Annotated in this window: 46 protein-coding genes; 26 read left to right on the top strand and 20 right to left on the bottom strand. The window is 71.5% G+C overall.

Features of this window, described 5'->3' with window-relative positions:
- The first annotated feature begins 377 nt into the window (after window positions 1-377).
- From ACFFRH_RS41475 to gnd, 5 genes are all read left to right on the top strand, one after another.
- Window positions 378-1,109, top strand: coding sequence for an ABC transporter ATP-binding protein (locus ACFFRH_RS41475; protein WP_386163471.1), 732 nt, complete (start codon window positions 378-380; stop codon window positions 1,107-1,109).
- Complete coding sequence (locus tag ACFFRH_RS41470) at window positions 1,106-1,924, top strand: ABC transporter permease (protein WP_344746854.1); 819 nt, start codon at window positions 1,106-1,108, stop codon at window positions 1,922-1,924. Before ACFFRH_RS41475 ends, ACFFRH_RS41470 begins: the two co-directional genes overlap by 4 nt.
- A gap of 175 nt (window positions 1,925-2,099) precedes the next feature.
- A complete protein-coding gene (locus ACFFRH_RS41465; protein ID WP_344746853.1) occupies window positions 2,100-3,404 on the top strand; it encodes a glycosyltransferase family 4 protein in 1,305 nt (434 codons plus the stop codon).
- Window positions 3,405-3,470: 66 nt separating this feature from the next.
- On the top strand, window positions 3,471-5,168 hold the full coding sequence (locus tag ACFFRH_RS41460) for a serine/threonine-protein kinase (protein WP_386163468.1): 1,698 nt from the start codon (window positions 3,471-3,473) through the stop codon (window positions 5,166-5,168).
- Between the two features lie 338 nt (window positions 5,169-5,506).
- A complete protein-coding gene (gene gnd, locus ACFFRH_RS41455) occupies window positions 5,507-6,937 on the top strand; it encodes an NADP-dependent phosphogluconate dehydrogenase (protein WP_386163466.1) in 1,431 nt (476 codons plus the stop codon).
- Window positions 6,938-7,016: 79 nt separating this feature from the next.
- Here the strand turns inward: gnd and ACFFRH_RS41450 are convergent, their stop codons facing one another.
- Window positions 7,017-7,622, bottom strand: coding sequence for a TetR/AcrR family transcriptional regulator (locus tag ACFFRH_RS41450; protein WP_386163464.1), 606 nt, complete (start codon window positions 7,620-7,622; stop codon window positions 7,017-7,019).
- Window positions 7,623-7,871: 249 nt separating this feature from the next.
- On the opposite strand from ACFFRH_RS41450, the gene ACFFRH_RS41445 reads away from it, so the two are divergent.
- From ACFFRH_RS41445 to ACFFRH_RS41430, 4 genes are all read left to right on the top strand, one after another.
- A complete protein-coding gene (locus tag ACFFRH_RS41445; RefSeq protein WP_386163462.1) occupies window positions 7,872-8,648 on the top strand; it encodes a hypothetical protein in 777 nt (258 codons plus the stop codon).
- A 28-nt stretch (window positions 8,649-8,676) separates the two neighbouring features.
- Complete coding sequence (locus ACFFRH_RS41440) at window positions 8,677-9,804, top strand: hypothetical protein (RefSeq protein ID WP_344746849.1); 1,128 nt, start codon at window positions 8,677-8,679, stop codon at window positions 9,802-9,804.
- A gap of 130 nt (window positions 9,805-9,934) precedes the next feature.
- Entirely contained in the window at window positions 9,935-11,404 is a 1,470-nt protein-coding gene (locus ACFFRH_RS41435; RefSeq protein WP_386163460.1) for a hypothetical protein, read from the top strand.
- Window positions 11,405-11,486: 82 nt separating this feature from the next.
- Window positions 11,487-12,782, top strand: coding sequence for an AAA family ATPase (locus tag ACFFRH_RS41430; protein WP_386163458.1), 1,296 nt, complete (start codon window positions 11,487-11,489; stop codon window positions 12,780-12,782).
- A gap of 84 nt (window positions 12,783-12,866) precedes the next feature.
- Here ACFFRH_RS41430 and ACFFRH_RS41425 read toward each other — a convergent pair whose 3' ends face one another.
- Together ACFFRH_RS41425 and ACFFRH_RS41420 are read right to left on the bottom strand one after the other, a co-directional pair.
- Window positions 12,867-13,823: a GNAT family N-acetyltransferase gene (locus ACFFRH_RS41425; RefSeq protein ID WP_386163456.1), complete on the bottom strand. Its 957-nt coding sequence runs from the start codon at window positions 13,821-13,823 to the stop codon at window positions 12,867-12,869.
- 188 nt (window positions 13,824-14,011) lie between these two features.
- Window positions 14,012-15,586: an MDR family MFS transporter gene (locus tag ACFFRH_RS41420; RefSeq protein WP_344746841.1), complete on the bottom strand. Its 1,575-nt coding sequence runs from the start codon at window positions 15,584-15,586 to the stop codon at window positions 14,012-14,014.
- A 115-nt stretch (window positions 15,587-15,701) separates the two neighbouring features.
- On the opposite strand from ACFFRH_RS41420, the gene ACFFRH_RS41415 reads away from it, so the two are divergent.
- The 4 genes from ACFFRH_RS41415 (at window position 15,702) to ACFFRH_RS41400 (ending at window position 18,062) form a co-directional block, all read left to right on the top strand.
- Complete coding sequence (locus tag ACFFRH_RS41415; RefSeq protein WP_344746840.1) at window positions 15,702-16,253, top strand: TetR/AcrR family transcriptional regulator; 552 nt, start codon at window positions 15,702-15,704, stop codon at window positions 16,251-16,253.
- On the top strand, window positions 16,250-16,567 hold the full coding sequence (locus ACFFRH_RS41410; RefSeq protein ID WP_344746839.1) for a DUF4031 domain-containing protein: 318 nt from the start codon (window positions 16,250-16,252) through the stop codon (window positions 16,565-16,567). Before ACFFRH_RS41415 ends, ACFFRH_RS41410 begins: the two co-directional genes overlap by 4 nt.
- Window positions 16,568-16,599: 32 nt before the next feature.
- Window positions 16,600-17,145 carry a type 1 glutamine amidotransferase domain-containing protein gene (locus ACFFRH_RS41405; protein ID WP_344746838.1) on the top strand — a complete coding sequence of 182 codons (546 nt, stop codon included), beginning with the start codon at window positions 16,600-16,602 and terminating at the stop codon, window positions 17,143-17,145.
- 389 nt (window positions 17,146-17,534) lie between these two features.
- Complete coding sequence (locus ACFFRH_RS41400) at window positions 17,535-18,062, top strand: ATP-binding protein (protein ID WP_344746837.1); 528 nt, start codon at window positions 17,535-17,537, stop codon at window positions 18,060-18,062.
- Here ACFFRH_RS41400 and ACFFRH_RS41395 read toward each other — a convergent pair.
- Genes ACFFRH_RS41395 through ACFFRH_RS41385 form a run of 3 tightly spaced genes read right to left on the bottom strand, consistent with a single transcriptional unit; the run spans window position 17,949 to window position 20,650 of the window.
- Entirely contained in the window at window positions 17,949-19,391 is a 1,443-nt protein-coding gene (locus ACFFRH_RS41395) for a WS/DGAT/MGAT family O-acyltransferase (protein ID WP_386163452.1), read from the bottom strand. The two genes, ACFFRH_RS41400 and ACFFRH_RS41395, sit on opposite strands and share 114 nt — an antisense overlap.
- A 3-nt stretch (window positions 19,392-19,394) precedes the next feature.
- Window positions 19,395-19,553 (bottom strand): hypothetical protein, encoded by a 159-nt coding sequence (locus tag ACFFRH_RS41390; RefSeq protein ID WP_386163450.1) that lies wholly within the window; start codon window positions 19,551-19,553, stop codon window positions 19,395-19,397.
- Window positions 19,554-19,582: 29 nt separating this feature from the next.
- Window positions 19,583-20,650 carry a PucR family transcriptional regulator gene (locus ACFFRH_RS41385; protein WP_386163448.1) on the bottom strand — a complete coding sequence of 356 codons (1,068 nt, stop codon included), beginning with the start codon at window positions 20,648-20,650 and terminating at the stop codon, window positions 19,583-19,585.
- A gap of 162 nt (window positions 20,651-20,812) precedes the next feature.
- Here ACFFRH_RS41385 and glyA point away from each other — a divergent pair, with 162 nt between their 5' ends.
- The gene (gene glyA, locus ACFFRH_RS41380; protein ID WP_344746120.1) at window positions 20,813-22,120 is read left to right on the top strand and encodes a serine hydroxymethyltransferase; all 1,308 of its coding nucleotides are present in this window, start codon (window positions 20,813-20,815) and stop codon (window positions 22,118-22,120) included.
- 267 nt (window positions 22,121-22,387) lie between these two features.
- On the opposite strand, the gene ACFFRH_RS41375 is transcribed toward glyA, so the two are convergent.
- Window positions 22,388-23,488 carry an NADH:flavin oxidoreductase/NADH oxidase gene (locus ACFFRH_RS41375; RefSeq protein WP_344746119.1) on the bottom strand — a complete coding sequence of 367 codons (1,101 nt, stop codon included), beginning with the start codon at window positions 23,486-23,488 and terminating at the stop codon, window positions 22,388-22,390.
- A 136-nt stretch (window positions 23,489-23,624) separates the two neighbouring features.
- Here ACFFRH_RS41375 and ACFFRH_RS41370 point away from each other — a divergent pair, with 136 nt between their 5' ends.
- Both ACFFRH_RS41370 and ACFFRH_RS41365 read left to right on the top strand, forming a co-directional pair.
- Window positions 23,625-23,972 (top strand): ArsR/SmtB family transcription factor, encoded by a 348-nt coding sequence (locus ACFFRH_RS41370; RefSeq protein WP_344746117.1) that lies wholly within the window; start codon window positions 23,625-23,627, stop codon window positions 23,970-23,972.
- 134 nt (window positions 23,973-24,106) lie between these two features.
- Window positions 24,107-24,325 carry a DUF2277 domain-containing protein gene (locus ACFFRH_RS41365; RefSeq protein WP_344746116.1) on the top strand — a complete coding sequence of 73 codons (219 nt, stop codon included), beginning with the start codon at window positions 24,107-24,109 and terminating at the stop codon, window positions 24,323-24,325.
- A gap of 204 nt (window positions 24,326-24,529) precedes the next feature.
- Here ACFFRH_RS41365 and ACFFRH_RS41360 read toward each other — a convergent pair whose 3' ends face one another.
- The 3 genes from ACFFRH_RS41360 to ACFFRH_RS41350 all read right to left on the bottom strand — a co-directional run bounded on the left by ACFFRH_RS41360 (window position 24,530) and on the right by ACFFRH_RS41350 (window position 26,811).
- Window positions 24,530-24,700 (bottom strand): hypothetical protein, encoded by a 171-nt coding sequence (locus tag ACFFRH_RS41360; RefSeq protein WP_344746115.1) that lies wholly within the window; start codon window positions 24,698-24,700, stop codon window positions 24,530-24,532.
- 177 nt (window positions 24,701-24,877) lie between these two features.
- Entirely contained in the window at window positions 24,878-25,579 is a 702-nt protein-coding gene (locus ACFFRH_RS41355) for a response regulator (RefSeq protein ID WP_344746114.1), read from the bottom strand.
- Window positions 25,576-26,811 carry a sensor histidine kinase gene (locus ACFFRH_RS41350; protein ID WP_344746113.1) on the bottom strand — a complete coding sequence of 412 codons (1,236 nt, stop codon included), beginning with the start codon at window positions 26,809-26,811 and terminating at the stop codon, window positions 25,576-25,578. The genes ACFFRH_RS41355 and ACFFRH_RS41350 overlap by 4 nt, the downstream gene beginning before the upstream one ends.
- Before the next feature lie 208 nt (window positions 26,812-27,019).
- Between ACFFRH_RS41350 and ACFFRH_RS41345 the strand changes: the two genes are divergently transcribed.
- Both ACFFRH_RS41345 and ACFFRH_RS41340 read left to right on the top strand, forming a co-directional pair.
- On the top strand, window positions 27,020-27,823 hold the full coding sequence (locus tag ACFFRH_RS41345) for a hypothetical protein (protein ID WP_344746112.1): 804 nt from the start codon (window positions 27,020-27,022) through the stop codon (window positions 27,821-27,823).
- A complete protein-coding gene (locus tag ACFFRH_RS41340; RefSeq protein ID WP_386163442.1) occupies window positions 27,820-28,470 on the top strand; it encodes a DUF6461 domain-containing protein in 651 nt (216 codons plus the stop codon). Before ACFFRH_RS41345 ends, ACFFRH_RS41340 begins: the two co-directional genes overlap by 4 nt.
- Window positions 28,471-28,672: 202 nt before the next feature.
- On the opposite strand, the gene ACFFRH_RS41335 is transcribed toward ACFFRH_RS41340, so the two are convergent.
- The 4 genes from ACFFRH_RS41335 to ACFFRH_RS41320 all read right to left on the bottom strand — a co-directional run bounded on the left by ACFFRH_RS41335 (window position 28,673) and on the right by ACFFRH_RS41320 (window position 35,642).
- Complete coding sequence (locus ACFFRH_RS41335; protein WP_344746110.1) at window positions 28,673-30,673, bottom strand: Xaa-Pro dipeptidyl-peptidase; 2,001 nt, start codon at window positions 30,671-30,673, stop codon at window positions 28,673-28,675.
- A gap of 101 nt (window positions 30,674-30,774) precedes the next feature.
- The gene (locus tag ACFFRH_RS41330; protein ID WP_344746109.1) at window positions 30,775-31,779 is read right to left on the bottom strand and encodes a glycoside hydrolase family 6 protein; all 1,005 of its coding nucleotides are present in this window, start codon (window positions 31,777-31,779) and stop codon (window positions 30,775-30,777) included.
- A 105-nt stretch (window positions 31,780-31,884) separates the two neighbouring features.
- The gene (glxA, locus tag ACFFRH_RS41325) at window positions 31,885-33,903 is read right to left on the bottom strand and encodes a radical copper oxidase GlxA (protein ID WP_386163439.1); all 2,019 of its coding nucleotides are present in this window, start codon (window positions 33,901-33,903) and stop codon (window positions 31,885-31,887) included.
- On the bottom strand, window positions 33,900-35,642 hold the full coding sequence (locus ACFFRH_RS41320) for a glycosyltransferase family 2 protein (RefSeq protein WP_344746106.1): 1,743 nt from the start codon (window positions 35,640-35,642) through the stop codon (window positions 33,900-33,902). The genes glxA and ACFFRH_RS41320 overlap by 4 nt, the downstream gene beginning before the upstream one ends.
- A 233-nt stretch (window positions 35,643-35,875) precedes the next feature.
- On the opposite strand from ACFFRH_RS41320, the gene ACFFRH_RS41315 reads away from it, so the two are divergent.
- The 3 genes from ACFFRH_RS41315 to ACFFRH_RS41305 all read left to right on the top strand — a co-directional run bounded on the left by ACFFRH_RS41315 (window position 35,876) and on the right by ACFFRH_RS41305 (window position 38,190).
- Window positions 35,876-36,622 (top strand): pirin family protein, encoded by a 747-nt coding sequence (locus ACFFRH_RS41315; RefSeq protein WP_386163436.1) that lies wholly within the window; start codon window positions 35,876-35,878, stop codon window positions 36,620-36,622.
- Window positions 36,623-36,778: 156 nt separating this feature from the next.
- Window positions 36,779-37,429, top strand: coding sequence for a nucleotidyltransferase domain-containing protein (locus ACFFRH_RS41310; RefSeq protein ID WP_386163434.1), 651 nt, complete (start codon window positions 36,779-36,781; stop codon window positions 37,427-37,429).
- Window positions 37,426-38,190, top strand: coding sequence for a nucleotidyltransferase domain-containing protein (locus ACFFRH_RS41305; RefSeq protein WP_386163432.1), 765 nt, complete (start codon window positions 37,426-37,428; stop codon window positions 38,188-38,190). The genes ACFFRH_RS41310 and ACFFRH_RS41305 overlap by 4 nt, the downstream gene beginning before the upstream one ends.
- Window positions 38,191-38,331: 141 nt before the next feature.
- On the opposite strand, the gene ACFFRH_RS41300 is transcribed toward ACFFRH_RS41305, so the two are convergent.
- The 3 genes from ACFFRH_RS41300 to ACFFRH_RS41290 all read right to left on the bottom strand — a co-directional run bounded on the left by ACFFRH_RS41300 (window position 38,332) and on the right by ACFFRH_RS41290 (window position 40,915).
- Window positions 38,332-39,522: an MBL fold metallo-hydrolase gene (locus ACFFRH_RS41300; RefSeq protein ID WP_386163429.1), complete on the bottom strand. Its 1,191-nt coding sequence runs from the start codon at window positions 39,520-39,522 to the stop codon at window positions 38,332-38,334.
- A 138-nt stretch (window positions 39,523-39,660) separates the two neighbouring features.
- A complete protein-coding gene (locus ACFFRH_RS41295; protein ID WP_446697433.1) occupies window positions 39,661-39,963 on the bottom strand; it encodes a thiamine-binding protein in 303 nt (100 codons plus the stop codon).
- A 199-nt stretch (window positions 39,964-40,162) separates the two neighbouring features.
- The gene (locus tag ACFFRH_RS41290; protein ID WP_386163427.1) at window positions 40,163-40,915 is read right to left on the bottom strand and encodes an MOSC domain-containing protein; all 753 of its coding nucleotides are present in this window, start codon (window positions 40,913-40,915) and stop codon (window positions 40,163-40,165) included.
- Window positions 40,916-40,998: 83 nt separating this feature from the next.
- Between ACFFRH_RS41290 and ACFFRH_RS41285 the strand changes: the two genes are divergently transcribed.
- The 3 genes from ACFFRH_RS41285 to ACFFRH_RS41275 all read left to right on the top strand — a co-directional run bounded on the left by ACFFRH_RS41285 (window position 40,999) and on the right by ACFFRH_RS41275 (window position 43,313).
- The gene (locus tag ACFFRH_RS41285) at window positions 40,999-41,691 is read left to right on the top strand and encodes an endonuclease V (protein ID WP_386163425.1); all 693 of its coding nucleotides are present in this window, start codon (window positions 40,999-41,001) and stop codon (window positions 41,689-41,691) included.
- Between the two features lie 2 nt (window positions 41,692-41,693).
- Window positions 41,694-42,659: an ankyrin repeat domain-containing protein gene (locus tag ACFFRH_RS41280; protein ID WP_386163423.1), complete on the top strand. Its 966-nt coding sequence runs from the start codon at window positions 41,694-41,696 to the stop codon at window positions 42,657-42,659.
- Between the two features lie 105 nt (window positions 42,660-42,764).
- Window positions 42,765-43,313 carry a hypothetical protein gene (locus tag ACFFRH_RS41275; protein ID WP_386163421.1) on the top strand — a complete coding sequence of 183 codons (549 nt, stop codon included), beginning with the start codon at window positions 42,765-42,767 and terminating at the stop codon, window positions 43,311-43,313.
- A 192-nt stretch (window positions 43,314-43,505) separates the two neighbouring features.
- Here ACFFRH_RS41275 and ACFFRH_RS41270 read toward each other — a convergent pair whose 3' ends face one another.
- Both ACFFRH_RS41270 and ACFFRH_RS41265 read right to left on the bottom strand, forming a co-directional pair.
- On the bottom strand, window positions 43,506-43,910 hold the full coding sequence (locus ACFFRH_RS41270; protein WP_386163419.1) for a hypothetical protein: 405 nt from the start codon (window positions 43,908-43,910) through the stop codon (window positions 43,506-43,508).
- Window positions 43,911-44,058: 148 nt separating this feature from the next.
- The gene (locus ACFFRH_RS41265; RefSeq protein WP_386163417.1) at window positions 44,059-45,228 is read right to left on the bottom strand and encodes a hypothetical protein; all 1,170 of its coding nucleotides are present in this window, start codon (window positions 45,226-45,228) and stop codon (window positions 44,059-44,061) included.
- Between the two features lie 422 nt (window positions 45,229-45,650).
- Here ACFFRH_RS41265 and ACFFRH_RS41260 point away from each other — a divergent pair, with 422 nt between their 5' ends.
- Together ACFFRH_RS41260 and ACFFRH_RS41255 are read left to right on the top strand one after the other, a co-directional pair.
- Window positions 45,651-47,252 (top strand): M4 family metallopeptidase, encoded by a 1,602-nt coding sequence (locus tag ACFFRH_RS41260; protein WP_386163415.1) that lies wholly within the window; start codon window positions 45,651-45,653, stop codon window positions 47,250-47,252.
- A 443-nt stretch (window positions 47,253-47,695) separates the two neighbouring features.
- Window positions 47,696-49,147 carry an MFS transporter gene (locus ACFFRH_RS41255; protein WP_386163413.1) on the top strand — a complete coding sequence of 484 codons (1,452 nt, stop codon included), beginning with the start codon at window positions 47,696-47,698 and terminating at the stop codon, window positions 49,145-49,147.
- Window positions 49,148-49,450: 303 nt separating this feature from the next.
- On the opposite strand, the gene ACFFRH_RS41250 is transcribed toward ACFFRH_RS41255, so the two are convergent.
- A complete protein-coding gene (locus tag ACFFRH_RS41250; protein WP_386163411.1) occupies window positions 49,451-49,642 on the bottom strand; it encodes a helix-turn-helix domain-containing protein in 192 nt (63 codons plus the stop codon).
- Between the last annotated feature and the right edge of the window lie 247 nt (window positions 49,643-49,889).

Raw genomic sequence — 49,889 nt, 5'->3', positions numbered from 1 at the left:
CAACCAGCCGAGCAGAACTCCGGGGCGTTCGTTTTGTTTTATTCTGTTCTTTCGTTGTGCCTTTATTCTTTCAGGCCCGCTTTTTCGTGTCAAACCGACCCGATCCGGCTTACCTGTTTCAGAATTTACAGCCTCCCCTTTCGGGGCAACCCGTCTAACTTACTTGATCGTCTGATTCGTGTCGAATCAGACCTCTTCGGGGACAAAGATCCCGTAAGAAGGAAGATCGTCAGAGAGGGTTCCGAGGCCCCGGCGTCACCGCCGTCTCCCTCGGGTCTGGTGAACTTTATGAACCACGACCCACATCGTCAAATCAACCGCGTACCCCACGGGAAAACCGATTGCCCGGAGGGCGCGGCGGACCGCACTCTGGCGTGGTGGTGATTCTTGAGGCTGCGGCGCTGGCGAAGAGGTTCGGTTCGGTGTCCGCCGTCCGGGAGGTGAGCCTCACCGTCGGCACGGGCCAGATCGTCGGGCTGCTCGGCCCCAACGGCGCGGGCAAGTCGACCACCCTGCACATGCTCCTCGGCCTGATCACCCCCGACGGCGGCAGCATCCACATGTTCGGCCTGGACCTCGCCAGGCACCGGACCGAGGTGCTCAGCCAGATCAACTTCGCCGCGAGCTACGTCGACCTCCCCGGCGTCCTGCACGTGCGCGAGGTGCTCGACACCTTCGCCCGGCTGTACGGCGTGCGGAGGCCGAGGGTCCGGGTGGAGGAGGTCGTCGAGCTGCTGGACCTCGGCCCGCTGCGCAGGCGCCGTGTGATGGAGCTCTCCTCCGGCCAGCGCACGCGCGTGCAACTGGCCAAGGCCCTGATCAACGAACCGAGCCTGCTCATCCTGGACGAACCCACCGCCAACCTCGACCCCGACGCCGGCGACCGGATCCGCCAGCTGCTTGTCCGGGTGGCCGCCGAGAGCGGGCGCGCGATGCTCATCACGTCCCACAACATGCAGGAGGTGGAGCGGATGTGTCACCGCATCCATTTCATGTCCGAGGGCCGGATCGTGGCCAGCGGGAGCGCCACCGAGCTCACCGACGTCTACGGCGCCGATGATCTGGAAGAGGTCTTCATCAAGGTGGCCCGATCGGTGGCGCGGTCATGACGACGACCCTTCCCCCGCTCAGCATGGCCGCGCGCGGACGACGGATCAGCGGTGTGGTCTTCCGCGACCTGGCGGCGCTGCGCCGCAGCCCGATCCGGATGTTCGAGATCGTCTTCTGGCCCACGATCGAGCTCTTCGTCTGGGGCTTCGTGACGCTGTTCCTGCAGTCGCAGCGCGTGCCGTTCATCGCCACCTTCCTGCTCGGCGCGGTCCTGCTGTGGCAGGTGCTCCAGAAGGCGAGCAACGAGATCTCGATAGCCTTCCTTGAGGACATCTGGAGTAGGAATTTACTGAATGTCCAGGTCAGCCCGCTCTCCAATGTCGAGTACGTGATCGGGCTGATCGTGTTCTCGTTCGGCAAGGTCGTCTTCGCCATCGCGATCATGTCGGGGCTGGCCCTCGCCCTCTACGGTTTCGGCGTCACGAGCCTGGGCGCGGGGATGGTGCCGTTCATGGCGCTACTGCTGGTGATGGGCTGGTCCCTCGGCCTGGTGGGGATCTGCGCGGTGTTGCGCTTCGGCGAGAACGCCCAGGTGATCGCCTGGTCACTGGTCTTCGTGGTGCAGCCGCTGGCGGGCATCTTCTACCCCGTCGAGACGCTTCCCGGCCCTCTCCAGGCCATCGCGGGGTTCATGCCCGCGACCCACGTCTTCACGGGCATGCGGACCGTGCTGAACGGCGGCGCCGTGCCCTGGGAGAGTCTCGCGTGGGCGGCGCTGCTGGACGTCGTCTACCTCGCCGCCACGCTCGGCCTGTTCGCGTGGGCGCTGCGCCACGCTCGCGTACGCGGCCGGCTCTCCCGCTTCGGCGAGTGACGGGCCGCGACGAGCGCGACAGGACCGCGGCAGGAACGGCCGGAGACAAGAGCGCCGGGAGAACAAACAGCTCGCCGGACAGTGACCATGATGTCGTGATGTGCGCGCTTCGGCGAAAGCGACTCCGGGGAAGGTAACGAGCAGGGGAGGGAGAGACCGGCGGGGGGCTCCCAGCATGTCGGGGACGTTGGCGAGGGCACGGCGAAAGGCACGGGAAGAGGCCAGGCGCGCGGCGCTCCGGTTGTTGCGGGCCATCAACGCCAGGCGGGCGCGGCGTGCCCCGGCGCCCGACACCGCAACGGTCCGCATCCTGCTGCAGCACGCGTACGGGATGGGCGGCACGATCAGGACGGTGCTCAACCTGGCGGGGCACCTGGCGCGCGAGCGCGACGTGGAGATCGTCAGCGTGGTCCGGACGGCGAAGGAGCCGTTCTTCCCCATCCCGCCGGGCGTGCGGGTGTCGTTCCTCGACGACAGGACCGGGCGGCGGGGTCCGCTGGCGCGGCTGCTGTCTCGGCTGCCGAGCGTCCTGGTCCCGAGGCAGGAGAACATCCACCGGGCCGTGTCGCTCCGGACGGACCTGCTCATGGTGCGCTTCCTGCGCTCGATGCGCTCCGGCGTGCTGATCTCCACCCGGCCGGGGTTCAACCTGATCACCGCGTTGTTCGCGCCGCCGGGCGTCATCACCGTCGGCCAGGAGCACGTGGCCCTCGACATGCACGCCCCGGAGGTCGTCCGGCTCATCAAGCGGCGCTACGGCAGGCTGGACGCCTTCGTCACCCTCACCCAGACCGACCTGGAGCACTACCGCAGGGCGCTGAAGGCTCCCCCGGGACGGCTGCTGCGCATCCCGAACGCCGTGACCGCGCTGGCCGGTGACATCTCGGAGCTCGACGAGAAGGTGGTGATCGCCATCGGCAGGATGGTGCACGCCAAGGGCTTCGACCTGTTGGTCAAGGCGTGGAAACCGGTGTCGGAGGCGCATCCCGACTGGGTGTTGCGCCTCTACGGGCGTGGCAGGCCCGAGGCCGAGCGGAGGCTCCGCGCCAGGATCGAGGACGCCGGGCTGTCGGACACGATGCTGCTCATGGGCAGCTCACCGGAGATCGGCGTGGAGCTGGCCAGGTCGTCCGTCTACGTCGTCAGCTCGCGCTACGAGGGGTTCGGCATGACGATCCTGGAGGCGATGAGCAAGGGCGTGCCGGTGGTGAGCTTCGACTGCCCGCACGGTCCCGGAGAGGTGATCGTCCACGGGCACAACGGGCTGCTGGTCCCGGGGAGGAAGCCCGCGGCGCTCGCGGAGGCGCTCAACCGGTTGATCGAGGATCGGGAGCTGCGCCGTGAGCTCGGCGCGAACGCCGTGCTCACGGCCTCCGGCTACGGCCTCGACACCATCGGCGCCCGCTGGGACGCGCTCCTGGCGGAGCTCGGCGACGGACGTCCCGTCGGTGACGGGCATCAGCTCTTTGACCAGCTATAAGGTGATACACACTCAGTTAGCGGATCAAACTCCGGTAATCTGCCGCTCGTCTTCAGGAGGTGGCAGGTGGCCGGAACGGGCGCCTTCGCGGTACCGGGCTATGAGGTGTCCGGGGTGCTCGGCCAGGGCGGCTTCGGGATCGTCTACCGGGCCAGGCAGCTGGCGGTGGAGCGCGAGGTCGCGCTCAAGGTGGACAACCGGGTGCTGGTCTCCGAGCGGGACCGGCGCCGTTTCATGCGCGAGGTGACCTCGGCGGGCGCCCTCTCCGGCCACCCGCACGTCGCCCATGTCTACGACGCGGGGGTCCTGCCCGACGGCCGTCCGTACATGGTCCTGGAGCTGTGTCCCGGCGGGTCGCTGCTGGACCGGATGCGGGCCGAGAAACGGTTGTCGCCGGCCGAGGTCGCCGACATCGGCATCCGGATCGCCGACGCGCTGTCGGCCGCGCACGCCGCCGGGGTGCTGCACCGCGACATCAAGCCCGCCAACATCCTGATCAACCGGTACGGCAACGTGGTGCTCTCCGACTTCGGCCTGGCCACCATGCCGTCCTCGGGCAGCGAGGCGTCGGTGACCCGGGAGTCCCTCACCCCGGCCTACGCCCCGCCCGAGGCGTTCGAGCTGACCGAACCCGCCGCCGCGGGCGACGTCTACTCCCTCGCCGCCACGCTGTACGCGCTGCTCTCCGGTCGGCCGCCGCGCTTTCCCGAGAGCGGCGTGGTCAACATCGCGGTCATCATGGCCCTGCACCGCCTGCCCGTCCCGGAGATCCCGGGGGTGCCGCCGGAGCTGACCGCCGTGCTCAGGGAGGCGATGGCCACCGACCCGGCGCGGCGTACCCCGTCGGTGGCCGCGCTGCGCGACGCCCTCACGGACCTGCGCCTGGAGGGGGGCTGGCCGGCCCGCCGGTCCCCCACCCCGCGTCCCGCCGCCCCTCCCCCTCCTCCGCCCCGTTCCCCGGCTCCGGGCACGGGCCCGGCTTCCGCGCCGCCGTACGCGGAGGCCCCGTACGCGTCGCCGTACGGCACGCCGGCGGCGCGGGGCGGTCCGGGTGGGGAGGTGGTGCGGTCGCATCTGACGTCGCCGGGGCTGAAGGGGCTCTCCGGTACCCGGCCACCCGCGACGGCCCCGGAGCATCCCTCCTCGTCGAACGTGCGGATCTTCGTCGCGGTGGCCGTGGCCTTCGCGATCCTGCTGATGGCCGGGGTCGGGCTCATGTACATCGAGAACCGCGACCAGACCCCGTCCACCGGTCAGCAACCCGGCTCGCAGGCCCTCCAGAGCACCGGCGAGGACGGGAGCGCGACCCCGGGGGCGAGCACGCCCGCGGCCCGCGAGGTTTTCGAGATCGCCACGGTCACCGCCCCCTGCCCCGCCGCGGCGGTGGCGGGCGCGGGGGCCGCGTGCGCGGCGAAGCCCGAGTGCTGGGGCGGCCTCGTCGCGATCGCGGGTGACACCACGGCCAAGCGGATCGGCTGCGAGGAGACCCACGCGTGGGAGACGTTCGCGATCGCCCCGCTGCCCCGGGACTCTCTCACCTACGATCTGGCCGCCCTGGAGAAGCATCCGACGGTGAAGAAGGTCTGCTCGGACCAGGTCATGTTCGCCTCCATGTTCGACACCCGCAATGACCGGCGGACAAGGTGGCACAAGACGATCCTGCCGCCCTCGCGGGAGCAGTTCGAGGGCGGGGCGCGGACCTACCGGTGCCTGGGCGGCCTCATCGGCCGGGAGCTTCCGGGCGTCATCAGCTTCGGCCGCTGAGCCTTCTCGGCGCGGGATCGTTCCCGCCGGGTCGTCCCCGCTCCCGCCGGGTGCGGAGACCATCGGGAAAAGCAGGCCGTCCACCGATCGGCACGGCGCCGGGACCTTCTTCACACCTTCGATCGGGGTGGGTGCAGACTTGCTTTCCCGGACGTGAAAAATTGGACCCGGTTGGACGGAGGTGGAACGTGAACGTCCGCCTCCCGGTCCGCGTAGGTCACAGAAGGTGGCGGCATTCGCAACGAATTCGCTCAGGTTTTCGAGAGATCAGCCAACGGCATCCCGCCGCGTTCTCCTTCCGGTCGTGAAGACCGGGTTTTTCGAGCTGGAGGTTTTTGATGACTCAGGCACAGATCGGTGTGACAGGACTGGCCGTGATGGGGGCGAACCTCGCCCGCAACCTGGCCAGGCACGGGCACACGGTGGCGGTACACAACAGGTCCCAGCACAGGACCAAGGCGCTGATCGAGGAACACGGGAACGAGGGAACCTTTGTCCCCTGCGAGACTCCCGAGGAGTTCGTCGCGGCACTGGAACGCCCCCGGCGCATTCTGATCATGGTCAAGGCCGGTGCGCCGACCGACGCGGTGATCGAGGAGTTCGCCCCCCTGCTGGAGCCGGGCGACATGCTCGTGGACGGTGGGAACGCGCACTTCCTGGACACGCGCCGGCGTGAGGCCGCGCTGCGCGAGCGCGGCCTGCACTTCGTCGGCGCGGGGGTCTCCGGTGGCGAGGAGGGCGCGCTGCTCGGGCCGAGCATCATGCCCGGCGGGTCGCGGGAGTCGTACCAGGCGCTGGGCCCGCTGCTGGAGGACATCGCGGCGAAGGTGGACGGCGTGCCCTGCTGCACGCACATCGGTCCCGACGGCGCCGGGCACTTCGTGAAGATGGTGCACAACGGCATCGAGTACGCCGACATGCAACTCATCGCCGAGGCCTACGACCTGCTCAGGCAGGGACTCGGCCGGACCCCGGCGGAGCTCGCGGACATCTTCGCGGAGTGGAACGAGGGCGAGCTGTCCTCGTACCTGATCGAGATCACCGCCGAGGTGTTGCGCCAGGTCGACGCGGGCACGGGCAAGCCGCTCGTCGACGTGATCGCCGACCGGGCGGAGCAGAAGGGCACCGGCCGGTGGACGGTGCAGATCGCGCTGGACCTGGGCGTTCCGGTGAGCGGCATCGCCGAGGCGGTGTTCGCCCGCTCCCTGTCCGGCCACGCGGACCTGCGGCAGGCCGCGCGCGGCCTGCCGGGCCCGTCGGGCGTGCCCGCGGGGGCCGTCGGCGAGGAGTTCGCCGAGGACGTGCGGCGGGCGCTGTACGCCTCGAAGATCGTCGCCTACGCCCAGGGGTTCGACCAGCTCAGGGTCGGCAGCACCGAGTACGGCTGGGACCTCGACCTCGGCGCGCTGGCCACGATCTGGCGGGGCGGCTGCATCATCCGCGCCGTCTTCCTCGACCGCATCCGTGAGGCGTACGCGGCGCAGGACAAGCCGGTCACGCTGCTCGCGGCCCCCTACTTCGCCGACGCGCTCACCCTGGCGCAGGACTCGTGGCGGCGGGTGGTGTCGAAGGCCGCGGAGCTGGGCATCCCGGCGCCCGGCTTCTCGACGGCGCTGGCCTACTACGACGGGCTGCGCGCCGAGCGCCTGCCCGCGGCCCTGATCCAGGGCCAGCGTGACTTCTTCGGCGCGCACACCTACGAGCGGGTGGACCGTGAGGGCTCCTTCCACACCCTGTGGTCGGCCGACCGCACGGAGGTCGAAGGCTAGGCGACCCCCTCGGCATCTCCGGGGGCGGCCGAGCCCCGTCCCCCGGCCCTGCCCCGCTCCCCTGCCCGGTGCCGCGTGTTCAGGGGAGTTCGGGGAGCAGCGCGAACGCGTGGTCGGCGGCGGGGCGGGCCGAGGGGTGGGTCTCGTCGGCCGTCGCCCCCCCGACCAGGGCCAGCCAGTTGCGCCGGGCCAGCACCCGCTGCGCGGCGAGGACCTGGGCGGCGACGAGCAGCGCGGTGAGCTCGTCCGTGTCCTCGGCGAGCGCGGCGGCGAGAGCCTCCTCGTCGAGAGCGATGTAGTGGAGCACCCGGGCCGCGAGGCCGGCCGTGGAGAAGACCATCCGGTGATAGCCGAGCACCTGGGGATGGTCGTTGAGCCCGGTCACGGGATCGCGCCGGTCGAGCCCGTCCAGGAAGTGCCGGTGCAGCGCCGCCAGCGGCGTCTCGCCCGCCCCGCGCCCGCGGACGACCCGGGCGGCCTCCCCCTGATGGTCGGAGATGCGGTGCAGGACGAGGTCCTCCTTGGTCGGGAAGTATTTGAACAGGGTCGGCTTGGAGACCCCCGCCGCCGCCGCCACCTCCGCGACCGGCACCTCGTCGAACCCGCGCTCCAGGAAGAGCCCGATCGCCGCCGCCGAGATCGCCTCGTGGACCTGCCGCCTCTTGCGTTCCCGGAGTCCTGTCACGCGCTCCAACCTAACAGAGGCGCAACCCGGTCAATATCTTGACCGGGTTAAGTTTTCCTTGGGGCAGACAAGCCCCGTTGCCGCGAACGACAGGTCTCGCTCTCCGGGCGACAGGCCTCCGCCCCAAACGATCAGTTTCGCATTAAATGTACCTTTCGCCCGTTATTTTTATTCAACGGCTCGCACTTTAATGCTGGAATTGGCTGGAATTCAGGGGAGGCTGATGGAACTCCTGTTACGCTCCGGGCCGTGAGTGATTCACTGGACGCGCTGGAACGGCGAATAGCCGACCTCCGCGCCGAGGTGCGACGGGCGGTCAAGGCGAGGGAGAACTCGCTCGCCCGGTCGCTGCGCGGGGATCTCCGCAGGGCCGAGCAGGCGTGGGACGCGGCGGTGGCCTCCGAGGTCCCGGCGCCGCCCCACGAGCCCGAGACCTCGCTGCTGCCCATCAGGGAGCAGGTGCACCAGGCACTGACCCTGCTGGGCGTGCCGACCCCGGCCAAGCTGATCGTGGCGGTGAACGACGCCTTCTTCTCGCGCGAGCTGCGCGGCTCCCAGCTGACCAGCCTGCGGCGCGACGAGGAGCGCTCGTTCCGCGGCGACCCCTACGCCAGGCCGTACTACCTGTGCGCCGCGCTGACCGACCGTCTCTCCCCCGCCCGGGGGCTGCTCGCCGACAGCACGTGGCCGCCCGAGCTGCGGGTGCTGGGGCCGCTGAGCCCGCGCGTCGACTTCCTCACCTCGGCCGTGCGCGTCGCCGAGCAGCTGACCCGGCTGGCGGAGCCGCCTCCGGGGGCGGTGCGGCTGCTGTCGCGGATGGCGCAGAACATCCCGGGGGCCGTCGAGGGGTTCGCCCCGGCCGACCCGGCGACCGCGATCCGCGCGGCGCGGGCCGAGCTGGAGGTCCACCTGGCCGCCGACTCCGCGCAGCGGGCCGAGGTGGCGGCACGGGCGACGAGGCAACTACCGGACGTGGAGCGCCTGTTCGGCGCCACCGCGATGAACACCTTGAGGGGGGCCTGTTGAAGACCAGGCTGGACGGGGAGACCGGCTCATGACCAAGCTCAGGGAGAGGTCCTCCCGGAACAGGCTTGACGAGCTGCGCGGGCCGATGCCGTCCCACCCGCACGACGCGCGGGCCATCGCGGCGCTCGCCGCCAACCCCGGCTGCGCGCGCCGGGCGCTGATGGACGCCGCGGGTGTCGACAAGGACCTCACGGCCCGGCACGTCGGCTTCCCCGCGCCGTTCGGCCAGTCCCAGTTCGCGATCAGCCGTGGAAACGTGTTCGAGGCGCTGGTGAAGGAGAACGGCTGCGCCGAGTTGCTGCGGCTGCTGCGCGAGCTGCTCGGCCTCGCCGTCGCCCAGGTCGGCTACCGGGACGTGGAGAGCGTCGGCTCCCACCTGCGCCACTCGCACACCCGGGCGCTGATCGACCGCGCGGCGCGCGAGGACGACGGGACCGCGGTGTTCTACGACCACCCGCTGTTCAGCCTGGAGATCGCCGGGTACACCTCCTACCTGGAGCCGGACGTGGTGGCCTTCCAGATCGGGGGGCGCTTCCACATCGTCGAGATCAAGTCGTTCAGCGTCATCGACGGCCAGGCCGAGCCGGACAAGGTCGCGGCGGCGGCGCGGCAGGCCGCGGTCTACGTCCTGGCGCTGCGCACGCTCATGGCCGACCTCGGCCACGACCCCCGGCGCGTCTCCCACGACGTGGTCCTCGTCTGCCCGGAGAACTTCGCCAACCGCCCGACGGCGGCGCTGGTCGACGTGCGCAAGCACCTCTCGGTCCTCACCCGCCAGCTCGCCCGGATGACCAGGGTCGAGTACCTGCTGGAGGGCCTGCCCGGCGACCTCACCTTCGACCTGGCCCCCGGCGAGGACGGCGTGCCGACCCGCTCGGCGGAGGAGCTGGCCCAGGCGCTGCTCCAGGTGCCCGCCCGCTACGCGCCCGACTGCCTGTCCACCTGCGACATGTGCATGTTCTGTCGTCACGAGGCCCGCGCCTGCGGGTCCACCGACCTGCTCGGGCGCCAGGTACGCGACCAGCTGGGCGGCGTCTCCGGCATGGACGAGGCGCTCGGCCTGGCCGAGGGCACCCGCGAACCCGCCGAGGGCCAGGAGGAGATCGCCCGCCTGCTCCGGCTGGCGCACCGGCTGCGCGAGGAGTCGCTGCGGTGAGGACGGGCACACCGGCCGCACGAGACGTCACCACTGCAAGGACCGGCGCACCGGCCGCACGAGACACCACCGCGACGGGCACCGGCGCACCGCGCCCGGCCGGGGCCGTGGGGCGGACGGGGGGCGGCAGGTGAGCACGCTGACGGCGCTGGCGCAGCTGCGGGCCGCCAGGGACGGCGTCGCGCAGCGGATCACCACGGTCCGGCACTGTCACATCTCCGCCCAGCCGATGGTGCTCATCCCGCTCAAGCTCGCGGGCGAGGCCGCCGCGCCGCTGGCCGCCATGGTGGGCACCGACCCGGGTCACCCCCGGCTGCTCGTCGTTCCCCAGCCCCGCAACCGGGACCTGCGGTTCGCCTTCGCCGCCGGGCTGGCCGAGGTGCTGCTGCCGTACATCGAGGGGTTCGAGAAGAGCACCGAGACGGTCGAGCGCAGGGGCGGCGAGCCGTACGAGCGCTGCCTGGACGCGCCGCAGATCCTGGTGCCGAACCGGCCGGCGGCCTCGTTCGCCGGGCTGCTCGGCCGGTCCACCCGGTTCCGCCGGGCCGACGGCCCCTACCCGGTGCATCCCTCGGTGCCGCTGCTCGGCCGGTGGCTCACCTACTTCGGCGACCGGTCGCGGCAGCCGGGCTCCTCGGTGCTGCTCGCGGCCACCGAGGCGCTGAGCCTGCACTGGGCGACCGGGCAGAGCAACCTGGAGGACGCCAACCTGGCGGCGCTGGTGGGGTGGATCGACCCCCCGCCGGGAATGTCCGGGCGCCGGGCGGCCGAGGAGGCGGAAGACCCGCTGCTCTGGCCCCCGGCCGGTCCCGCCACCGACCCCGGCTTCGACAACGAGGTGCTCGGCCCCGCGATGCGCGCCTACGAGGAGGCGCCGACCGACCGCGCCGTCGACCGGATCAGCCAGGCGCTGCGCACCCAGCTCGAACCCACCTGGCGGCTGATGTGGCGGAGCGTGGACCTGCTGCGTTCCCTGCCCGAGGGGTCGCGGGTGAAGGACCGCTGGGAGATCGACCGCGGGTCGTTCACCCGGTTCGTCGAGCGGATCGCCGAGGGCGGGCCGCCCCAGGCGCGCAGGGACGGGGCGGTCGGCGCCGCCGCGCGGCTGGCGGGGCTGGAGCGGGCGCGGGCGAGCTACGACGTGCAGCGGGCCCACGACGACCCGCTGCTCATGGCCGAGTACCGGCTGAGCGGCGAGGCCTTCGCCGGGACGGTGACGGCCGCCGACCCCGAGCACAGCGAGGGCGAGGGCCGCTCCCGCAAGCTCCGGCCCCTGATCACGGTACGGACCGGCGACCCGGTGCGGCTCACCCCGGGCACCACGCTCGGCAGCCCCGACCGGCGCGGCCACGCCGCCGAGATCGTCGAGATCGCGGACGAGGAGATCACCCTCAAGATCACCAAGGGGATGGGACGGGGCAGGACACCGGCTCCCGGCTCGGTGCCCGAGCCGGGCGAGCGGGTCTCGTACACCTCGCTGACCGACGACTTCCAGTCGTCGGCGGCGCTGCCCGACCCGGAGCAGACGCCGTGGACCCACGGCGGGCCCCCGCAGGAGTACGAGCCCAGTGACGACGACGCGCAGGAGGAGTGGCTTTGAGCGTTCACCGGACCCCGTGCCGCCGCGCGACGCCCCCGGTCCCGCGCGCCTGCGGCGCGGCGGGCCGTGACAGGGGCGCGGCATGACCCCGCAGCAGGAGGCGGCGGCCGTGGTGGCGGCCGTGCTGGCCGACCTGCCCCGCCACCGCGGCGTGGTCGTGGACTCGCCGCCCGGCGCGGGCAAGTCCACGCTGGTGGTGAAGGCGGCGGGGCACATCGCGGAGACCGGCGAGCCGCTGATGATCGTCGCCCAGACCAACGAGCAGGTCGACGACCTGGTGGAGCGGCTCGCGGCCGAGCACCCCGACCTGCCGATCGGCCGCCTGTCGGCGAGCGGCTACATCACGCCCGGCCGTATCCTCGCCCACCCCAACGTCTCGGTCGCGGGCAAGCTGCCCGACCTGGGAGACCCGGCCGTGGTGATCGCCACCGCCGACAAGTGGGCCTGGATCGGCGACCGCACCTGGCCCTGGGCCATCGTCGACGAGGCGTACCAGATGCGCTCGGACAAGCTGCTGCGCATCGCCTCGCTGTTCGAGCGGGCGCTGTTCGTGGGCGACCCCGGCCAGCTCGACCCGTTCTCGATCGTGGACGGCGACCGCTGGGCGGGCCTGTCGTGGGACCCGGTGCAGAGCGCGGTCTCGGTGCTGCTGCGGCACAACCCCGACCTGCCGGTGCACCGGCTGCCGGTCTCCTGGCGGCTGCCCGCGTCCGCGGCGCCGGTGGTCTCCGAGGCCTTCTACCCGTTCACCGGCTTCCGCGCGGGGACGGGCCCCGACGACCGGTCGCTGGAGTTCACCGTGAACGGCATGCGCACCTCCCACGACCGGGCGCTGGAGGAGGCGGCCGTGTCGGGCTGGGCGCTGTACGAGCTGCCGAGCCGCCACACGGTGCGCACCGACGCGGAGGCCGTGGCGGCGAGCGCGACCCTGGCGACGCGGCTGCTCCAGCGGGGCCCGGTCGCGCACTCCGAGCGCGGCAGCCATCCCGTCACGGCCGACCGGATCGCCATCGGCGCCGCGCACCGCGACCAGGTCGCCGCGATCAGGGCCGCGGGGGTGCCGCCGGAGATCACGGTGGACACCGCCAACCGCCTGCAGGGCCGGGAGTACGACGTGACGATCGTGCTCCACCCGCTCTCCGGGCGCCGCGACGCCACCGCGTTCCACCTGGAGTCGGGGCGACTGTGCGTGCTCACCTCCCGGCACCGCCACGCCTGCGTCGTGGTGGCCAGGGCCGGCATTCCCGAACTCCTGGACGCCCACCCGTCGTCCGAGCCGGTCCAGCTCGGCGTGCCGGTGAAGTTCCCCGACGGCTGGGAGGCCAACCAGGCGGTGCTGGCCCACCTGTCCAAGCACCGGGTGACCCCGGACGGATGACCCGGCCGGTGGTCACCGGGGGGTGCGGGCGACCACCTGCGCCTCCGGAGGAGGCGCCCTGGTCCGGGTGGGGCGGGGCGGAGGTCAGATCGTGCGCCGCCAGACGTCGATGGCCAGCACCTGGCGCATGCCCACCGAGAGGTAGAGGTCGAGGGCGGGCGTGCTGTTGTTGGCGTCGACGTGGAGATAGGTGCCGGCCCGCCCGCGGCGGGCGTCGTCGGCGAACGCCCCGCGCAGCATGAACCTGCCCAGCCCCCGCCCCCTGAAGGCGGGGAGCACGGCCAGCTGGCGCACATAACCGCAGTTCTCGTCCCCGAGGAAGGCGTTGGTGCCCAGCAGCATCGCCACGGGCTCGCCGTCGAGGCGGGCGACCGCCAGCTGCGCCCAGTCGGTGTTGACCGAGGAGTCCAGCTCGCCGTACCACTCGTCGTAGTCCTTCGGGGTGAACCCGAAGTGGTCGGCGAAACCGGCCTGCTGCACGGCGTGGCCCTGGCGGCGTACCTCCTCGGTGAGCCCGTGGTGCACCGTCATCCCGGCCGGGAGCTCGGGCCGGGGCACCGTCCCCTCGTGGTCGGCGCGGAGCCGGATGAAGCTGGTGGCGGCGGCGAAGCCGCGGGCGGCGGCGATGGCGCGCTTGCCGCTGTCCTCCCGGTAGAGGCCGATGTCCACCACGGCCCGGTCGTGGCCGAGCCCGGCGGTGATCTGCCTGGCCCGCTCGGTCACGGTGTCCCAGAGCGGGCCGGTCAGGTCCGGGGCGGCGGGGTGCACGACGACGTCGATGTCGACGTTGTCGCTGCCGCCCTTGCGGCAGGCCCAGGCCCACGCGACCAGCCGCCCGGCCTCGTCGTGGACGAGCCAGCCGTCGGACTCCGGGTCGAAGGAGGAGTCGTTCAGCTGGTCGGCGACGTCGTCCAGGGTCATGTCGGCCTTGCCGATCACCTGGGTGTCACAGAGCGAGACCAGCTCGTGGATCTCGCGGGCGTCGCCGGCGAGCGGCCGCCGGGTGACGTACCCGGTGCCGGCGGGGGTGGTTGTCCTCATGTCCCCCATCGTGGCGGGGGTGGCTTGGGAATCGCTGGGCCGGGACTTGGCGCCCGGCGACGGCCGGGCGCCGGGCACCGACGGGCCGGGCGGCCACGTGTCCGGACCAGGGGCCGGACCCCGAGGCCGATTGGCCGGCGAGCCGGGCACCCGGGCCGGGGCCCGGGTGCCCGAAGGAGGCCGGCCCGTCAGTCGAGCACCGGGACCGGGGTCTGGGCCTCCTCGGACGACTCGGGCCCGCCGCGCAGCGGGATCTCCTTGATGAAGGCCGCCAGCAGCGGCACCAGGACGGCGAACAGGATCGCCCACCAGAAGACGCCGGAGATGGACTCGGCCAGCGACTCCAGGAAGCCGGCCCGCACGTTGGCGGGCAGCTCGTGCAGCGCGGCCGGGTTGAACTGGGCGCCTCCCGAGGCGAGCTGCCCGCCCGCGGCGCCCAGCTTGCTCTCCAGGCTGGAGGTGAGCTGGTTGTTGAAGATCGCGCCGAACAGCGAGACGCCGAACGAGCCGCCGATGGAGCGGAAGAAGGTCGAGGCGCTGCTGGCGACGCCGAGGTCCTTCTGCTCGACGCTGTTCTGGGCGATCAGCATGGTGGTCTGCATCAGGAAGCCCATGCCGAGGCCGAGCACCGCGATGAACACGCCGGTCTGCCAGGCGGGGGTGTGGACGTCCATCGTGGAGAGCAGCCACATGCCGAACGCCATGCCCACGCCGCCGAGGATCGGATAGATCTTGTACTTGCCGGTCTGGGTGATGGCCCGGCCGACGAAGAGCGAGACCACCATCGCGGCGCCCATCATCGGGAGCAGCAGCAGGCCGGAGTTGGTGGCGCTCGCCCCCTGGACGGTCTGCTGGAACAGCGGGAGGAAGTTGATCGCGCCGAACATGGCGAAGCCGAGCAGGAAGCCCACGCCCGAGATCAGGCTGAAGTTGCGGTCGCGGAAGACGTTGAGCGGCATGATCGGCTCGGCCACGCGACGCTCCACCAGGACGAACAGCACCAGCGTGACGACGGCGAGCCCCGCCAGGCCGAGGATCTGCCGCGATCCCCACGCGTAGTCGTTGCCGCCCCAGGTGGTGATGAGGACCAGCGCGGTGATGCCGACCGAGAGCAGGGCCGCGCCCAGCCAGTCGATGCGGTGCTCGGTGCGGAGTTTGGGCAGCTGCAGCTTGACCACGAGCAGGGCCAGGGCGATGAACCCGATGGGCAGGTTCACGTAGAAGGCCCAGCGCCAGTCGAGGTGGTCGGTGATGAACCCGCCGACGAGCGGGCCCGCGATCATGGCGAGCGACATCACGGCGGCCATGATGCCCTGGTACTGGCCGCGCTCCCGGGGCGGGACGAGGTCGCCGATGATCGCCATGGCGTTCACCATCAGGCCGCCGGCTCCCAGTCCCTGGAGCGCGCGGAAGGCGATGAGCTGCGCCATGCCGTTGGAGGCTCCGCCGAGCATCTCGGAGCCGGCCATGCCGCAGAGCGCGGAGCCGATCATGAAGATGACGATGGAGGCGAGGAAGATGCTCTTCCTGCCGTACAGGTCGCCGATCTTGCCCCAGATGGGGGTCGAGACGGTGGTGCCGAGCACGTAGGCGGTCACCACCCAGGACAGGTGCGTCAGCCCTCCGAGCTCGCCGACGATGCGGGGCAGCGCGGTGCTGACGATCATGTTGTCGAGCATGGCCAGGACCATCGCGAGCATCAGGCCCGGCAGCACCACCATGACCTCGCGACGCCGCGCCGGCGCGGCCGCGGTCTCCTTCACTTTCGTGCCCCCTGTTTTGTGATCTTACTTACTTGCCGACCGGCTAGCGTCGGCTATGCTGGAATGTAGGCCGCTTACTTGCCGGCCGTCAAGTTAATTTCTCGGTAAGGGAACCATGAGGGAACAGGCCGACACACGGACGCGCATCCAGGAGATCGCCCTGAAGCTCTTCACCGAGCAGGGCTACGAGGCCACCTCGCTCCGCGAGATCGCGGAGGCCCTCGGCGTGACCAAGGCGGCACTTTACTATCACTTCAAAACGAAGGACGACATCATCGCGAGCCTGGCGGAGGACCGGGTGAGGTCGATCGAGGAGCTGGTCACCTGGGCCCGCTCCCAGCCGCGCACCGACGAGACGCGCGAGGAGCTGATCCGCCGATACTCCCACGACCTGTACCGGGGCAGGCACCGCGAGATCATGCGGTTCTTCGAGCGCAACCAGACCTCGCTCAAGAACCATCCGACGATGGAGAAGACCCGCGAGCGGATGTTCGAGCTGCTCGCCTTCCTCGTCGACCCGGAGGATCCCCTGCCCACCCAGCTGAGGCACTCGATGGCCCTGTTCGCGCTGCACGCCTCGCTGTTCATGCTCAGGGACGAGTCGATCACCGACGAGGAGCGCCAGGCCGCCGCCCTGGAGGTCGCGCTCGATCTCGCCCGGCGGTGAGCGTCCTCATCGACCCGCCCAACTGGCCGGGTCCGCGCGGCCTGCTCTGGTCACACCTGGTCAGCGACACCTCGACCGGGGAACTGCACGCCTTCGCGGAGCTGCTCGGCGTGCCGCGCCGGGCGTTCGACCGCGACCACTACGACGTTCCCGAGACCGTCTACGAGCGGGCCGTCGCGCTGGGCGCCGAGGCCGTGTCCTCGCGCGAGCTCGTCACCCGGCTCATCGCCTCCGGCCTCCGCCGGCGCAAGGTCCGCCCCCCGGCCGACGGCTCCCGCATGGATCCCGACGCTTCGGGCATGGCTTCCCTTTGACGACATCACCGCACGTCAACAGAGGAGACGACATGCTGAACGGCAAGACGATCGCGTTCCTCGTGGCCCCGGAGGGCATCGAGCAGGTCGAGCTCACCGAGCCCTGGCAGGCCGTCAAGCAGGCGGGAGGAACGCCCAGGCTCATCTCCACCGAGGAAGGCCGGGTCCAGGGGTACAACCACCTCGACAAGGCCGACACCTTCCCGGTGGACGCGACGGTCGGGGAGGTCTCCCCCGCCGACTTCGACGGGCTGGTGCTGCCCGGCGGCGTCGCCAACCCCGACTTCCTGCGGACCGTGCCGGAGGCCGTCGGCTTCGCGAAGGAGTTCTTCGACGCGGGCAAGCCGGTCGCGGCCATCTGCCACGCGCCCTGGACCCTGATCGAGGCGGACGTCGTACGGGGCCGCAAGGTCACCTCCTGGCCGAGCCTTCGGACCGACCTGCGCAACGCCGGGGCGACCTGGGAGGACCACGAGGTCGTGATCTGCGACTCGGGCCCGAACACGCTGATCACCAGCCGCAAGCCCGACGACCTCAAGGCCTTCTGCCAGGCCGCGATGGACGCCTTCGCGGGCTGACGGCCCTCGATCACCGCGGCCGGGCGGGGGTCCGAGACCCCCGCCCGGCGGATGTTCCGCGCCCGGCCCCGGAGGGGGACGGCGCCAAACCGCGTCCTCGTACGGGGACGTGTGCCCCCGGGCTCCGGAGGTCCGGAGGGGACCCGGTGAAGGCTCTGGGACCCGGTGAGCGGGAGCCATGAAGCGTGAGGCGTGAATCGGGAGCACCGGTCCGGCGCGCACCGCGAGCCGCGCACCGCGAGCAGGAGAAAAACCTCCGCCCAGCCGATCTGTTAAATAAGGGCCCTTTGCCATGTGTTGCCGTATTCCAGGGACACGATCACCCGACTCCGATTAGGACGGGTCACCCAGGGCAAGGCTTCTACACATCGCTGCGAAAGGAGGGGACCGTGGAGGCCACCATCGCGTTGCGTCTGCCGCGTGACGCCGCGAGTGTTCCCGTGATCAGGCAACTTCTCGACTCCTCACTCCAGGCCCTGGGCGTGGTCCCGCAGATTCGCGAGGACATCCAGCTCATGCTCTCGGAGGCGTGTTCCAACGTCATCCAGCACGCCACGCCCAGTGACGACTACATGGTCAGCACCGAGCTGTCCCGGGACCGTTGCGTGATCAAGGTGGTGGACGCCGGCAACGGCTTCGACTTCTCGGAGACCACGTCCCCCTCCCCCACCTCCGAACACGGCCGGGGGCTGCTGATCATGCAGGCCCTGGCCGACGACATCCGGTTCGTCAAGAGGCAGGAGCGCGGCTCGATCGTCTGCCTGGAGAAGACCCTGCGCTTCATTGAGGACGCCCCCGGCCTGTCACTGCTCCTCAACGAGGAACTTGAGCTCCAGGAGGGCGTCCCTGAAATAGTCGGTGACGGTCCACACGTCGGGAACCATCTCCCTGCAGGCGATCACGCCAACGTCAAGTGAGCCGTCGTAGGAGAAGACCGTGATGTTGATGCCACCGCTGGCGTCGGTCACCACGGAGACGGGGTGGTACGCGAGCAGCCTGGCGCCGCTCACGTAGAGGGGGAGCTGCGGGCCGGGCACGTTGGAGATCACCACGTTGATCGGGCCCGCACTGCCGGCGAACAGGTTGAAGGCCGCCCGGGAGGCGAGGCCGGTCAGCGCGGAGGGCATCATGTCGCTGAGCTCCTGGAGCCAGCGCGCCGGGGCGAGCGACGAGCGATCCTTGATCAGGCGCATGGCGTCTCGTACCGCCAGCAGCCGTTCCACCGGGTCGGCGATCTGCGTCGCCAGGGTGGTGATCATGATGCTGACCTGGTTGCCCGCGCTCTGGTCGCCGGGGACGCGGAGCGAGAACGGCACCCCCGCGACGAGGGGCTGCTCGGGAAGCGCGTCGTGCTTGAGCAGCCACTGGCGCAGCGCCCCGGCGCACAGGGACATCACCACGTCGTTCACCGTGACGCCGAAGGCGTTCTTGACCAGCTTGACGTCCTCCAGCGGCAGGGTGGTGTAGGCGAACCGCCGGTGCGCGCTGATCCTGCCGCTGAAGGGCGTGCGAGGAACGGTCATGCGGGGCATCGCGGGCACCTCGGCGGCCCCGGACCCGGACAGCTGGGTGGCCAGGTCCCTGGTGAGCCGCGAGACCAGCCCCGCCCCGGGCACCTGGGAGACCAACGGGATCTCGTCGAGGTGCGGGACGGCGTTGATCAGGAACCGTATCGTGTTGGCCGGGTTGACGACGGCCTTGGCCAGTCCCCTGACGACCATCTCCGTCGTGTCGATCTCCTCCTCGGGCTCGGCCTCCGGCGCCAGCCCGACCTCGGCGGGCTCGGGTGAGGTGTCCAGCAGGCTGGCCAGCACGTCGGCACCGGTGACACCGTCGACCGCGGCGTGGTGGACCTTCATGTAGAGGGCCGTACGGTCGCCGCGCAGGCCGTGGATCAGATACATCTCCCAGAGCGGACGGCGCCGGTCGAGGCGGCGGGCGTGCAGCCTGGCCACCTGCTCGCCCAGCTGCTTGTCACTGCCCGGCTTGGGCAGCGCGATCTCGCGCACGTGGTAGTCGAGGTCGATCCTGGAGTCCTCGGTCCAGTACGGGTGGTCCAGGCCGAGCGGGACGAAGGCGAGCCTCATCCGGAAGGGCGCGGCCAGGTGGAGCCGGTGGGCCAGCAGCGACACCAGGTCGGCGCGCGACAGGCCGCCGGACAGGATCGCGAGCCCCCCGATGTTCGCGACGTTCGTCGAGGTCTCGAAATTCAGGAACTGCGTGTCCACCGCGCTGAGTTGCCGCACCGTCTACCTCCGGGATGTCGTCCTTCCATCCTGCTCCCGTGAGGTCGCCAGAGCCAACGCGGCCAGCGCCACGAGGACGACCACGGACACAAGAATCAACGACAGCGGGATGAGCGCGAGCGCGACGATGACGGTCATGATCTCGTTGATCAACTGCAGCACCGGGAAGCTGTGCCCTGATTACCGGGCCGTTACACCGCATTCCAGCGACAGAGCTTCAGCGCGAGATGGAGTTCTAACCTGTGGGTTCCGTTCTTGAGGTTGCGGCCGGCCAGCTGTTCGATTCTGGCGAGGCGGTAATAGAGGCTGGTGCGGTGCAGGTGCAGCTGCCTCGCGGTCTCCTGCGCGTCTCCCCCGCTGTCCAGATAGGTCTCCAGGGTGACGAGGAGCGCCGGGTGCTCGCGCAGCGTGTCGAGCGGGCCGCCCGCGCCCGGCCGGCCGGTGAGCGGCTCGGCGAGCAGCCGGTAGACGCCCAGGTCCGGCCAGTGGGCGACCGGCCGCAGGGTGCGCTCCGCCGCGGCGGCCCTGGCGGCGGTGAGCGCCTCCTCGTGCGCCCGTACGGCCGACTCCAGCCCCGGGTGCGAGGCGCTGACCCCGACGCCCACCCGGATCCTGGCGGCGAGCCGCTCCCCCAGCGCGGTCGCGTCCTCGCCGCGGTTCAGCAGGAGCACGGCGTGGCGGTCCAGGATCGTGAAGGCCGGGGGGCGGCGCACCCTGGCCAGCTCGTCGCCGACCGCCTCGCGCAGGCCGTCCGGGTCGCCCCGCAGCGCCAGGATCCGCAGCGGCCCCTCGCCGAGCACGCCCGCCGCGCGCCGCACGCCGATCTCGCCGGTGAGCAGCTGGCTCAGGGTGTGGGAGCTGCCGCCGTCGTCGAGCAGGGCGGCGATCGCGGCGGCGTCGCGCACGGCCCTGTCGCGCTCCTGCGGGCTCAGCGGGCCGTGCCCCTCGATGATCCACAGGTAGCCGACGCGGCGGTCCTGGTGGAGCAGGGGCACGCAGAGCCGGGCCGCCATCCCCAGATCAGGATTTCTCGGGACCCGCACCGGATCACGGGTCACGGCCACCCCGTGCGCCTCCTGCCAGGCGCTCACCTCCGCGGGAACGGACCGCGAGAGGATGGCCTGGGCCCTTACCTGATCGACCTCCCCGTGGTGGGCGCTGTGCGCGACGACCCGCCCCTCCAGGTCGTCCACGGACATGCCCCTGCCGATCGCCACGGCCAGCGATTCGAGCAGATCCTGGACGTCATCCGCTATCACGGTCCAATCCTACAGATGTAGGAAGTATCTCCGGCGCCGGAACGATGACTCGATCTGGCGCGGGCCGTAGCGTCGCACTTATTCATTTCGGGGAGCCCGTCTCGTGAGAGGCGGGGAGTCCGTCTCGTGAGAGCCGTCCGATCGCCCGGTGAAAGGAGCCTCGTGGAGGAGCGCAGCCGCGTCGCCCCGTGGGCACCCCCGAGGGCACAGCTGCGCCTGGCCGAGCTTGAGGCCGAGGTGAACGGCCTGGGGCTCGACGCTGTCACCCGGCTGGTCGACGCGGTGCTGGCCGAGCACCGCGGCCGCCTCGACGAGGACGGCGTGGTGCTGTACGCGGGCACCAACACGATGAGCGCGCGCGCGAGGGCCGCGCACGAGATCTCCCTGGGCTGCCGCCCGTCGATGGGCTGGCCCGGGGACAAGTACCAGACCGGCCTGGACGAGCTGGACGTGCTGGAGGTGCTCGCCCCGCTCCAGGTCGCGGCGCTGATGGGCGGCGAGTTCGCCGAGGTGCGGCTGCAGAGCGCCACCCTGGCCAACCTCGCCTGCTACAGCGCGTTCACCCGCCCCGGCGACACGATCGCGGTGCTGCCGGAGACCGCCGGGGGCCACGCCAGCCACCACGCCCAGGGCGCCGCCGGGATCCGGGGCCTGCGGGTGGCCGAGCTGCCCTACGACGCCGAACGGCTCGACGTCGACCACGCGGCCCTGCCGGCGTTCCTGCGCGAGCACCGGCCCGCGCTGGTGGTGATCGGCGCGAGCCTGATGCTGTTCCCCTACGACGTCGCGGAGGTGCGGGCGGCGTGCGACGAGGTGGGGGCCCTGCTGGTCTACGACGCCTCGCACGTGGCCGGGCTGATCGCGGGCGGCCGGTTCCAGCGGCCGCTGGACGAGGGCGCGCACCTGGTGACCATGTCCACCTACACGTCCTTCGGCGGACCGCCGGGGGCGGCCGTCGTGACCCGCGACGAGGACCTCGCCCGCCAGGTTTCGGCGGCCGCCTATCCCGGCCTGACCGCCAACTACGACGCCTCACGGCTGGCACCGCTGGTCCTGGCCGCCGCCGAGCACGCCGCGGGAGGTTCCGGGTACGCCGACCGCTGCGTGGCCAACGCCGGGGCGATGGCCAGGGCGCTGGACGGCGAGGGGTTCACCATGGCCGCCGCCGACCTGGGCTGGACCGCCTCGCACCACGTGGCGGTGGACGCCACCGCGTTCGGCGGCGGGGAGGAGGCCGCCCGGCTGCTGGCCGAGGGCGGTGTCTATCTCAGCGGCGTCCATCTTCCCGGCCAGCCTCCCGGTGAGCCCATGCGGGGCCTGCGGATCGGCACCCAGGAGGTGACCCGTCGCGGCTTCTGCCCGGAGACCATGGGCGAGGTGGCGGTCCTGATGCGCCGCCTGCTCATCGACGGCCAGGCTCCCGCCACCGTCCACCGGGACGCGGTGGCCCTGCGCCGCGCCACCCCATGATCACGGACCGGCCCGCTCGACCCCCGGGGGCCCGCCCCCAGGCGGGCCGGTCCGCCCATCGCCACTCCCCCTGACGGGCGGGCCGGCCCGCGTCCCCCCTGGCGGACCGGTCCGTCGCCTTCCGCCCCACCCGCGTGCGTCCCTCGTCCGGACGGGTCACCTCCCCGCCCGGCGGAGGGACGCGCGCGGGTGGCGGCCGGAACCCACGAACCCGGTGCCCGGTTCACGCCCCGGGGAGGGAACGCGCGGGTGGCAGCGTGAACCGGGTCAGACCGCGCGGTGGTACTGGTCGGGCCAGCGGGCCGCGGCGGAGCCGAGCTCGCGGGCGGCGAGGTTCGGCCAGTAGGGGTTGCGGAGCAGCTCGCGGCCGAGCAGGACGGCGTCGGCCTGGCCCGAGGCGATGATCTCCTCGGCCTGCCGGGGCCGGGTGATCTCCCCCACCGCGCCCACCGGCAGGTCGGTCTCGGCCTTCACCCTGGCCGCGTACGGCACCTGGTAGCCGGGTCCCGCGGGGATGCGCGCCCCGGCGACGTTGCCGCCGGTCGAGGCGTCGAGCAGGTCGACGCCGTGGGCGAGCAGGTCCTTGGCGAAGCGGACGGTGTCGTCCGCGCTCCAGCCCTCGCGGTCGTCCGCGGGGTCCTCCGCCAGCCAGTCGGTGGCCGAGACGCGGAAGAAGAGGGGAAGCTCGTCCGGCCAGACCGCGCGGACCGCGTCGACGACCCGGAGCGCGAACCGGGTGCGGTTCTCGTACGAGCCGCCGTACTCGTCGGTGCGGTGGTTGCTGAAGGGCGACAGGAACTCGGCGATCAGGTAGCCGTGCGCGCCGTGGATCTCGGCCACCTGGAATCCCGCGGCCAGTGCCCGCCGCGCCGAGGCGGCGAAGTCGTCCACGATCCGGTCGATGTCGCCGGCGCTCAGCTCCGTGGGAGCGGGGTGGCCGTCGCTGAAGGGGATCGGGCTCGGCCCGACCGGCTGCCAGCCGTGCTCGCCGGGGCCGGTGGGCGCGCCGCCCTGCCAGGGGCTGCGGGTGGAGGCCTTGCGCCCCGCGTGCGCGAGCTGGACGCCGGGCACGGCGCCGTGCCCCAGCAGGAAGCGGGTGACACGGGTGAACGCCTCCTGCTGGCGGTCGTTCCAGAGCCCGAGGTCGGCCGGGCTGATGCGTCCCTCCGGCGCCACCGCGGTGGCCTCGGTCAGGATGAGCCCGGCGCCGCCCACCGCGCGGGCGGCCAGGTGGGACAGGTGCCAGTCGGTCGGAACTCCCTGCTCCGGTCCGTCGGGCGCCGCGGAGTACTGGCACATCGGGGCCATCCAGACCCGGTTGGGGATGGTGACGGACCTCAACGTCAGGGGCTCGAACAGGGCGCTCACGGCCGTACTCCTTCTCGGGAGGATCTCGGGGGCGGCGCCCCGGCTTCACGACTAATACGATAGTCTACGTACTACGACAGATGTCAAACTACGATTGATTTCGTACAATCGAGAAGATCCGCAGGAGGGAGCCACCGTGTCGACCGCGTCCGTCAGGGCCCTGGAGCACCCCACGCGCGGGGAGATCCGTCTGGAGGGCGTGCTGCACGCGCTGTCCGACCCGATGCGCCTCCAGATCGTGCGCTTCCTGTGGCGGCTGGACGAGGACGAGGGCGCCCCCTGCTCGGCGATCGAGCTGGCGGTCACCAAGTCGACCACCACCCACCACTTCCGGGTGCTGCGCGAGGCGGGCGTGATCAACCAGGTCTACCGGGGCACGGCCAAGTTGAACGCGCTGCGCCGGCATGACCTCGACACGCTCTTCCCGGGGCTTCTCGGCGCCATCCTGGCCGCCGACGCGATCCAGTGCGAGCGCGACGGCTGACCACCCCGCGCGCCCCGGCGAGCCGTGGACGACGAGCGGCCCCGGCGTGATCCGGGGAGCGGGCCGGACGGTTTCGGCGGGGCCGATCGGGCCGGGCGGATCGGGAGGGCCGCGAGACGGAGTACCGTCCTGTCATGTGCCGGAGTATCAAGACCCTTCGTGAGCCCTACGCCAGCGACGTGACCGACGACGACGTGCGAGCCGCCGCGCTCCAGTACGTCCGCAAGGTGTCGGGATTCCGCTCGCCGTCGACGCGCAACGCGGAGACCTTCGAGCGGGCCGTCGAGGCGGTGGCCGCCGCGACCCAGACCCTGCTCGACGACCTCAAGCTGAAGCACGTCTCCCGGGACTGACCGGGGACGACCGGAGGCGGCGAAGGGCGGCGGGGAAAGGCGGCGGGGAAGCCCGCACCGGCGGCCGGACCCGCCGGGCCCGGTCTCACCGGGCCCGGTCCCGCCTCCGGACGGCACCCTCACCGGACGCGGGCCCGTCTCCGGGCGGCACCCTCACCGGCCCCGTCTCCGCCTCCGGACGGTGGCCCCGCCCCGGGGCGGCGGTCAGTCGCGCGTGTTCGAGGAGCGGAAGAGCCTGCTCACGAACATGACCACCACGCCCACCAGTCCGATGATCAGAGCCCACTTGAGGAGCGTGAAGAGGAAGCCCAGAACCGAGCCCAGCAGGAGGAGGCCGATCACCACGGCCGCCACGATCAGAAGAATTCGTCCCATGCACCCCACGCTAGGCCCCCGCCGGGCCCGGCGGCAGGCCGGAGCCCCGATGTCAGGGACAAGCCAGGGTTCTCCCTCATGACCTCCATGACCTCCATGACCTCCGCGGCCCTCTCGCCGCCCGGGGCCGGAGGCGGTGGTTCTCCGGGGTCTGCGGGGATCGCGCAATCCCCGGGATCACGACGAGGGCGGGGTGGCGACGAGACCGCCCTCGTAGGCCGCGATGACGAGCTGGGCCCGGTCGCGGGCCTGCAGCTTGGCCAGGAGGCGGCTGATGTGGGTCTTGACCGTGCCGACGGTGAGGTGCAGGTGCCCCGCGATCTCGGAGTTGGACATTCCTCTGCCGATGAGGGCGAGCACCTCGTGCTCGCGCCGGGTGATGTTGTCGAGGGCTCGCCGGGCCGGGGCCGGGCGGGGACGCAGCAGGAACTCGGCGATGAGCCGGCGGGTGACGGTGGGCGCGAGCAGCGCCTCGCCGGAGGCGACGACCCGGACGGCGGCCAGGAGCTCCGGCGCCGTCGCGCTCTTGACGAGGAACCCGCTGGCACCGGCCCTGAGCGACGCGTACACGTACTCGTCCTGGTCGAACGTGGTGAGGATCAGGACGCGGACGCCGGCGCCGGCCGGGTCGGAGCAGATGCGCCTGGTCGCCTCGATACCGTCCATGTCCGGCATCCGCACGTCCATGAGGACGACGTCCGGCCGCAGCCGGTGGGCGAGGAGCACGGCCTCGGCGCCGGTGCCCGCCTCGCCCACGGTGGTGAGCCCCGGCGTGGTGTCGATGAGGACTTTGAGGCTGTCGCGTAACAGGACCTCGTCCTCGGCGAGCAGGACCCGGATGGGCGGGGGCGGATCGTGCGGGGCGGGGCCGGTGGTCATGTCACGGTGCCGTTCGGGTCGTAGGGCAGCCGGGCCGCCACGCGAAAGCCTCCCTCGGACCGGGTCTCCGCGCTGAACGTGCCCCCGTACATCCTGGCCCGTTCGCGCATGCCGATCAGGCCGTGCCCCCCAGGCCCCCCAGGCCCTCCAGGTCCTCCGTGCCCGCCGGGACCGCCCTGGCCCGCCCGCGGGGGCCGGCCGTGGCGGGGGCCGTCGTCGACGACCTCGATCGTGGCCACCCGCCCGTCGACGTCCACGGTGACCGAGCAGCGGGTGGGCCCCGCGTGCGTGATGACGTTGGTCAGGGCCTGTTGCACGATCCGGTACACCGACACCGCGACCGCGGGCGGCGGCGCGACCTCCTCGCGGACGGTCAGGTCCACCTCGACCCCGGCCGAGCGGGCTCCGGCGGCCAGCTCGGGCAGGCCCGCCATGCCGGGGGCGGGCAGATGGGCCTCCCGCGGATCGCCGTCGGAGCGCAGGAGGCCGAGCACCCGGTGGATCTCGGCGAGCGTGCTCCGGCTGGTCTGCTCGATGACGGCCAGCGCGGCGCGTACCTCCTGCGGGCGGGCGTCGGCGACGTGGTTGGCCACGGTGGCCTTGACGGCGATCAGGCTCATGCTGTGGCCGATCACATCGTGCAGTTCCCTCGCGATGCGCCTGCGCTCGTCGGCCACCGCGGCCTCGGCGAGGCGAGCGGTCGTGTCCCGCTTCCAGCGCACGAGTGTCCCGGTCAACCATCCGGCGGTCAGCAGCACGCAGGTCACCCCGATCTCGACCGGCCAGTACGGCGGCAGCTCGCTCTTCCATCCCGTGGCCGGGAGGCCGGGGAACACCTGGGCGTAGAAGACCAGGACGGCGGCCACCGCGGCGGACGCGCACGCCGCCAGGCCCGCCACCGACCACCCGGCCGGGACGACGGTGGCCACCAGGTACAGCACGAGGACGGTCGGCACGAACGACAGCCAGATCATGCCCGCCGCGACGGCGCCGGCCACGGTGGCCAGCACGCCCGCGGCACACGCCAGGGCGAGCACGGCCCGCGGCCACCGGCGCCGGACCGCGACCGGGAGGCTCACGACGGCCGCCACCGGCCAGGCCGACCAGAGGGGCCACCACGACGACGGTCCCGGCGGATCGACGATGGCGTACCCGACGGTGAGCGCCAGGGCGGCCGCCGCCACCGCGTCGATGACGTCCTTTCCGCCGAGCCGCCCCCAAGCCCAATCCATAGGGGGAAGTTACCGCCTCGCCGGATCATCCGGCGTCTGACCACGGTAGGACATTTCCCTCTGTCTCAGGTCGTACCACCGGCTCACGCGACCACGCCAGGATGCGACCCCGGCCAGACGCGCCCGCGCCGCGCCGATCGTCACCATGCTGATGCGCCCGGCACACCGGACCGGGACGCGCCGACACCGACACGATGGGCGGGAAACCGTGAACGTTGAGCTTGGCGGGCGAATCACCCGATGGCGGCAGGCCGGCGCGGACCGGCGCGCCGCCAACGCCGCCGCCAACCTGGACCACCGACCCCCGTTTCCCGGACGGTGGGTGAGCGCCGTCTCGTTGATCGGCGGCCCTGCCCTGATCATGACCGGGACTCTCCTGCGCTCCCCGTTCCACTACTTCGTCCCTTACCAGCTCACCGCCTACACCCGGCATCCCTCCCTCGTCACCGCCGCCTACGTCTGCTTCGCCGGCGGATTCGTGCTGCTGTGGCCCGCGGTCATGACGCTGGCACAGAGGATCGCCGCCACCAGCCCGCTGTGGGGAATCTGGGGCGGTTGCCTGGTGATCGTCGGCCTGTTCACCCGGACCTTCCAGTTCGGCACCGATCACCTGGCCTTTCACCTGACCGACGTCCTCGGCCTGCGGACCATGCTCGACGGCGTCGACGGCTACTACCTGGCGTGGCGGGACACGCTCTGGCATCCGTTCAGGTCCATGTCCGGGCCCGCCTTCTTCGGCTGGGTCGTGCTGGCCGTCGGCGCCTACCGCTCCGGCGCCCTGGGGCTGGGCCGTTCGATCGCGCTCGGCCTGATGTCGGCGCTCGCGCTCGGGACGCTCAAAGGCACCGAGCCGCAGTCCTTCGTCGCCGTGGGCGGCCTCTGCGTCGCCTTCGTCCCCCTGGGCGTCTCGCTGCTGCGCGACGGCCCCCCGCCGACCAGGCGCGCCATGATCTGGATCGCCGTCCTCGCCGGCGTGCATGTCCTCATGACGGCCTACGGCCCGAGGGGATGACGACACCCCCGATGTCCCGGCCCTACGTCCCCGGCGGCGGGTTCGGCCCGGTCGAGAGCGGCGGGCGGATTCTGTCGGTCCCCGCTGCCAAGATCTTCCCGATCTGCCGGACGAAGAGAATCGAAACCCCCGTGAGCGACTACGACTGGATCGACGACGACGCGTTCTGCGTGACCTTCGTCCACGGCCTCACCCCGCGCGAGGCTCTCGACCGCCTCGGCGTCGAGGTGTTCGAGGGCGACGACGACGAGGGGGACTACGAGGAGGGTCTCGTCTCCGCCCGTCCCGCCGAGGGCGGGACCATCCTCAGCGAGTGGAACGGCTTCGCGGGGACGCTGCCGGAGGTCCTGTCGCGGCTCTCCTCGGCGACGGTGACGGCGAGCGTCTTCCGCAACGTCAACATGGTCGCGCACTTCGTCCACTACGCCGACGGGAAGGAGGTCCTCGGCTTCGACTGGATGTTCCCCGGCTACGACGATGACGACTCCGGCCCCTACCTCGCCGAGCGGACCGAGCTCGGACTGGCGGGCGAGGACGCCGAGGGGGACCTTCCGGAGGCGCTGAGGCTGGCCGAGCGCATCACCGGCGTGCGGGCGGACGGTTCGAGCGGGACCGTGGCGGCCCACTGCGTGTTCGAACACTACTGACCGGGCGGGATCCGGCGGGGCCTCGCGCGCCCGGGAACGGGCCCCCGGCCCGGAAGAGGGCCGGGGGTCGTGCCTTCCCGAAGGGGATCTGTGCTCCGGAAGGGGTCGCGCCTTCCCGAAGGGGACGTGTGCTCCGGAAGGGATCGTGCCTTCCGGGAGGCCGGGCTCCGTTCCCGTCCGGGGCCGGGAACGGAGCCGCGGGTCAGCGGAGGGCGGAGCGTCCGCCGACGAGCGGGAGGGTGAGCGAGCTGGAGCCCGGTTCGACCGAGACGCCGGTGCCCGGGGGCAGGCGCAGGGTGAAGTCGCGGTCGGTGGAGGCGAGCACGACGCCGATCCGGTGGCCGGCCTTGACGACGTAGTCGTTCGGCTGGAGGTCGAAGCGGAAGTCGTAGAAGCGGCCCTCGCGCAGGAGCTCGGTCTTGGAGGCGGAGTCGCGGTTGCGGACGTCGAGCCAGCCCCTTGTGATGATCTTGTAGGGGGCGGTCACCGTTTTGTGCTCGGCCAGCCGGGCGCAGCCGGTGTCGCCGGGCACGCCCTGGCCGTAGCAGACCTGGGTGTCGCCGTAGACGACGTCGCCGTACGCGCGGGCGTCGGTGCCGTAGTCGACGAGCAGCGCCGTCAGGTACGGCGAGCGCCCGCCCTTGAACGCGGCGCGCACCTCGACCTCGGGGGTGCCCGACAGCCGAGCGTCGCGGGTCAGCGGGGCCGACAGGTAGGCCAGGCGGTTGGGGTCCGTGGCCTCGGCGTTCTCGGCGAGCAGCTCGGCGGTGCGGGTGCTCTGGTCGACGAAGGACTCGACGGTGTGGCGGTCCCGGGGGCGGTCCTCGCCCAGGGTGCCGTTGCCGCCTTCCTTGCCGGCGGCCAGGTGGAGCCGCGCGTCACGGGTGCCGGGCAGCGGCCAGGAGGCGTGCTGGGCCCACTGTCCCGGGCCCGACTCCACGTCGGCCTGCGGCTCGTCCATGATGCCGTTGCGCAGGCCGTACAGGTGGAAGTCGAACCAGCGGTGGAGCTGGCGCAGCCACTCGGCGTTGCGCCCGGCGAAGGAGAACGGGTTGAAGTGCGCGCCCTGGTGGAGCCAGATCTTGCGGGGCACGCCGCGCTTGGCGAGGGCGTCCCACCACTGGACGGCCTGCTTGGTCTTGACGTTCCAGTCGTTGAGGCCGTGCACCAGGAAGACGGCGGCGCGGACCTTGCGCACGTCGTTGAGGTAGTTGCGCTGGTCCCAGAACTTGGAGTAGTCGCCGGTGACCCGGTCCTGGTCCTGCTCGATCCGGTCCATCAGCGCGCCGCAGGTCTGCGTGGCGTTCTCGCGGGTCAGGACGTAGCGGGCGAGCACGTCGGCGTCCTCGCCCTGGTAGCCGCCGGGCGCCAGCACGCCGCCGTTGGCGCGGTAGTAGTCGTACCAGGAGGAGATGGCCGCGATCGGCACGATCGCCTTGAGTCCCTTGACCCCGGTCGCGGCGACGGCGTTGGGCAGCGTGCCGTTGTAGGAGACGCCGATCATGCCGACGTTCCCGGTGGACCAGCCGGCCTTGATCTCGTTCCCTGCCGCGTCGAACCCGCGGGCGCGGCCGTTGAGCCAGTCGATCGCGGCCTTGGGGCCCGCGGTCTCGTTGTCCAGGCCGGTGGTCGGGCAGCCGGTCGCCCGTCCCGAGCCGAGGTTCTCCACCAGCGCGACCGCGTAGCCGCGCGGCACGAAGTAGTTGTCGTAGTAGCCGCGGAAGGGCGGCGCGACCGCGCGGTTCACGTCGGAGCCGTCGACGCCGAACATCTCGTCGCGCAGGTCGTTGAACTTGTTGCGCCGGTACTCCATGCCCGCGGGGTCGGAGCCGTCGAGGTCGACGACGTGGTTGGGCACGTCGTTGCCGCCCGCGTAGTAGGGGCTCGCCTCCATGATGACCGGGACCTTCAGCCCCGAGGCGGTCTCCTTGGGCCGCATGATGTCGACGGCGACCCGGTCGGGGCGGCCGTCGGCGTCGCTGTCGACCCCGGCGACCTCGACGAACACGGTCTCGGTGAGCGCGTCGGCGCGCGAGTAGACCGGCTGGGTCTCGCCGTTCTCGATCGGGGGGGCCGCGGATCGCGCGGCGGCGGAGGGCAACGCGCCGGTGGGCAGCACACCGGCGGGAAGCACGGCGGCCGGCAGTACGCCGCTTGGCAGGGTGACCGCCAGTGCGACGATGACCGTCTTCCATCTGTTCATCGAGGAAAGCTCCCAGAGGGTCGCTGAAAAACTGACAACTCCGGTCAATCTCCTGCGAAGCAATCTTGACCTGCAAGATCGAAGATATAACGAATAAGCGGCTATCTCGCGTTACGCGCGAGTTCCAGCGCGTATTCGGGGAACCAGTCGCCGGCGCGGGGCTCTCCCCGGTGGCACTCGCCGTCCGACTCGCCGGGCCGTTTGATCCACAGGAAGGCGTCGATCCGCTCGTGTCCGGTCTCGGTGGTCGGCTCCGCGCCGAGCGCACGGCCCTTGGGGTTGCACCACGCGTCGTCGCCCCGCGCGTCGCGGACGGGACCGTTGCCGTTGCGTGAGGTGTCGAGGACGTAGTGGGCCCCGCCGATCGCGTCCGAGAGCCGTTCGGCGACGGCGACGCTCTCCTCGACGGTGAAGAAGTTGCTGACGTTGAAGGCGAAGCCGTCGGCCTGGGGCACCCCGGCCCTGCGCATGGGCTCGGCCCACTCACCCGGGTCCTTGATCCAGCCGGCGTTCCCCGCGTCGACGTAGACCTTGGTGGCGGGCTGCCTCTTCAGTGTCTCCACCGCGCCGCGCAGCAGGTCGAGTCGCTCGCCCGCCTGACCGCCCTGGGTGCAGTTGTCCAGGATGTGGGCGAGCGCGTCGGGCTCGACGACGACCAGGGCGGGCCGGTCGCCGATGCCCTCGGCGAACCGGCCGATCCAGGAGCGGTACTCCTCCGCGCCGGCGGCGCCGCCCGCGGAGAACTGCCCGCAGTCGCGGTTGGGGATGTGGTACGCCACCAGGACCGGGGTCCGGCCCGCCTCCTGGGCCTTGGCGGTGATGGCGGCGACCCTGTCCTTCGGGTCCTGGTCGCCGATCCAGATCGCGTTGGGCCGGTCGGCGATCTTACGGATCAGCCCGGCCTCCTCGGCCCTGCCCTCCCCTTCGAGCTTGCGGACCTCCTGGGCGGCGGCGCCGTCGGGGTCGACGTAGAAGCCGCTCGCGGCACCGGGGGCGGCGCCGCCGGAGGCGGTGCTCCCCGGGCCCGCGGGCCGCGCGGGGTCGCCGGTGCAGGCCGCCGTCGCGAGAGCGAGAGCCAGCGCGGCTGCGAGGCCGTACCTGTTCATCGAGTACCTCCGGCGTGGGGACCCCGGGCCTGGGCCTGGGGAGCAGAAGTGGGAGGGCTGGAGCCGAGGGGCGCCGTACGCCGGGAGAGGGCCGGGGGGAGCATGTCAGTCCTCTCCTCGGATGTGGACCCAGCGAGCCGGGGACGGCGTTCCCCGCTCGGTGACCCCGAACAGCATGTACCACCCCGGGGGCACCAGGGCCGGATTGGAGGGGATCTCGGCGATGATCCCGGTCTTCACCCGGACGAAGTCCAGCCTGATCGAGCGCTGTTCGACGTCGGTGACGTGGGTGACGGCGCTCGGGCGCATCAGCCGTACCTGGTGGATGCGCGCGGCGTCGGGGGTCTGGAAACCGGCTCTGCGGCCCAGGAGCACGCTCTCGCGCCCGCCGGTGAACACCGGCGCCTTCTCGCCGTTGTGCAGGTAGGTCGGCGTGTAGATCTCGATGCGCTGGTCGAAGGTGCCCGGGAGCGAGCCCGCCTTGTCGCCGAAGAGCGGGTCGGAGCCCATGCCGAGCACCCGGCCGTCGGGCAGCAGGAGACCCTCGGCGTGGTAGTTGCGGCCGACGGCGGGCGCCGCGGCCTCGTGGAAGCTGTTGCTCTCCGGGCGGTAGACCTCCGCGCGCAGGACGTCGCTGGCGCCGCGCCCCCGGTAGTCGCTGGAGCCGTTGAAGGAGAACACGGTGTCGTCGGGCAGCAGCACGGCGTTCGGGTAGCGCACCGGGTCGGACAGGTCGGGGCCCCTGACGTAGCGCGGGCTGGCCTCGGTGAGGTCGACGATGGCGGTCCTGGCGGTGGCGTTGGGCAGGCCCGGCTGGCGTTCCCCGACCGGTCCGCCGCCCATCACCATGACCCGCTGGTCCTGCGCGGGCGGCAGCAGCACGGAGGCGCCGGTCTCGTTCAGCTCCGGCTGGGGCAGCCCGGGTACGGGGGTGAACGCCTCCATCTCGTCGGGCGCCACGCCGCCGACGCCGCCCGGGGTCTTGACGAGCCGGTCGGTGTCGCGGCGGTAGTCCCAGATGCCGGGGGGACGCAGCGCGAGCTGGCCGGGACCGTACCCGGCGCTCATGCCGGAGAAGAAGAGGGTGTCGTCCTCCAGCAGGAACAGCGCGGGGTAGGTGGGGAAGAACCGCTTGGGGCCGGGCCGCCAGGTCTTGGTCCCGGGGTCGTAGATCTCGTTGTCCCTGGTGATCTGCCCCACGACGTCGAGGCCGGAGACGGTCATCACCCTGCCGTCGGGCAGGCCGGTCATGGTCGGGTACCAGCGTCCCTCGGCCATGTCCTGGACCTTGGTGTAGCGCTCGGTGACGGGGTCGAACTCGTAGGCGTCCCTGATGCCCTGGAAGTCCTGCTTGTCCAGTGTCATGCTGCCGCCCATGGCGTACAGGTCACGCTTCTCCCGGCCCCTGAGCCCCTGGATCTCGAACTTCACCGAGCCCGCCGGCGCGGTGAGCAGGCCCGCCGCGCCCTCGGTGACGGCCTCGGCGAACACCTTGGTCTGGCTGGGCCGGATCCGCACCTTCCCCGGCACGCCGGTCTCGGCCTTGCGCGCGGGCGGCACGCTGACGTGGGCGAGGGTGCGGTAGACCTGCCCGCCGGGGGCGGTCAGCAGCGTGCCGGGGTGGAACTCCCTGGGCTTGGCGTCGGGGTCCTCGTTCTTGATGACCAGGGCGCCCGCGGCCCGCTTGACCTTGGCCTTCAGCACCTCGAAGCGGCCCGTGCCGCCCGCGATGAGGAGCTTGCCGTCGGGCAGCACCACGTGCCCGGCGCAGAAGAAGTCGACGGGCGTGTCGATGAGCTTGAACTCCTCCGGCCCGCCCGGCCTCGCCGGGTCCCACAGCACGGTCTTGAAGGTGCCCTTGTCGAAGTTGGCGGCGTTGTTGCCGGACCCGGCGACGATGAGCACCTTGCCGGTGTGCAGCAGCGCGGCGTGGATGGCGTTGACCTTGAACTTCTCCGGGACGTCGAGGAAGGTCCAGTGGCCGTGGGTGGCCTTGTAGTCGTCGCGGTTGATGCTGTAGTCGCGCCACTTCTCGGTGGCGAAGCCCGCGACGGCGGGCAGGTTGATCGCGAGGATCGCGGTCACCACCGCCGCCCCGACCAGGTGCTTGCGCAGGCGGCTCACGACCCGTCACCGGCCGTTCGCGGGCCGGCCTTGACCGCCCGCAGGCTCCAGGCCCAGGTCGTGAGCGGTCCGAGGCAGATGACCAGGGCGAGGATGCCCCACAGGGTCATGACCAGGTGGATGTGGCCGGTCCAGAAGACGGTGAGCAGCAGGCCCCCGCCGAAGATCGCCGCCCACCACAGGTGGATGCGGAACGTGGCGATCTGGTCGGGGCTGGCCGAGTCGCCCTTGGGGGTGACCACGAACTTGCTGGGCCTGCGCAGCGCGGCGCCGATCAGCGAGGTGACGTAGATGGGCGCCGACAGCGCCGACATGACCATCCCGGCCACCCCCGAGGAGCCCTCGGGCTCGTGCGGGCTGACGTTGTGCCGCCGGTTCCAGGTGTAGAGCATGACCTGCAGCAGCGCCGCGTCGCCGTACAGCATGAGCCACACGTCCATCGGCACGGTCACGCCCGAGCCTCCGACGGCCATGAAGAGCGTGGCGCTGAGCCCGGCCAGCAACCAGTTGAGCGCGGACATCGGGTAGAAGGTCACCATCAGGGTGTAGTTGAAGAACCGTCCGGGCGAGAGCTTCGGCGCGGCCCTCCAGAACTGGGTGAGCAGCGTCTCGTAGGTGCCCCGGCTCCAGCGCAGCTGCTGGGTGAAGAAGTCGGTCCACGACGACGGCCCCTCCCCCACGGCCAGCACGTCGGGGGTGTAGACCGACATCCAGCGCTGCCCGGTCTCCGGGTCGCGGGAGCGGTGGAACTCGATGCCGGTGGCCATGTCCTCGGTGATCGAGTCGTACAGGCCGCCGATCTGCTTGAGCGCGCGGATGCGCACGGCGTTGTTGGTGCCGACGAACATCGGCGCGCCGTACAGGTTGCCCGCGCGCTGGATCAGCGAGTGGAACAGGAACTGCTGGCTCTCGGCGGCCTTGGTGACCCCGGCGTCGTAGTTGCCGTAGACCTGGGGGCCGACGACGAAGGCCACCCGCGGGTCGCGGAAGTAGCCGAGCATGCGCTCGCAGAACTCCGGGAGCGGTACGTGGTCGGTGTCGACCGAGACGAAGAAGTCGTAGTCGTCGCCGTGCGCGTCCAGCCAGCTGTTGTAGTTGCCGTGCTTGGTCCTGGCCCGGAAGCTTCCCTTGGGCCGGTTCCACTCGGGCACGCCCTTGCGGGTGAAGTGGTGGGCGCCCAGCCAGTCGCAGAGCTCGTGGATGTCGGGGTCGTCGCCCTCGTCCAGCAGCCAGACGTCGAACACGCCGTCGTGGCGGATCCTCAGCGCGGCGGCCAGGGTCTCCCTCACCATCTCCAGCGGCTCCTTGCCGGGTACGCAGGTGGTGATGAAGGCCACCCGGGTGCCGGGCTCGGGCGCGACCGGGACCGGGTCCCTGGCCGCGAGCATGGCGTGCACGTTGGAGACCACGCTGACCAGGCGGAAGACCTCGATGAGGGCGATCGCGACGAGCATGATCCGGTCGGCCACCGGCAGGTACCACGGGATCGTGCCGTAGGGGTCGGGCCGGACGGTCCAGTGCTCGGGCAGCAGCAGCCAGACCATCAGGGTGAACTCCACGAGAAGCGCCGCGACCATCAGCAGCACCGCCCGCACCCGGTGCGGCTCGGTGGCCAGCAGGGAGCGGTAGCTCACGCGGTAGGGGACCCCGGGGTCCGGTTCGGCCACGGGCCCGGCGAGCCTGCTGAACCTCTCGTAGTCGTAGGGAGCGTTCTTCGCGGCTCCGGCGGGGGCGCTCATCGTTCCGGCGACCTCGGAGCACGCGAAAGCAAGCCCAGCACTGTGTTCCCCCAGGTAGATCGCATAGGCCGTTTCTCGTCAAGGCGAAGTCACGTACGGCCCGCGTGGTGATAAATCGTCACACATCATATTCGGATCGGTAAGCAAGATCTCCCCAACCCGGGGATGCGCGGAACATTTCACACGACTCTTTAGTTTAAGTTTCAACAACAAAGGTGAGAGGACGACCAGGCATGAACGTCGACATCCGCAGGTCGGGCGAACGTCCGGCTACCAAGATCCAGTGGCTGGACTCCAAGCACTCCTTCTCCTTCGGCCGCCACCAGGACCCGGGCAACACCCACCACGGCGTGCTGCTCGTCAACAACGACGACATCGTCAAGCCCGGCACCGGCTTCGACACCCATCCCCACCGGGACATGGAGATCGTCACCTGGGTGCTGCGCGGCTCCCTCGTCCACCAGGACTCCGAGGGCCACTCCGGGGTGATCTATCCGGGACTGGCCCAGCGGATGAGCGCGGGGACGGGCATCCTCCATTCGGAGAAGAACGACTCGTGGCGGCTCCAGGGTGAGCAGCATACCGATCCGGTGCACTTCGTCCAGATGTGGGTGGTGCCCGACGAGGGCGGGCTCACCCCCGGCTACGAGCAGCTGGAGATCGACGCCGACCTGCTCGGCGGCGCCCTGGTCCCGGTCGCCTCGGGCATGGCCAGGGACGCGGGCCGCAGCGCCATCCGCATCAACAACAGGTACGCCGCGCTGCACGTGGCCAGGCTCCAGCCGGGCCAGAGCGTGGAACTGCCCGAGGCGCCGTTCCTGCACCTGTTCGTCCCCCGCGGCACGGTCGACCTGGAGGGGGCCGGGCACCTCGCCGAGGGCGACGCCGTCCGCTTCACCGCCACCGGCGGCCAGCGCGTCACCGCGACCGGCCCGTCCGAGATCCTGGTCTGGGAGATGCACGCCACCCTCGCCGCCTGACGACGGGTCCCGGACCGGCGGCCTGACCCGCCGGGGCCTTCGGCGGGATCCGTCTCACCCGGCCTCGCCCGGGAACGGCCGATCTCCCGTGACCATCCGCGCGCCACGTGCGAAAACCCGTACCCGCGCCGGGCGCGGGCCTGGCAGGCTGTGCGGATGGAGGTACGGTACGTCCCGGATCACTCGATACTGTCGGTGGTGGTCGGCTCGCGGGCATACGGGCTGGAGACCGAGGAGTCGGACGTCGACCGGCGCGGGGTCTTCGTCGCGCCGACCCGGATGTTCTGGCGGCTGGCCAAGCCGCCCACCCACGTCGACGGGCCACTGCCCGAGCAGTTCTCGTGGGAGGTCGAGCGGTTCTGCGGCCTCGCGCTGGAGGCCAACCCGACGGTCCTGGAGTGCCTGTGGTCGCCGATCGTCGAGCACGCCACCGCGGCGGGCGAGGAACTGCTCGCCCTCCGGGACGCCTTCGTGTCCGGACGCGCCAACCGGACCTTCGCCGGATACGCCGACGCCCAGTTCCGCCGCCTGGACCCCGCGCGCCCCAAGTGGAAGCAGGCCATGCACATGATCCGCCTGCTGCTCAGCGGCCTGCACCTGGCCCGCCACGGCGAGCCCCTGGTCCGGATGGACGCCCACCGCGACCGGCTGCTCGCCGTACGGCGGGGAGAGCTCTCCTGGGACGAGGTCGACCGCTGGCGCTCCGAGCTGGTGGCGAGGTTCGGCGACGCGGACGCGCTGCCCGCCGAGCCCGACCGGCGGCGCGTGGAGGAATACCTGGCGCGCACCAGGGAGGCGGCGCTGTGACCGTCACCCTGCCCTCCTGGCTGGCCGAGATCCCCGCCGGTCAGACACACCCCGCCGCCTTCGCCACGGTCAGCGGGGCCCACCTGTACGGCTTCCCCTCGGACGACTCCGACGTCGACCTGCGCGGCGCGCACCTGCTGCCGCTGGAGGAGGTGGTCGGCCTGCGGACGGGCGAGGAGACCCTCACCCGCTCCTGGGTCCGCGACGGCGTCGAGGTGGACCTGGTCACCCACGACCTCGCCAAGTTCTGCCGCCTGCTGCTGCGCCGCAACGGCTACGTGCTGGAGCAGCTGCTCTCTCCGCTGGTGGTGACCACCTCGCCGGTCCACCAGGAGATGGTCGCCGTCGCCCCCGGCTGCGTCACCCGCCATCACGCCCACCACTATCTGGGCTTCGCCCGCACCCAGTGGCGGCTGTTCGAGCGCTCCGGCGAGCTCAAGCCCCTGCTCTACACCTTCCGCGTGCTGCTCACCGGCATCCATCTGATGCGCACCGGGGAGCTGGAGGCCGACCTCACCCGGCTCTCCGGCGGCCCGCCGTATCTCGGCGACCTGGTTGCCGCCAAGCGCTTCGCCGAGCACGGTTCGCCGCCGCCGGGCGCGCCGGGGCCGGAGCGGCTGGCGGACGACGTCGCCCGGCTGACCGGACGGCTGGAGGAGGCCCGGGACTCCTCCGGCCTTCCCGACACCGCGCCGTCGGCGGACGCGGTGCACGACCTCGTCGTCCGCACCCGCCTGTCGGCGAGGACCGCCGGGGCCTGAGAGTCCGCACGACACCGGGGCCTGAGAGCCCGCGCGGGGTCGCTGGCGAGGTCGCCGTGCGGGGTCAGGCCTGGGGTCGCCGTGCGAGGTCGCGCGGGGTCGGGCCTGGGGTCGCCGTACGGGCTCACCGTGTGGAGTCAGTCAGAGCCTGGGGTCGGAGCCCAGGGGCGGAGAGGCGGGCACCGGTGCCGGAACCCGGCGCGGGCGGGACGTCTCGTCGCCGGGCGGCGTCTCCCACCAGTTCTCCAGCATGGGCACGTCGACGGTGTCGACGCGCTCGCCCGGGCGGGGAACGGTGATGCGGACGTCGCGGGCCTTGGACTCGCGCCACAGGCGGTCGACCGGCTCGGCCCACGGGTGGGTGGCGAGCGCGAAGGTCGCCCAGTGGACCGGGAGAAGCAGCCTGCCGCCCAGGTCGAGGTGGGCGTTGACCGCCTCCTCGGGGTCCATGTGGATGTCGGGCCAGGCGGCGTTGTAGGCGCCGATCGGCATGAGCGTGAGGTCGAACGGGCCGTGCGCGGCGCCGATCCCCGCGTAACCGTCGAAGTATCCGGAGTCGCCGGCGTAGAAGACCTTCTTCTCCCCGGCCGCGATCACCCAGGAGCCCCACAGGGTGACGTTCCGGTTGAGGGTGCGGCCGGAGAAGTGGCGGGCGGCGGTGGCGACGAACCGCAGGCCCGCGACGGTCGCCTCCTCGTCCCAGTCGAGCTCGACGATCCGGGAGGCGGGCACGCCCCACCGCTCCAGGTGGGCGCCGATGCCCAGCGGCACCAGGAACGGGGCGGTCTGCAGCGCGGTGAGCCCGCGGACCGTCGCGCGGTCGAGGTGGTCGTAGTGGTCGTGCGAGATCACGATCGCGTCCAGCGGCGGAAGGCCCGCCAGCGGCCCCGGCACCGGGTGCAGGCGCCGCGGGCCGACCATCTGGGAGGGCGAGGCGCGCCTGCTCCACACCGGGTCGACGAGCACGCGGCGGCCCTCGATCTCCAGCAGCGCGGTGGCGTGGCCGTACCAGATGACGCTCAGCCCCGCCGGGGACGGCCCTCCGGACGGTGAGGTCACCACGGGGATCGCGGCGGCCGGGCGGCGCTCCTCACGGTTGCGGAGCATGTTCCAGGCGACCTCCCGCGCGCTCTGCGGGGAGGGCACGAAGCCGCCGGGCATGGAGTTGTGGAAGACGCCGTCGTGGAACCTCGGCGAGCGGCGCATCCGCTCCAGCCGCTCCCCCTCGGCCTTGCCCCCGAGCTCCGCGGGGATGTCCTTCAACGCCCAGCCGGCGGCGGCCAGCGCCAGCCCGCCCGCGAGGAGACGCCCGATCGATCTGCTGCCCGCCATGCGGCTCACGCTCCTGCGCTCCCGAAACCTGCCCGTGCCTGCAGAACGATCTCGGCTCCGCCGGTGTTCCCGTTACGCTCTGGGCGAGACGGGCCGCCCGGAGGCATCCGGAGGCGTCAGGCGGGGACGCGAGAGGCGCTACGGGGCGAGATGCCGCTCGACGGTGGCGACCTTGGTCTCCAGACGGCCGCCCGCCCCCTCGCGGATGTCCGCCTTGAGGACGAGGCTGACCCGCCCGGCGCGGGCCTCGACCGCCGCGACGGCGTCCTTGACGACGGCCATGACCTCGTCCCAGCTCTCACCCTCGACCGTGGTGAACATGGCGTCGGTCCTGTTGGGCAGGCCGGAGGCGCGGACGACGCGCACGGCCTCGGAGACGAGCTCGCCGACGTCCTCTCCCGCCCCGATCGGGGTCACGCTGAACGCCACGAGCACCGACATGGTCCACCCTTTCCCCGACTTCCCGTGCCTCTCCCCACGCACCCTAGTTTCCGGCCGGACCGGCGGGCAATCCGGCCGGGTGAGAACCGGGGTGCGCCGCACCGGACGGGTCCCGGCGGGCCGAGGGGGAGGTGAGCGGGTCGGAGACGGACGGGACGGTGTCCGGAGACACGGGGTCGGGGGAAGGGCACGGCGCGGATCAGCGGTGGGGATCGGCGGGGCCGGGGGTCGCGGTGGCCCGGTCTCCGAGGCGGACGGTGCCGGCGCGGGTGACCCGCATGATCACGCCGAACTTGTTCTCGTGCTCGCCGATCAGCCACTTCTGCAGTTCGGGCCAGCGCTCGCGTCCCTCGGGGTCCCAGCTGGGCACGACGCATCTGATGCAGGGGCCCGAGTGGTCGCCGGTGACGGTGAGCTCCGTCTCGCCCGCGGTGACCGTGGTGCCGGGAGCCCAGGCCTCCTCGTCGAACGCGGGCGCGTCGGTCTCCAGATGCAGGTTGGGCCGGAACCTGAGCAGGTCCACCGGCCTGCCGAGCTCGTCGCCCAGGGTCGCCAGGGACGCCTCGAAGGTGACCAGCACGGTCGGGCCCCGGTCCTGCTGCCCGTCGGCGGCGCGCAGGCTCAGCGGCGTGCCCAGCGACTCCGCCAGCGCGTCCACCAGGCCGGGGGCGTCCCAGTCCCACGTGACGCCGTCCGGTCCGGTCAGTGTCGGCCTCGGCGCGTCACCGTCGTTCCCTCGGGAGCCGTCCCCGGGGGAGCCCTTCTCCGGGTAGCCCTTCCCGGGGGAACCGTAGGCGGCGCGCCAGTGCAGCATCTCCACCCGCCGCCGCACGGTCAGCACCCTGCCCGCGTGGTTCTCGCTCTCGTCGCAGAGCGCGTAGGCCCGGTCGCCGGCGAGTCCCCGGGCGTCGAAACGCGCCTCCTGGAGCTCCTCGCCCCGCAGCGACTTCACCGGCCACCGAAGAATCCGATGAACCGTACCCAAATATGACGTCATACTATAAAAGTAGCGATCATGTAGTTATGAAGGTACAAATGCCGCGCACTGTCACGGAGGCCGAGGCCGTCCAGGACGAGCTCAGAGCACTGCTCGACCTGACCGGTCCCGGACCCCGCCACCCCTCCAGGATCGCGGGAGTGGACGTCGCCTACGACAGGGACCGGCTGGCCGCGGCGGTGACCGTCCTGGACGGGACGACGCTGGAGATCGTCGAAGAGGTCGCCGTGGCCGGGAGGGTGACCTTCGAGTACGTCCCCGGCCTGCTCGCCTTCCGCGAGGTCCCCGCGCTGCTGGACGCCCTCGGGCGCCTGTCCGCGCCGCCCGACCTGGTCGTCTGCGACGGGTACGGCCTGGCGCACCCGCGCCGCTTCGGCCTGGCCTGCCATCTCGGCGTGCTCACGGGGCTGCCCACGATCGGGGTCGGCAAGACGGCCTTCGTCGGCACCTACCCCGAGCCCGCGCCCGAGCGGGGCGCGTGGACCGACCTGACGCTGGACGGCGACGTCGTCGGCCGCGTGCTGCGCACCCGGGACGGGGTCAAACCCGTCTTCGTCTCCACCGGTCACCGCGTCGACCTCGACACCGCCTGCCACAACGTGCTGAACCTGACGCCCCGCTACCGCCTCCCCGAGACCACCCGCACCGCCGACCGCCTCTCGCGACGCTCTCTGGCCGAGAACTGTCGTACGGACCTGGTTGGATCCGCTCAGCACGACAAGATGGGATAGAAGTGGGCGAAGACGAGTGGGCCGCGGACGTCGACGCGTGGCGCGACACCAATCTGGCGCAGATCCGCCACCGGCTGGCGAACGGGTTCGACCCCGGCCGGCGGCTGCCGTGGCTGCGTACGACCCCCCTGCACCAGGCCGCCCAGGAAGGCGCCACACAGGTGATCGAGCTGCTGCTCGCCTCGGGCGCGGAGGTCGATCCCGTCGACGCCGACGGCGCCACCCCGCTGTGGGAGGCCGTTCGCCACGGCTGGGACGACGCCGTGCGGATCCTGCTCGCCGCGGGCGCCGACCCCTGGCGGCCGTGCATCGCGGGCCGCTCCCCCGGCGCCCAGGCCCTCTTCACCGAGATGGCCGGCCTCTTCGCCCACCTGCCGGGAGCCCCCAGCGTGAGCCCCAGGTTCCGCGAGCTCCAGGACACCGTCGACGCGATGATGTTCTCGTACGAGGACTACAACGAGGAGCTGTGCGTGGCCTTCGTCGGCGAGGTGGCCGAGGACGAGGTCATCCGCCGCCTGGGCGCCGAGCCGGAGTCGTGCCCGCCACTGGAGACCGGCGAGCTGTGGGGCGCCGAGCAGTCCTCCCCGGTGGAGGTGCTGCGCGTGGCCAGCCCGCCGGGGGGCGGGGTGGTGCTCTTCCAGTCCGGCGGCATCCTGCCGGTGCGCGACGGGGTCGGCAGGGCGGTCACCTCGGGCGGCGGGGTGCTGGCCGGGGCGTTCCCGTCCACCAGCCCGTCGGTCGACATCTGGCGGGACGGGATTCCCGCGGGACGGCCCTCGGTCCACGAGCAGCTCTCCGACGACAGCATGTTGGAGCTGTGGATGTGCCGCTTCGGCGACTGCGGCGCCCACCCCTCCACCGCGACCGAGCGCACCCTGGGCCTGATGACGCTGCTCACCTCCACCTACATCACCGAGGAGTGGTTGTGGAGCGCTCCCATGAGGCTGGTCCCGGTCATGCTGCCGTGACGGGACCGGGCGGCTCCGCGACATGCCCGCGCTGGGGCCGCGACAGGCCGGTGGCAGGCCCGTGACGGGGCCGCGACGAGTCTGGAACGGTAGAGTCGCACGACGATGAGAAAGCACACGATCACCGCGCTGTGGGAAGAGGTACCGGACGACGCCGACGACCTCGTCCTGGTGCGCGGCGGGTTCCGGGTCTATCTGTGCGTGTGCGGCAGGCAGCTCGCCGACCGGGCGGCGGCGGAGCTGCACGCGGCGGAGACCGACCAGTGCACCACCTGCCTGGGCACCACGGTCCAGGACATCGTGCCCGGCTTCTCCCAGCCCTGCACCGCCTGCGCCGGAACCGGCCGGCGCAGGGCTCAGCTGACCTGGCAGCTCGCCCACGCCGAGGCCGAGTCCGTGATCACCGTTGAGATCGTCCGCGGGCTGATCGCCGGTCTCACCGGGCCGTTCCGGCTCTCCGAGGTGGCCGACCTGGTCCGCGAGACCCTCCACCTGCCGGTGGGCCGCCTGCCGGTCGGCCCGCGCGTCCGCGACATCCTGCGCGGCCTGGAGGCCCAGGGCGAGCTCGTGCTGATCTCCGCCCCCGACGAGCTGCTCCGCGGCACCTCGGTCATGCTCTACCGCGACCCCTACTGGGAACACGCCACCGGCTGAGCGTTCAGCGGCTCCCCGCGGTTCGGGCCCGTCGATCGCCACCGGCGATGGGAATGCGCCGCCGCGCGCCGGGATCGTGTACGGGAAGGCCCCGCCCCGCCGGATGTGGCGTGATCCGGGTGAGGTGAGCGGGCGACCGCCCGGAGGCTGTTCCAGCCCCCGCGGGGAACACGGTCCGGGCGGTCGCCGGTCTCAGCCCGCGCAGCCCGCGTACTCGTCGCGGCGCCGGAGCATGGCGGCCAGCATCAGCGGGAACATCGCCACGTGGGCGATCGCCATGAGCGCCCCGCCGTCGATGAGCCCCAGCCAGAGCAGCGGGAAGAGCGGCACGACGGGGACGAACATGGCGGCGCACATCTCCAGGGTGGGAGCCCAGCCGTGGCCCCGGTAGCGCATCCAGGCGGCCATTCCGACGGACATGTCGAACGCCATCAGCAGGTACGCGAGCTCGGGCTGCCGGTCGTGGGAGAAGCCGAGCCCGGCGGCCGACAGGAGCAGGCCGAGCACGAACATCCCGGCGAACATCGCGATGACCATCTCGGCGTAGTGCCGGGCGAAGCGGCCCCACCGGCGGCCGGTCGGTGCTGTCTGTTTCATGGTCCAACCGTGTCGCCGTACCGGCCGCGTGCCAAGGAGGGCGGTCACACAGGTCGGAAACCTTGGGATTCCTGTCCTTTCCGGCACGGGGGCGCCTCGTGACGGAACGCCGCGCCGCCCGTCGTCCGGCCGGGAGAACGCCCGGCGGTCAGGAGCTGGAGCTGGAGGCGGACAGGTAGGTGACCATCGAGGGATGGTCGACCTGGGTGGTGCCGTTGTAGCAGGTGACGTACCGGATGTTCACGTAAGCGGGGTAGGTGGGGTAGGACTCCCAGGGGGTGTACAGGTTGCAGAACTCGGGCCCGTAGCCGAAGGCCGTGACCTGGGCGTTGTCGCGGTATCCGGCGGTGACATCGCTGAAGAGCACGTTCACGCGGCCGATCCCCACGTGGTCGATCCGGACGGCCCCTCCCCGGGAGTTGTGGCTGACGGCCACCGGTATCGGCCAGTAGCCGCCATCCCTGTCGGGCTCGTTGTTGAAGGTGTAGGCGAAGCGGTACTGCGGGACGGTCGAGACGACGGTGCGCTCGCGGTGGTAGGTCAGGCTCCACCCGGTGTCGAGTGGCATGTCGGCCGCGTCGTGACACCTCACCACGATTCTCTGCTGGGCGGCCGACGGGGTCCACCCGCTCAGCTTGCAGCGGGCGGGCACGGCCGGATCGACCGCCGTGACCTGGATGTTTCCGGCGTAGCCCGTCGAGCCGAGCCCCGGCAGGGTGACCTGCCACGTCCCTGGGGACGACGAGGCCAGGACGGAGTTCACGGCACCCGGTGCCGACGAGTTGAACTGCCCGGCCACCGCGGAGCCGTTCCAGTGCACGTAGCCGAACGCCCCGGGCGCGCGCGGCAGCTGGGCGCTGTGCCCGAAGACGACGGAGAACGGGGTGAAGACCGGGGTGCCGCCGTAGCGGTAGCACTGCACCGCCACGATCTCGTCGGCGCCCGACTGCCACCACTCCTGGACCTGGCACCAGTCGGCGGACCGGGATATCGCCGTGACGTGGGCGACTCCCCCGGAGGCGATGCCGATCTGCGGGAACTTCACGAACACCTGGCCGGGCCCTCCCGGTGAGACCTCGGCCTTGAGCCCGTACGGCCACGAGCCGTCCTGGTGGACGGCGTCCACCACGGAGGAACTCCTGACGTACGCGTACCCCCACAGCCAGGGGAGGGCCGCCTCTGCGCTCGCGGCGGCCTGGGAAGGACCGGCTTGGGAAGGACCGGCCTGGAGAGGACCGGCCGCGTTCACGACCGAGAGAGGCCCGACCGCGAGCATGGCGGCGAGCAGGGCGGCGACGCTGAGGATTCGCGAGATCACTTGCCGGCACTGACGCATGTCGTCCTTCATCAACATCGGGGCGGATAGCCGAGGGTGGCCGGGACGGGGTGGGTCACGGCGGACCGGATGGAGCGGAGGTACCGCTCTTGATAACCCGCCGGCCTGGCCCTTGAGAAGACCCAACCTTGCGAGCCGTCCCGACTCGGGTAATCCCGGCCTGTCACGAGACGGCGTTCACGGGACGGCGGGCACGGCCCGGGCCGTCCGAGGACGCTCCCGCGCAGGTGAGAGCGCCCGCGAAGAGGACCGTGCCGTTATGCGTACCAGCCCATATCACCGCGTTATGGAACTTTGCTAGGTACTCAGCGGCCCTTCTCGGTGCCAACTTTATGGAGCCCGGACTCTTAGGGCTCCTTGCATCCCTCCTACCCCCCAAGGGACACCGAGAGGAGTCACCCCGCGTGAATCCGAAGGTCAAGCTTGGCGCCGTGGCCGTACTGGCCGTCGCCGCCATGACCACCCCCACGGCGGTGAACGCCGCCACCCCGGCGGACGCCGCCGCAGCCCGTACCGCCTCCGCCGAGCCGCCGGTGTTCGCACCACCGGACGCGGAGTCGCGCAGCCGCGCGGTCACCACCGCCAACGCGACCCTCGCCGCCCGCTCGGAAGCCGTCCTCAAAGGACAGAACGAGAAGTTCACCCTGGCCAGGAACATCGCCGGCGCCCACGGCCTGCAGTACCTGACCTACGCGCGCACCTACCGCGGGCTGCCGGTCTACGGCGGTGAGGTGGTCGTCTCCACCGACCGGGCCGGAGAACTCGTCGGATCCGTGGAGTCGGGCCTGCAGGCCAGGATCACGATCGACGTCACGAGCAAGGTGGACGCCGAGACGGCGACCGCCACCGCCCGCGCGCAGCTGCCCACCGTGGAGAGTGTGGCCACGCCCAAACTGGTCGTGCACGCGACCACCACGACGCCCAAGCTGGCCTGGGAGGTGGTCGTCAACGGCGCCACCGCCGAGGCTCCGAGCGTCCTGCACGTCTTCGTGGACGCCCTCGACGGGTCGATCGTCGACTCCTACGACGACGTGCGCGCCGGGACCGGCAACAGCTACTACAACGGCAACCCGGTGACCATCCAGACCTCGGGCTCGGGCAGCTCGTACTCGATGACCGACACCACCCGCCCCGGCCTGCGCTGCGGTGGCCAGAACGGCTCCGCCTACACCGGGACCGACAACGCCTGGGGCAACGGCTCGGGCACCAACCTGGAGACCGCCTGCGTCGACGCGTTGTACGCGGCCCAGACGGAATGGAACATGCTCAGCGGCTGGCTGGGCCGCAACGGGTTCAACGGCTCGGGCGGCGCCTTCCCGGCCCGGGTCGGCCTGAGCGCCGTCAACGCCTACTGGAACGGCAGCTACACCAACTTCGGGCGCAACAGCGCGAACACCAGGCAGGCCACCCCGATGGACGTGGTCGGCCACGAGTACGGCCACGCCGTCTTCCAGTACTCCGGAGGCAGCGGGGGCAGCAGCACCGAGACCGGCGGCCTGAACGAGTCGACCGGCGACATCTTCGGCGCGCTGACCGAGCACTACGCCAACCAGCCCGCCACCCTCGACCCGCCGGACTACCTGGTGGGCGAGGAGGTCAACCTGACCGGCTCGGGCGAGATCCGCAACATGTACAACCCCTCGGCCAAGGGACACCCGAACTGCTACAGCTCCCCCTTCAACTTCGAGGTGCACGCGGGAGCGGGCCCGCAGAACCACTGGTTCTACCTGCTCGCCGAGGGCACCAACCCGGTGGGCAAGCCGGCCAGCTCCGTCTGCTCGGGTCCGACCACCCTGACCGGCATCGGCATCCAGAAGGCCGGCCGGATCTTCCAGGCCGGGCTGAACAGCAAGACCGCGCCGTGGACGCACGCGAAGGCGCGGAGTGCCACCGTGGCCGCCGCCAAGTCGCTCTTCCCGAGCGGCTGCGTGGAGGTCAACGCGGTCAAGGCCGCCTGGAGCGCGGTGAACGTCCCGGCCGCCAGCGGCGAGGTGTCGTGCCCGTGACGTGACGCGGGGTGGTCTCTCGCGCCGGCGGTGACAGTACCGTCCGAGGGATCGACCGGCCGGAAGGTTCACCGGCCGAAGTGTGGCCATACCCAGACGGAACGGTGCGGCGGGCGGTGATGGGGCCGCCCGCCGCACCGTTTCCGTTCCCATGGCCCCGCCACGCTGGTTCCCGTTTCCTCGTGGCCCTCGCCACGCTGGTTCCCGTTTCCCCATGTCCCGCCCACCGGGGTGGGACGGCTCCGGCCCTCGCGGAAGTGACCGCGAGGGCCGGAGCCGTCCCGGCCCGTCCCATCCCGGATGATGAATGGTGATTCGGAAGTCGGAAAAGGGTACGTATGCGCTGCTGAAATGTGGAGAGATCAACCGGATGCGGGGAACGAGGCGGTCATGATGATCCTCAGCCGATCACGGGCCGGGGCACCGCTCCCCCACGCGACCGGATGAGCAGCGGACCCGACAGGGCGACGTCCCCCCAGCATCGCGAGGGAGCCGATCCGCGCCGCTGGAAGGCGCTGAGCGTCTGCCTCGTCGCCGGTTTCATGACCCTGCTGGACGTGAGCATCGTCAACGTGGCGCTGCCCTCCATCCGTACCGGGCTGGAGGCCCCGCAGAGCGCCCTGCAGTGGGTGGTGTCCGGGTACGCGCTCACCTTCGGGCTGGTGCTGGTCCCCGCCGGGCGGTTCGGCGACATGTACGGGCGGCGCAACGCGTTCGTCTTCGGCGTCGTGCTGTTCACCCTGGCCAGCGCGGCGGCCGGGGTCGCCGGGGACCCGACCCTGCTGGTCGTCGCGAGACTCGTGCAGGGACTCGCGGGCGGAGTGATCAATCCGCAGGTCAGCGGGCTGATCCAGCAGCTCTTCCGGGGGGCGGAGCGGGGCAGGGCGTTCGGGATGCTGGGCACCGTGATCGGCGTCTCGACCGCGATCGGGCCGCTGCTCGGCGGGGTGCTCATCAACCTCGGCGGCGACACAGACGGGTGGCGCCTCGTCTTCTACGTCAACGTGCCGATCGGCATCCTGGCCGTGGCCCTGGCCTACCGCTACATCCGGCCCACCGCCAAGGAGCAGCGGCCACGGGAGACCATGGACCCCGTGGGCGTGCTGCTGCTCGCCGCGGGCGTCGTGCTGGTGCTCCTGCCGCTCGTCGAGGGACACGAGTGGGAGGCCTCGGCGAAGTGGCCGTCCCTGCTCGGCGGGCTCGCCGTGCTGACCGCCTTCGTGGCCTGGGAGCGCCGGTACGGGCGGCGTCACCAGCCGGTGGTCGACCTGTCCCTGTTCCGAAGGCGCTCGTACGCGCTCGGCGCCCTGGTCGGGACGCTCTACTTCGCGGGCTTCACCGCGATCTTCTTCGTCCTCACCCTGTACCTGCAGAACGGGCTGGGCTACTCGGCCCTGGAGGCGGGGCTGGCGACCACGTCGTTCGCCGGAGGGTCGGCCGTGACGTCCCTGTTCGGCGGCCGGATCGTCACCCGGCTGGGCCGCCCCCTGGTGGTGGCCGGGCTGGTGCTGGTCGCGATCTTCCTCGCCGTCACGGCGCTCGCCGTGCATCTGGTCCCCGGCACGCACGTGGCCTGGGCCATCGCGGTGCCGCTGCTCCTCGCCGGCCTGGGCAGCGGCCTGGTGATCTCCCCGAACCAGACGCTGACCCTGTCCGAGGTGCCGGTCGCCGGGGCGGGCTCCGCGGGGGGCGTGCTCCAGACGGGACAGCGCATCGGCACCGCCGTGGGCATCGCGGCGATCGGCTCGGTGTTCTTCGCCGAGGTCGCCTCCTCACGCGGCGACTACGCGACGGCGTTCCAGCACTCGCTGCTGGTCACCATCGCCTTCGTGCTGGTCGCGCTGGTCGTGGCCGTCATCGACGTGATCGCCTCCCGCCGCCCCTCCCACACCTGAGCGCCCGCCACACCGGACGACCGAAGGCTCATGTGACACGTACTCGGCTGTGCCCATAAACTGCTGCGTCGCCGTCAGCCGGGTGTATCCCGGATCCGTGAGGAAAAGCTATAGACGCAACGCGCCGTCAACAAGTTCGTCGAACCCTAATATCCGGCGCTAGAAATCCGCTATAGATATCGGGCGAGTGAGTTGAGGATCTCGTCAGCGATCTTTTTCCATCCGACAGTCCGGATCGTTTCGCCATCGATGCCCGTGACCAATGTGTGGCGTTCCTCGACGTCTTCTCCAGTGTCGCCACCATCACGTCTTCGACCTGATCCAGCATGATCGACGGTGGCCTGCCTGGACGCTGCTCATCCTGCAGCCCTCCAATCGTTCAGCCAGGAACCGGCGCCGCCACTTACCCACCTCGCTAACATGGATCCGCAAATCGGCGGCCACCTCAACATTCGACCGTCCCTGCGTGCACGCAAGCACGATCTTCGACCGCATCGCCAGCACCTGCTACGACTTCGCCCGCCGCACCCAACACATCAGCGTCTCCTGTTCCTCCCCATCAACTTCACCTCAGCCGTAGACCGTCCCAGTCCTTGCCACACCGGCATTCTCGACCTCTAAGCCGAATTCCTGGCGCGAGTCCTCTAAGAGCGTGACTCATTTGGCGATCGCTCGTTGGATATGGCGTGGATGCGTTCCTTCAGCGGCTGGTCCCTGATGAGTTGTGGGAGTTGTTCCAGCG

Source organism: Streptosporangium vulgare (genome assembly GCF_042428775.1).
GTDB lineage: Bacteria > Actinomycetota > Actinomycetes > Streptosporangiales > Streptosporangiaceae > Streptosporangium > Streptosporangium vulgare.
The sequence above is the reverse complement of the archived record's forward strand: the minus strand, read 5'-3'. Positions and strand labels throughout refer to the sequence as shown.

What these genes read in the sequence shown, in the direction of transcription:
- ACFFRH_RS41470 (WP_344746854.1), top strand. Translation starts at nt 1,106, where the DNA reads ATGACGACGACCCTTCCCCCGCTCAGCATGGCCGCGCGCGGACGACGG.
- ACFFRH_RS41465 (WP_344746853.1), top strand. Translation starts at nt 2,100, where the DNA reads ATGTCGGGGACGTTGGCGAGGGCACGGCGAAAGGCACGGGAAGAGGCC.
- gnd (WP_386163466.1), top strand. Translation starts at nt 5,507, where the DNA reads ATGACTCAGGCACAGATCGGTGTGACAGGACTGGCCGTGATGGGGGCG.
- ACFFRH_RS41440 (WP_344746849.1), top strand. Translation starts at nt 8,677, where the DNA reads ATGACCAAGCTCAGGGAGAGGTCCTCCCGGAACAGGCTTGACGAGCTG.
- ACFFRH_RS41430 (WP_386163458.1), top strand. Translation starts at nt 11,487, where the DNA reads ATGACCCCGCAGCAGGAGGCGGCGGCCGTGGTGGCGGCCGTGCTGGCC.
- ACFFRH_RS41425 (WP_386163456.1), bottom strand. Translation starts at nt 13,823, where the DNA reads ATGAGGACAACCACCCCCGCCGGCACCGGGTACGTCACCCGGCGGCCG.
- ACFFRH_RS41415 (WP_344746840.1), top strand. Translation starts at nt 15,702, where the DNA reads ATGAGGGAACAGGCCGACACACGGACGCGCATCCAGGAGATCGCCCTG.
- ACFFRH_RS41405 (WP_344746838.1), top strand. Translation starts at nt 16,600, where the DNA reads ATGCTGAACGGCAAGACGATCGCGTTCCTCGTGGCCCCGGAGGGCATC.
- ACFFRH_RS41365 (WP_344746116.1), top strand. Translation starts at nt 24,107, where the DNA reads ATGTGCCGGAGTATCAAGACCCTTCGTGAGCCCTACGCCAGCGACGTG.
- ACFFRH_RS41360 (WP_344746115.1), bottom strand. Translation starts at nt 24,700, where the DNA reads ATGGGACGAATTCTTCTGATCGTGGCGGCCGTGGTGATCGGCCTCCTC.
- ACFFRH_RS41355 (WP_344746114.1), bottom strand. Translation starts at nt 25,579, where the DNA reads ATGACCACCGGCCCCGCCCCGCACGATCCGCCCCCGCCCATCCGGGTC.
- ACFFRH_RS41350 (WP_344746113.1), bottom strand. Translation starts at nt 26,811, where the DNA reads ATGGATTGGGCTTGGGGGCGGCTCGGCGGAAAGGACGTCATCGACGCG.
- ACFFRH_RS41340 (WP_386163442.1), top strand. Translation starts at nt 27,820, where the DNA reads ATGACGACACCCCCGATGTCCCGGCCCTACGTCCCCGGCGGCGGGTTC.
- ACFFRH_RS41335 (WP_344746110.1), bottom strand. Translation starts at nt 30,673, where the DNA reads ATGAACAGATGGAAGACGGTCATCGTCGCACTGGCGGTCACCCTGCCA.
- ACFFRH_RS41330 (WP_344746109.1), bottom strand. Translation starts at nt 31,779, where the DNA reads ATGAACAGGTACGGCCTCGCAGCCGCGCTGGCTCTCGCTCTCGCGACG.
- ACFFRH_RS41320 (WP_344746106.1), bottom strand. Translation starts at nt 35,642, where the DNA reads ATGAGCGCCCCCGCCGGAGCCGCGAAGAACGCTCCCTACGACTACGAG.
- ACFFRH_RS41315 (WP_386163436.1), top strand. Translation starts at nt 35,876, where the DNA reads ATGAACGTCGACATCCGCAGGTCGGGCGAACGTCCGGCTACCAAGATC.
- ACFFRH_RS41310 (WP_386163434.1), top strand. Translation starts at nt 36,779, where the DNA reads ATGGAGGTACGGTACGTCCCGGATCACTCGATACTGTCGGTGGTGGTC.
- ACFFRH_RS41300 (WP_386163429.1), bottom strand. Translation starts at nt 39,522, where the DNA reads ATGGCGGGCAGCAGATCGATCGGGCGTCTCCTCGCGGGCGGGCTGGCG.
- ACFFRH_RS41295 (WP_446697433.1), bottom strand. Translation starts at nt 39,963, where the DNA reads ATGTCGGTGCTCGTGGCGTTCAGCGTGACCCCGATCGGGGCGGGAGAG.
- ACFFRH_RS41285 (WP_386163425.1), top strand. Translation starts at nt 40,999, where the DNA reads ATGCCGCGCACTGTCACGGAGGCCGAGGCCGTCCAGGACGAGCTCAGA.
- ACFFRH_RS41275 (WP_386163421.1), top strand. Translation starts at nt 42,765, where the DNA reads ATGAGAAAGCACACGATCACCGCGCTGTGGGAAGAGGTACCGGACGAC.
- ACFFRH_RS41270 (WP_386163419.1), bottom strand. Translation starts at nt 43,910, where the DNA reads ATGAAACAGACAGCACCGACCGGCCGCCGGTGGGGCCGCTTCGCCCGG.
- ACFFRH_RS41255 (WP_386163413.1), top strand. Translation starts at nt 47,696, where the DNA reads ATGAGCAGCGGACCCGACAGGGCGACGTCCCCCCAGCATCGCGAGGGA.
- ACFFRH_RS41250 (WP_386163411.1), bottom strand. Translation starts at nt 49,642, where the DNA reads ATGCGGTCGAAGATCGTGCTTGCGTGCACGCAGGGACGGTCGAATGTT.